The organism is Ancylobacter tetraedralis, from assembly GCF_014195655.1.
GTDB lineage: Bacteria > Pseudomonadota > Alphaproteobacteria > Rhizobiales > Xanthobacteraceae > Ancylobacter > Ancylobacter tetraedralis.
Window position 1 is genome coordinate 337,689 of the sequence record NZ_JACICD010000005.1, and the last position, 57,671, is coordinate 395,359.

Annotated in this window: 48 protein-coding genes, 1 other RNA gene and 1 pseudogene (2 of these 50 cut by a window edge); 20 read left to right on the top strand and 30 right to left on the bottom strand. The window is 68.8% G+C overall.

The annotated features are described in order from the left end of the window. The 5 genes and pseudogenes from FHS55_RS15135 to FHS55_RS15155 all read right to left on the bottom strand — a co-directional run. Positions 1 to 466 carry the 5' portion of a dihydrofolate reductase gene (locus tag FHS55_RS15135; RefSeq protein WP_183190596.1) on the bottom strand. Its footprint begins 44 nt before the window's first position, so only the first 466 of its 510 coding nucleotides appear in the window; its start codon is at positions 464 to 466; its stop codon lies off the left edge, out of view. Beyond that, positions 463 to 1,740, bottom strand: coding sequence for an FAD-dependent oxidoreductase (locus FHS55_RS15140; RefSeq protein WP_183190597.1), 1,278 nt, complete (start codon positions 1,738 to 1,740; stop codon positions 463 to 465). Before FHS55_RS15140 ends, FHS55_RS15135 begins: the two co-directional genes overlap by 4 nt. Before the next feature lie 458 nt (positions 1,741 to 2,198). Beyond that, a pseudogene (locus tag FHS55_RS15145) lies at positions 2,199 to 2,729 on the bottom strand (SspB family protein); the annotation flags it as partial. Positions 2,730 to 2,781: 52 nt separating this feature from the next. Then, positions 2,782 to 3,134: a transfer-messenger RNA gene (ssrA, locus tag FHS55_RS15150) on the bottom strand. 30 nt (positions 3,135 to 3,164) lie between these two features. Next, positions 3,165 to 3,542, bottom strand: coding sequence for a hypothetical protein (locus tag FHS55_RS15155; protein ID WP_246340167.1), 378 nt, complete (start codon positions 3,540 to 3,542; stop codon positions 3,165 to 3,167). 239 nt (positions 3,543 to 3,781) lie between these two features. On the opposite strand from FHS55_RS15155, the gene FHS55_RS15160 reads away from it, so the two are divergent. Together FHS55_RS15160 and FHS55_RS15165 are read left to right on the top strand one after the other, a co-directional pair. After that, complete coding sequence (locus tag FHS55_RS15160) at positions 3,782 to 4,576, top strand: thymidylate synthase (protein WP_183190598.1); 795 nt, start codon at positions 3,782 to 3,784, stop codon at positions 4,574 to 4,576. A 1-nt stretch (position 4,577) separates the two neighbouring features. Continuing rightward, positions 4,578 to 5,057, top strand: coding sequence for a GNAT family N-acetyltransferase (locus tag FHS55_RS15165; RefSeq protein ID WP_183190599.1), 480 nt, complete (start codon positions 4,578 to 4,580; stop codon positions 5,055 to 5,057). Between the two features lie 128 nt (positions 5,058 to 5,185). Here FHS55_RS15165 and FHS55_RS15170 read toward each other — a convergent pair whose 3' ends face one another. Both FHS55_RS15170 and fumC read right to left on the bottom strand, forming a co-directional pair. Then, positions 5,186 to 5,938, bottom strand: coding sequence for a Spy/CpxP family protein refolding chaperone (locus FHS55_RS15170; protein ID WP_183190600.1), 753 nt, complete (start codon positions 5,936 to 5,938; stop codon positions 5,186 to 5,188). 154 nt (positions 5,939 to 6,092) lie between these two features. Continuing rightward, positions 6,093 to 7,484, bottom strand: coding sequence for a class II fumarate hydratase (gene fumC / locus FHS55_RS15175; protein ID WP_183190601.1), 1,392 nt, complete (start codon positions 7,482 to 7,484; stop codon positions 6,093 to 6,095). A 449-nt stretch (positions 7,485 to 7,933) separates the two neighbouring features. Between fumC and FHS55_RS15180 the strand changes: the two genes are divergently transcribed. The 6 genes from FHS55_RS15180 to FHS55_RS15205 all read left to right on the top strand — a co-directional run bounded on the left by FHS55_RS15180 (position 7,934) and on the right by FHS55_RS15205 (position 12,599). Next, entirely contained in the window at positions 7,934 to 8,122 is a 189-nt protein-coding gene (locus FHS55_RS15180) for a DUF4169 family protein (RefSeq protein ID WP_183190602.1), read from the top strand. Beyond that, positions 8,119 to 8,397, top strand: a complete 279-nt coding sequence (locus tag FHS55_RS15185; protein ID WP_183190603.1) for a ribbon-helix-helix domain-containing protein — start codon at positions 8,119 to 8,121, stop codon at positions 8,395 to 8,397. The genes FHS55_RS15180 and FHS55_RS15185 overlap by 4 nt, the downstream gene beginning before the upstream one ends. Before the next feature lie 183 nt (positions 8,398 to 8,580). Further along, positions 8,581 to 9,738: an FtsH protease activity modulator HflK gene (gene hflK, locus FHS55_RS15190; RefSeq protein ID WP_183190604.1), complete on the top strand. Its 1,158-nt coding sequence runs from the start codon at positions 8,581 to 8,583 to the stop codon at positions 9,736 to 9,738. Next, a complete protein-coding gene (hflC, locus tag FHS55_RS15195; RefSeq protein WP_183190605.1) occupies positions 9,735 to 10,676 on the top strand; it encodes an SPFH domain-containing protein in 942 nt (313 codons plus the stop codon). The genes hflK and hflC overlap by 4 nt, the downstream gene beginning before the upstream one ends. Positions 10,677 to 10,688: 12 nt before the next feature. Beyond that, entirely contained in the window at positions 10,689 to 10,874 is a 186-nt protein-coding gene (locus FHS55_RS15200) for a DUF2065 domain-containing protein (RefSeq protein ID WP_183190606.1), read from the top strand. A gap of 141 nt (positions 10,875 to 11,015) precedes the next feature. Further along, positions 11,016 to 12,599 (top strand): Do family serine endopeptidase, encoded by a 1,584-nt coding sequence (locus FHS55_RS15205; RefSeq protein ID WP_183190607.1) that lies wholly within the window; start codon positions 11,016 to 11,018, stop codon positions 12,597 to 12,599. Positions 12,600 to 12,869: 270 nt separating this feature from the next. On the opposite strand, the gene FHS55_RS15210 is transcribed toward FHS55_RS15205, so the two are convergent. Both FHS55_RS15210 and FHS55_RS15215 read right to left on the bottom strand, forming a co-directional pair. Beyond that, complete coding sequence (locus FHS55_RS15210; RefSeq protein WP_425485818.1) at positions 12,870 to 13,349, bottom strand: DUF1036 domain-containing protein; 480 nt, start codon at positions 13,347 to 13,349, stop codon at positions 12,870 to 12,872. Positions 13,350 to 13,377: 28 nt separating this feature from the next. Further along, on the bottom strand, positions 13,378 to 14,670 hold the full coding sequence (locus tag FHS55_RS15215) for a glycerate kinase type-2 family protein (RefSeq protein WP_183190609.1): 1,293 nt from the start codon (positions 14,668 to 14,670) through the stop codon (positions 13,378 to 13,380). Positions 14,671 to 14,849: 179 nt separating this feature from the next. Here FHS55_RS15215 and FHS55_RS15220 point away from each other — a divergent pair, with 179 nt between their 5' ends. The 3 genes from FHS55_RS15220 to FHS55_RS15230 all read left to right on the top strand — a co-directional run bounded on the left by FHS55_RS15220 (position 14,850) and on the right by FHS55_RS15230 (position 16,533). Next, on the top strand, positions 14,850 to 15,710 hold the full coding sequence (locus FHS55_RS15220; RefSeq protein WP_183190610.1) for an N-formylglutamate amidohydrolase: 861 nt from the start codon (positions 14,850 to 14,852) through the stop codon (positions 15,708 to 15,710). A 56-nt stretch (positions 15,711 to 15,766) separates the two neighbouring features. Then, entirely contained in the window at positions 15,767 to 16,087 is a 321-nt protein-coding gene (locus FHS55_RS15225; protein ID WP_425485819.1) for a DUF1244 domain-containing protein, read from the top strand. 161 nt (positions 16,088 to 16,248) lie between these two features. After that, positions 16,249 to 16,533, top strand: coding sequence for a DUF2312 domain-containing protein (locus FHS55_RS15230; RefSeq protein WP_183190611.1), 285 nt, complete (start codon positions 16,249 to 16,251; stop codon positions 16,531 to 16,533). 200 nt (positions 16,534 to 16,733) lie between these two features. Here the strand turns inward: FHS55_RS15230 and mepK are convergent, their stop codons facing one another. Together mepK and FHS55_RS15240 are read right to left on the bottom strand one after the other, a co-directional pair. Beyond that, entirely contained in the window at positions 16,734 to 18,419 is a 1,686-nt protein-coding gene (gene mepK / locus FHS55_RS15235; RefSeq protein WP_343056165.1) for a peptidoglycan L,D-endopeptidase MepK, read from the bottom strand. Positions 18,420 to 18,714: 295 nt separating this feature from the next. Then, positions 18,715 to 20,832 carry a L,D-transpeptidase family protein gene (locus FHS55_RS15240; RefSeq protein WP_183190612.1) on the bottom strand — a complete coding sequence of 706 codons (2,118 nt, stop codon included), beginning with the start codon at positions 20,830 to 20,832 and terminating at the stop codon, positions 18,715 to 18,717. Between the two features lie 460 nt (positions 20,833 to 21,292). Between FHS55_RS15240 and purE the strand changes: the two genes are divergently transcribed. From purE to FHS55_RS15260, 4 genes are all read left to right on the top strand, one after another. Further along, positions 21,293 to 21,748, top strand: a complete 456-nt coding sequence (gene purE, locus FHS55_RS15245; RefSeq protein ID WP_246340188.1) for a 5-(carboxyamino)imidazole ribonucleotide mutase — start codon at positions 21,293 to 21,295, stop codon at positions 21,746 to 21,748. Further along, positions 21,745 to 22,833, top strand: coding sequence for a 5-(carboxyamino)imidazole ribonucleotide synthase (locus FHS55_RS15250; protein ID WP_183190614.1), 1,089 nt, complete (start codon positions 21,745 to 21,747; stop codon positions 22,831 to 22,833). The genes purE and FHS55_RS15250 overlap by 4 nt, the downstream gene beginning before the upstream one ends. A gap of 155 nt (positions 22,834 to 22,988) precedes the next feature. Further along, a complete protein-coding gene (locus FHS55_RS15255) occupies positions 22,989 to 23,906 on the top strand; it encodes a protein-methionine-sulfoxide reductase heme-binding subunit MsrQ (RefSeq protein ID WP_183190615.1) in 918 nt (305 codons plus the stop codon). 30 nt (positions 23,907 to 23,936) lie between these two features. Further along, positions 23,937 to 24,410: a nuclear transport factor 2 family protein gene (locus FHS55_RS15260; RefSeq protein WP_183190616.1), complete on the top strand. Its 474-nt coding sequence runs from the start codon at positions 23,937 to 23,939 to the stop codon at positions 24,408 to 24,410. 4 nt (positions 24,411 to 24,414) lie between these two features. Here the strand turns inward: FHS55_RS15260 and miaA are convergent, their stop codons facing one another. Continuing rightward, positions 24,415 to 25,344, bottom strand: coding sequence for a tRNA (adenosine(37)-N6)-dimethylallyltransferase MiaA (miaA, locus tag FHS55_RS15265; RefSeq protein WP_246340168.1), 930 nt, complete (start codon positions 25,342 to 25,344; stop codon positions 24,415 to 24,417). Positions 25,345 to 25,470: 126 nt separating this feature from the next. Between miaA and serB the strand changes: the two genes are divergently transcribed. Beyond that, positions 25,471 to 26,364, top strand: coding sequence for a phosphoserine phosphatase SerB (gene serB / locus FHS55_RS15270; RefSeq protein WP_183190618.1), 894 nt, complete (start codon positions 25,471 to 25,473; stop codon positions 26,362 to 26,364). 23 nt (positions 26,365 to 26,387) lie between these two features. On the opposite strand, the gene FHS55_RS15275 is transcribed toward serB, so the two are convergent. Next, positions 26,388 to 30,038 (bottom strand): AsmA family protein, encoded by a 3,651-nt coding sequence (locus FHS55_RS15275; RefSeq protein ID WP_183190619.1) that lies wholly within the window; start codon positions 30,036 to 30,038, stop codon positions 26,388 to 26,390. A 208-nt stretch (positions 30,039 to 30,246) separates the two neighbouring features. Further along, positions 30,247 to 31,650: an FAD-binding oxidoreductase gene (locus tag FHS55_RS15280; protein ID WP_425485821.1), complete on the bottom strand. Its 1,404-nt coding sequence runs from the start codon at positions 31,648 to 31,650 to the stop codon at positions 30,247 to 30,249. 255 nt (positions 31,651 to 31,905) lie between these two features. Between FHS55_RS15280 and FHS55_RS15285 the strand changes: the two genes are divergently transcribed. Next, on the top strand, positions 31,906 to 32,418 hold the full coding sequence (locus FHS55_RS15285) for a thioesterase family protein (protein WP_183190621.1): 513 nt from the start codon (positions 31,906 to 31,908) through the stop codon (positions 32,416 to 32,418). A 20-nt stretch (positions 32,419 to 32,438) separates the two neighbouring features. On the opposite strand, the gene FHS55_RS15290 is transcribed toward FHS55_RS15285, so the two are convergent. From FHS55_RS15290 to FHS55_RS15300, 3 genes are all read right to left on the bottom strand, one after another. After that, positions 32,439 to 33,365, bottom strand: a complete 927-nt coding sequence (locus FHS55_RS15290) for a 50S ribosomal protein L11 methyltransferase (RefSeq protein ID WP_183190622.1) — start codon at positions 33,363 to 33,365, stop codon at positions 32,439 to 32,441. Between the two features lie 82 nt (positions 33,366 to 33,447). Further along, positions 33,448 to 35,952: an ATP-dependent helicase gene (locus tag FHS55_RS15295; RefSeq protein WP_246340170.1), complete on the bottom strand. Its 2,505-nt coding sequence runs from the start codon at positions 35,950 to 35,952 to the stop codon at positions 33,448 to 33,450. Between the two features lie 191 nt (positions 35,953 to 36,143). Then, complete coding sequence (locus tag FHS55_RS15300) at positions 36,144 to 36,959, bottom strand: transporter substrate-binding domain-containing protein (RefSeq protein WP_183190624.1); 816 nt, start codon at positions 36,957 to 36,959, stop codon at positions 36,144 to 36,146. A 139-nt stretch (positions 36,960 to 37,098) separates the two neighbouring features. On the opposite strand from FHS55_RS15300, the gene FHS55_RS15305 reads away from it, so the two are divergent. From FHS55_RS15305 to FHS55_RS15315, 3 genes are all read left to right on the top strand, one after another. Continuing rightward, the gene (locus FHS55_RS15305) at positions 37,099 to 37,728 is read left to right on the top strand and encodes a LysE family translocator (RefSeq protein ID WP_183190625.1); all 630 of its coding nucleotides are present in this window, start codon (positions 37,099 to 37,101) and stop codon (positions 37,726 to 37,728) included. Between the two features lie 83 nt (positions 37,729 to 37,811). Further along, entirely contained in the window at positions 37,812 to 39,650 is a 1,839-nt protein-coding gene (locus tag FHS55_RS15310) for an aminopeptidase P family protein (RefSeq protein WP_183190626.1), read from the top strand. Positions 39,651 to 39,845: 195 nt separating this feature from the next. After that, a complete protein-coding gene (locus tag FHS55_RS15315) occupies positions 39,846 to 39,998 on the top strand; it encodes a DUF3309 domain-containing protein (protein ID WP_183190627.1) in 153 nt (50 codons plus the stop codon). A 252-nt stretch (positions 39,999 to 40,250) separates the two neighbouring features. Here the strand turns inward: FHS55_RS15315 and FHS55_RS15320 are convergent, their stop codons facing one another. The 13 genes from FHS55_RS15320 to ftsW form a co-directional block, all read right to left on the bottom strand. Next, a complete protein-coding gene (locus tag FHS55_RS15320) occupies positions 40,251 to 40,808 on the bottom strand; it encodes an isochorismatase family protein (RefSeq protein ID WP_183190628.1) in 558 nt (185 codons plus the stop codon). A gap of 55 nt (positions 40,809 to 40,863) precedes the next feature. Next, a complete protein-coding gene (gene ligA, locus FHS55_RS15325; RefSeq protein ID WP_425485823.1) occupies positions 40,864 to 43,299 on the bottom strand; it encodes an NAD-dependent DNA ligase LigA in 2,436 nt (811 codons plus the stop codon). 208 nt (positions 43,300 to 43,507) lie between these two features. After that, complete coding sequence (gene recN / locus FHS55_RS15330) at positions 43,508 to 45,190, bottom strand: DNA repair protein RecN (protein ID WP_183190630.1); 1,683 nt, start codon at positions 45,188 to 45,190, stop codon at positions 43,508 to 43,510. A 398-nt stretch (positions 45,191 to 45,588) separates the two neighbouring features. Next, positions 45,589 to 46,395: an outer membrane protein assembly factor BamD gene (locus FHS55_RS15335; protein ID WP_183190631.1), complete on the bottom strand. Its 807-nt coding sequence runs from the start codon at positions 46,393 to 46,395 to the stop codon at positions 45,589 to 45,591. Positions 46,396 to 46,673: 278 nt separating this feature from the next. Then, on the bottom strand, positions 46,674 to 47,612 hold the full coding sequence (gene lpxC, locus FHS55_RS15340; RefSeq protein WP_183190632.1) for a UDP-3-O-acyl-N-acetylglucosamine deacetylase: 939 nt from the start codon (positions 47,610 to 47,612) through the stop codon (positions 46,674 to 46,676). 313 nt (positions 47,613 to 47,925) lie between these two features. After that, entirely contained in the window at positions 47,926 to 49,659 is a 1,734-nt protein-coding gene (ftsZ, locus tag FHS55_RS15345; protein ID WP_183190633.1) for a cell division protein FtsZ, read from the bottom strand. Positions 49,660 to 49,745: 86 nt separating this feature from the next. Continuing rightward, complete coding sequence (gene ftsA, locus FHS55_RS15350) at positions 49,746 to 51,071, bottom strand: cell division protein FtsA (protein WP_246340171.1); 1,326 nt, start codon at positions 51,069 to 51,071, stop codon at positions 49,746 to 49,748. Then, positions 51,068 to 51,982, bottom strand: coding sequence for a cell division protein FtsQ/DivIB (locus tag FHS55_RS15355; protein WP_183190634.1), 915 nt, complete (start codon positions 51,980 to 51,982; stop codon positions 51,068 to 51,070). Before FHS55_RS15355 ends, ftsA begins: the two co-directional genes overlap by 4 nt. 74 nt (positions 51,983 to 52,056) lie before the next feature. Further along, positions 52,057 to 52,977, bottom strand: a complete 921-nt coding sequence (locus FHS55_RS15360) for a D-alanine--D-alanine ligase (protein ID WP_183190635.1) — start codon at positions 52,975 to 52,977, stop codon at positions 52,057 to 52,059. A gap of 45 nt (positions 52,978 to 53,022) precedes the next feature. Beyond that, a complete protein-coding gene (murB, locus tag FHS55_RS15365; RefSeq protein ID WP_183190636.1) occupies positions 53,023 to 53,943 on the bottom strand; it encodes a UDP-N-acetylmuramate dehydrogenase in 921 nt (306 codons plus the stop codon). Next, positions 53,940 to 55,349: a UDP-N-acetylmuramate--L-alanine ligase gene (murC, locus tag FHS55_RS15370; protein ID WP_183190637.1), complete on the bottom strand. Its 1,410-nt coding sequence runs from the start codon at positions 55,347 to 55,349 to the stop codon at positions 53,940 to 53,942. Before murC ends, murB begins: the two co-directional genes overlap by 4 nt. Before the next feature lie 138 nt (positions 55,350 to 55,487). Continuing rightward, positions 55,488 to 56,633, bottom strand: coding sequence for an undecaprenyldiphospho-muramoylpentapeptide beta-N-acetylglucosaminyltransferase (gene murG, locus FHS55_RS15375; RefSeq protein ID WP_183190638.1), 1,146 nt, complete (start codon positions 56,631 to 56,633; stop codon positions 55,488 to 55,490). A gap of 8 nt (positions 56,634 to 56,641) precedes the next feature. Further along, positions 56,642 to 57,671 carry the 3' portion of a putative lipid II flippase FtsW gene (ftsW, locus tag FHS55_RS15380; protein ID WP_183190639.1) on the bottom strand. Its footprint extends 143 nt past the window's final position, so 1,030 of the gene's 1,173 nt are visible here — the last part of the coding sequence; the start codon falls outside the window, past its right edge — the gene reads right to left on this strand; its stop codon occupies positions 56,642 to 56,644.

A 57,671-nucleotide genomic window follows, 5' to 3' on the forward strand; every position in this document is an offset into this window, starting at 1 on the left:
TCTCGCCCTGAAAGGGGCCTTCGCGGCTTGCCTCGCGCCACTCGCCCGCATCGAAGCGCGGGAAATGCACATCGCCTTCCGGGCTGGCATGCACCTGCGTCAGGCGCAGCCGCCGCGCGTGCGGGAAGGCGAGCGCATAGATCTGCGCGCCGCCGATCACCGCCATCTCGTCGACGCCCAGTTCCCGCGCTACCCGCGCGCCGGCCTCCAGCGCGGCGTCCAGAGAGCCTTCCACCCTCACGCCCGCCGGCGGCAGAAAACCCGCGTCGCGGCTGATGACGATGCTGGTGCGGCCCGGCAGCGGCTTGCCGATGGATTCGAAGGTGCGCCGCCCCATCAGGATCGGCTTGCCCCAGGTGATGGCGCGAAAGCGCTTCAGGTCGCTGGAAATGTGCCACGGCAGGTCGTCGCCGCGTCCGATCACGCCGTTTTCCGCCACCGCCGCGACCAGCGTCAGCACGCTCACGCCGTACGCCCTCCGAGCAAGGCGAGAGCGGCATCCGCGGCGGCGAGGCCGGTGAGATAGGCGCCGTGCGCGGTCGAATAGGCATGCGGCGACACCGCCTCGCCGGCGAAGCGCACGCGCTCGCCCAGCGATTGCGACAGGCGGGCGCGCACATGCGCGAAGCCCGGCAGCGCGCAGCTATAGGCGCCGCCAATGAACGGATCCGCCACCCAGGACGTCGTGGCGACGCCGGTGACATGGCGGGCAATGTCCGCGCCGAACGCATCCTGGAGCGCGGCGAGGCCGAAATCCTCCATCGCCCGGGGACCCGCCTCCACCAGCCGCGCCGCATTGTCGCCGCCGAGCTGGCCGATCGCCATCGGCGCGCCGAACGGGTTGAGCACGAAGTTGATCGGCCGGCGCGTGGGATCGCGCAGGTCGATCGTGTCGACATAGCTGGTTGCCGCGACACCGAACACGTCGCGGTCGAAATGGAACGCCACCTTTTCCGCCGCACCCAGCGGCAGCGCCGCGAAGGCCTCGGCCAGGTCGGCCGGCAGCAGCGGCGCGAAGGCCAGCCCGCCCCGCGCGATGACGCTGGTGGGCACCGCGACGATGACCTGGCCCGCGGTCAGCCGGCCAAGCGGCGTCTCCAGCGCGACGTCCCGGCCCGACCAGTCGATGCGCGTCACCGGGCAGCCGGTGGTGACGGCGAGCGTCGGCGTCAGGCGCTGGATCACCGACTGCACCAGCGCGCCATAGCCCTTCTCCACCGGGTAATTCTCGCCCGTGTCGGAATAGGCGACATAGTCGAGCGTCGAGAGCCGCTCCGGCTCGGTCGCCGACATCAGGTTGATCCAGTGGCGCGCCAGCCGCGTCCACGGCTCCGGCGCCTCCAGAACGTCGCTGGCGGCGATGTCGCGCCCCGCCTCACCCGCCCGCTTGATGGCGGAGAAGGCGCTGTCGATCACCCGCCAGGCGGCATCGCGCTCGCTCTCATCCGCCCAGCGCGTGCCCAGATGGGTGGCGCGTGCCTGCCGCGAGCCGCGCGACAGATAGGCAAGGCCCAGATCATCGGCCGCCGCGCGCAGCGGATTGACCGAGGCCGAATGCAGCCAGTGGCAGCCGCGATCCCATGCCACGCCGAACGTCTCGGTGTCGGTGAAGGCTCGTCCACCGATGCGGGTTGCCGCTTCCAGCACCCGCACATCGACCCCGGCGCGATGGAGCCGCGCACCCGCAGCAAGGCCGGCGGCGCCAGCGCCGACGACGATCACGTCATGATGGTGGCTCACGGGGCACTCTTTCTTCGGGCGTGGTCCCGCCTGGCGCGAATGCCCGCCGCTGCGTTCCAGCGACAGGCAATGGCGGGGGCGATGGCTCCGGCGACGCGGCGCGCGGTGCCTTATTTCTTGCGGAAGGCATCGAGGCGCACAACCTGTGCGCCGGATCGCGGACCATCCTTGCCATCCCCATCCTCGTCGGAGGGGAAGGTGCCGGACGGGCCGGAACCCGATTTGCCGGAACCGGACTTGACCGACCCCGACTTCCCCGAATCGACCTTGCCGGACTCAGATTTGCCCGCGTCAGACTTTCCGGAAGCGGATTTCCCACCCTCCGGCTTGTCCGTTCCCGCCGCAGCGGTCTCGGTCTTGGGTTTGTCGGACTTCGCCGCAGCCTCGGGCTTCGGCTTGTCCGCCCCGGCGGGCGACAGCTTGGCGGGGAAAGGCTTCGCGCCCGCCATCTCCGGCCGCGAATCGGAATTCGTCTCGAATTTGGCCTCCGTGCGCCCGGCCTTGCCGCCCGACACATCGGCGACAGCGGGACGCGTCGAGGGAACGGAGGTGCCCGGAACCGACAGGCTGGGAACGGATGTGGGCCGCAGCGCCGTCGGGGCCGACGGCTCCTGTTCGTCCTCGGCCACCGCTGGGGTCGGCTCGAATTGCAGGCCGAACTTCACGGAAGGGTCGAAGAAGCCCTTCAAGGCCGCGAAGGGCACGTGCAGCCGCTCGGGAATGCCGTTGAACGACAGGCCCACCTCGAGAAAAACGTCCGTCACCACCAGATCCCAGAACTGATGCTGGAGGATGATGGTCATCTCCTCGGGATACCGCTCCTTGAGCCGCGGCGACAGGCGGACGCCCGGCGCCTTGGTATCGAAGGAGATGTAGAGGTGATGGTCGCCGGGCAGGCCTTCACGGGCGACATCGGTGAGGACGCGGCGCACCACGGCGCGTAGCGCGTCCTGAACTAGCAGGTCATATCGGATAAGGTCGACGCTCATGGCGGCAATGAACCCGATTCCGGCCGCGACCGCCAGCCGGTCGAAGGAAGTAAGTGCAGGCTTCTGTTGCCAGGTGCCTGCGAACCCCGCCTTACGGTGCTACCCGTTTGGACTTATTTCCCAGAGATCAAACCGCTCACGCGGCCTGAGCAACCGGAGCATAGTTGTCGTTGGCAACTATATGTTTGGTCCGATGACGGCGGTACCATGCCGGGCGAAAGAAGACCCTTTACGCTCTCGTCGATCCTGTTTCGCCCCCGCCGCAGCCCGCCCCTGACGGGCTCTGGTGGAGGCGCCGGGTACTGCCCCCGGGTCCGAAGAGTTTATTCCGATTTCCGTTTATCGCCATATCCGGCTTGCGCCGGCAAATTGAATATAGGGCCTCGGACGCCCGGTTGGAAGGGGGCACGCGCCCCCCTCCCGCACAAGCTTGCCTCACGCCTCCGTCTGGTCGCCATATTGCAGGCGCTCGATCGGCAGATTGCCGCCTTCCGTGCCAGCCAGCTTCTCGGAGAGCTCGGCGAGGCGGGAGCGCAGCGTTTCCAGGAAGACCTGCCGCATCAGCTCATAATCGAGCCGGACATCGGAATGCGCGCTGCGCAGCGCCTGCCCGGCGCGCAGCACGAGATTGGGCGTGGTGTGGGCACCCTCGACCGCGAAATCGAGCGGGTGAGTCGCGTCCTTTTCCAGCAGGTTCAAATGCATGGCGAGGCGGTGATGCTCCATCGCCAGCGCCCGCGTGCTGTCGGTGACGCGACCGGCGATCCGATCCGCAATGTGATCGGCCATGTGGTTCGCAGCCTGTTCGGTCATGAGCGCTCCCTCCTCTTCGCATGGTTCCGCGTCAAGACAATCCCGGCGGCGCCCTTCAGGTTCCCATGATACCGGCGTGAGGCCCGGCTGCTTTTCCCCACGCACGGCGGATGGAAGGACGGCGGGAAAACTGTCGATGACCGGCTCGGACGAGGCACTGGCGCTGCGCCGGCGGCAACCCTGCGCTATATAGAGAGGGTTCGGCGCCGACAGTCGCCGAGACGGACGAGGCGATGGGCATGCGGCAGTATCACGAGCTTCTGGAGAGGGTCCTGCGCGAGGGCACGCGCAAGGACGACCGCACCGGCACGGGCACGCTGTCGCTGTTCGGCCACCAGATGCGGTTTGATCTTGCTGAGGGCTTTCCGCTGGTCACCACCAAGCGGCTGCATCTGAAATCCATCGTCCACGAGCTTCTGTGGTTTCTCGCCGGCGACACCAACATCGCCTATCTCAAGGCAAACGGCGTTTCGATCTGGGATGCGTGGGCCGATGAGCGGGGCGATCTCGGCCCGGTCTATGGCCATCAATGGCGCTCCTGGCCGGATGGGCGCGGCGGGGTGATCGACCAGATCGCGCAGGTGGTGGCCGACATCCGGCGCACTCCCGATTCGCGCCGGCTGATCGTCTCCGCCTGGAATCCGGCCGACGTGCCGGACATGGCGCTGCCGCCCTGCCACTGCCTGTTCCAGTTCTATGTGCTGGATGGCAGGCTTTCCTGCCAGCTCTACCAACGCTCGGCCGACATCTTCCTCGGCGTGCCCTTCAACATCGCGTCCTACGCGCTGCTGACCCACATGGTGGCGCAGGTGACGGGACTTGGAGTGGGCGACTTCATCCACACGTTCGGCGACGCGCATATCTATGTGAACCACCTAGAGCAGGTGCACGAGCAGCTGTCGCGCGCGCCCCGCGCGCTGCCCACGCTCAAGCTCAACCCGGCGGTGAACGACCTTTTCGCCTTCCGCTTCGAGGACATCGCCGTCGAGGGTTACGAGCCCCATCCCGCCATCCGGGCGCCGGTGGCGGTGTGAGATGAGCCTCGTGATCCGCGAAGCCCGGCCCGACGAGGCCGGACTGATCGTCGACTTCATCTGCGAACTCGCCGAATACGAGAAGCTGCGCCATGAAGTGGTGGCCTCCATCGGCGATATCGAGCGCGACCTGTTCGGGCCGAATCCACGCGTGTTCTGCGATATCGCCGAATGGGACGGCGCGCCGGCAGGCCTCGCGCTGTGGTTCTACAATTATTCGACCTTTCGCGGCCGGCACGGGATCTATCTCGAAGACCTCTATGTCCGCCCCGCCTTTCGCGGACAGGGCATCGCCAAGGGGCTGATGGCCCGGCTCGCCCGGCGCTGCGTGGACGAAGGGCTCGGGCGCTTCGAGTGGTGGGTGCTGAACTGGAACGAGCCGGCGATCCGCTTCTATCGCTCCATCGGCGCGGTGCCGATGGACGAGTGGACCGTCCAGCGCGTCACCGGCGCCGCGCTGGACGCGCTCGCGCAGGGCTGAACCGGCACGCGAGGGCGTGGCGGAACAGGATCCCGCCGCCGGCCCGTGGCCGGCGACGGAGCTGTCGTTCTGGAGGCCGGGGCCCGCAGGATGCTAGGCCCACAGGATGTCGGGGCCCGGCGCTCGGCTCAGAGCGGCTCGGCGCCAGCGGCGGGCGGCGGCAGGCCGGGCCCGCCGGCAGGGCCGCCCGCCGGGCCGCCATGACGCGGATCGCCATGGGGGTGCATCATGCCGAAGCGCTGGCCAGGATGCCCCTCGCGCGGTCCGCCCTTGTGGTGCGGCCCGCCGAATGCCTCGAACTGGGCCTGACGGAACAGCACGTTGAAGCGATGGCGCTGGCCGGGATCCAGCGTCGCGTAGAGCGGCTTGGCGGCATCGGCGAGTTGCTTCAGCGCCGTGCCCTGCTCGATCATGCGCGAAGCCCGCTGCTCGACCTGGGCCACGATGTCGCGTTCGGGACCACCCGGCCGGCCGGGGCCACCCGGACCCGCATCCGCCTCGGGCGCCGGGCCCGCATCCGGGCCGGGACCCGCCGGAGGCCCGCCCGCGACGTCGGGACCCGCGCCCGGCGCGCCGGGGCCACGCGGGCCGCGCATGGCCTCGCGCTGCTCGCGGCGCTGCTCACGCCAGTTGAACTGCTCCTTGGAAAAATCCTGCAGCGCGGTTTCCAGTGCCGGCCACAGCTTGTCCTGATCGCTGGTCAGCCGCAGGCCAGCCTTGAGCGCGGCAATGCGCGCATCGGCCATGGCGCTGGCATTTTCCGCCCGCTGCTGCTCCGTGGGCGGCTGCCAGCCACCCGCCTTCATGCCGGGTTGGGCAATGGCAAAAGTTGCACTGGCGAGCAGAGCGGCGGCAGTCACGGCGAGGATGGTGCGTTTCATCGGCCTCAACTCCTGTTTGGTTGAGGCGATGGTGCAGCGTATTGGGAAAGCCTTCAAATGAAACTTCGGTAATGTTCCACGAAGACTTACCGATACTCACATGAACAACCGTTCAGATTAAGACTGAACGGTTGTTCATCTTCGTTAATGTTCATTAAGCCGGAGAAATCATCTTCTCCGGACGAACAACCGCATCGAACTCTTCGTTGGTCACATAGCCCCCGCCGACCGCTTCCTCGCGCAGCGTGGTGCCATTCTTGTGCGCGGTCTTGGCGATCTTGGCGGCATTGTCATAGCCGATCTTGGGAGCCAGCGCCGTGACGAGCATCAGGGAGCGCTCCAGCGCCGCCTTGATATTGTCCTCACGCGCCTCGATGCCGACGACGCAATTGTCGGTGAAACTTACCGCAGCGTCGGACAGCAGGCGGACAGATTGCAGGAAGTTATATGCCATGACCGGATTGTAAACGTTGAGCTCGAAATGCCCCTGGCTGCCGGCGAAGCCGAGCGCGGCATTATTGCCGAACACCTGCACGCACACCTGCGTCAGCGCCTCGCACTGCGTCGGGTTCACCTTGCCCGGCATGATCGAGGAGCCGGGCTCGTTCTCCGGCAGCGAAAGCTCGCCCAGGCCCGAGCGCGGGCCCGAGCCCAGCAGGCGGATATCGTTGGCGATCTTGAACAGCGACACCGCGACCGTGTTGATGGCCCCGTGCGAGAACACCATGGCGTCATGGGCGGCCAGCGCCTCGAACTTGTTGGGCGCGGTGGTGAAGGGCAGTCCGGTGATGGCGGCGATGCGGGCCGCCACCTTCTCGGCAAAGCCGATGGGCGCATTGAGGCCGGTGCCCACCGCCGTGCCGCCCTGGGCCAGTTCCATCAGCGCCGGCAGCGTCTGCTCGATGCGGGTGATCCCGTTGGCGACCTGCTGCGTATAGCCGGAGAATTCCTGGCCAAGGGTGAGAGGCGTGGCGTCCTGCGTGTGGGTGCGGCCAATCTTGATGATGTCCTTCCACGCATCCGACTTCGCCGCCAGCGCATCGCGCAGCTTGGCCAGCGCCGGCAGCAGCCGATGCACGATCTCCTCGGCCGCGGCGACATGCATCGCCGTCGGGTAGGTGTCGTTCGACGACTGGCTCATGTTTACGTGGTCATTGGGATGTACCGGCTTCTTGGAACCAAGGACACCGCCCAGAATCTCGATCGCGCGGTTCGAGATGACCTCGTTGGCGTTCATGTTCGACTGGGTGCCAGAGCCCGTCTGCCAGACCGCCAGAGGAAAATGCGCATCGAGCTTGCCGTCGATCACTTCCTGCGCCGCCTCGACGATCACCTCGCCCAGCCTGGGGTCGAGATGGCCGAGTTCCACATTCGTTTCCGCCGCCGCCCGCTTGACGACGCCGAGCGCGCGGACGACCGGCAGCGGCTGCTTCTCCCAGCCGATCTTGAAATTGCCGAGCGAACGCTGCGCTTGCGCGCCCCAATACTTGTCGCTCTCAACCTCGATGGGGCCGAACGTGTCGGTTTCGATGCGGGTCGTGCTCATGGGTCGGGATCTCTCGGATCGGCATCCACAAAAGGGGCGCAATGGAACGTGAAACTCGCAGGCGGGGTCCGTTTAGCACGCGCCCCCGCGCGGGCAAATGCGACCTCGGACTGGCTTCCGGTGCTCGCGACCGTTGAGCCGGGGCGGAAGGTTCTCACGAGTTCGTGATTGACCCTGCCCCGATTGCGTAGACTGGTACCTTTTTGTGCACGTCTGCGGAATTAGGCACCTTGGAGAGGGGACCTGAACAAACATGATGTCGAATTCAAAATAATACTAAATGATCATACATACCCAAATACCGTAAACCGCTCTGCGCGCGACCACGATGCTGCGTCAGCGAACATATTATACATAAGATAGTATGACTTTTTAATTTCAAGTGTTTGCGGCGCCCATTGACGGACCGGAGCGAGGGCGTCACACCATGAACTCCGAGGCAAACATCTATGAGCGAGATCGTTAATCTTCACCGGCATCGCAAACGCCTTGCCCGTGACACGGCGGAACAAACAGCGGCTGCGCGACGTTTGGAGTTTGGCCGCACGAAGGTGCAGCGCCAGACCGAGGCGGCCGAGGAACGCAAAAAGCAGACCTCGCTGGACGGACATCGGCGAGTAAGAGAGGACGAGTCATGAAGAGTCCCGTGGTTAAGCGGTCCATCGTCATCGCGGGTCACAAGACCAGCGTGAGCCTTGAAGACCAGTTCTGGGACGCTCTCAAGGAAATCGCCGGGAACCGGCGCACGACCTTGTCCGAAATCGTCGCGACCATCGATGCGGGCCGCAACCAGGGCAACCTGTCATCGGCGATCCGCCTGTATGTACTCGCCCATTTCCGCAATCCCACGGGCGGGCGCGACGTGCCGGAACATGCCGGTCATGGCGCTTCGATGCGATCTACCGTTGCGTAAGGCCGGCTACCTCCCCATATCACGGGCTGCGCGGTGCGTTGTAACCGGGTGACGCGTCACCTATAACCGCCTCGTCGTGTCTCTCGCCCGGGAGGCAACGGGTTTCTTGCTGCACGGTGATGTCTGGCGGTTCCGCATCTGCGAGCCCCGACGGATCGGGCTCGTAAACGGAGTGGCCGCGGAATGTCGTGGAAGAACCAGAGCGGTGGACCATGGGGTGGTGGTCCGCGCGGTCCCTGGGGTAATGGCCCGCAATCGTCGGGACCCAATTCTCCTGATCTCGAAGACCTCATTCGCCGCGGCCAGGAGAAACTGCGCACGGCGCTTCCCGGCGGCTTCGGCAGCGGCAAGGGCGTCATCGCGGTTCTCGCCATCGCCATCCTTGCGTGGCTGGTATCGGGCTTCTACCGCGTCGAGCCGGATGAACAGGGCGTGGTTCTGCGCTTCGGCAAATTCGTCGCCACCACCAATCCGGGTCTGAACTACCACCTTCCCTACCCGATCGAGACGGTGCTCACCCCGCAGGTGACGCGCGTCAACCGCATCGACATCGGCATCCGCACCGGCGACGACCCGCGCCGTGGCGCCAACATGCGCGACGTGGCCGAGGAGAGCCTGATGCTCACCGGCGACGAGAACATCGTCGATGTCGACTTCGCGGTGTTCTGGATGGTCAAGCCCGCCGCCGCCGGCTCCACCGAGGATATCGGCGCCGCCAACTTCCTGTTCAACGTCCAGAACCCGGAAGGCACCATCAAGGCCGTCGCGGAGAGCGCGATGCGCGAAGTGGTCGGGCGCACCAACATCCAGCCGATCCTCACCGGCGCCCGCCAGAACATGGAAACGGCGGTACAGGATCTGATGCAGCGCACGCTCGATTCCTATCGTGCCGGCGTGCTCATCACCCAGGTCCAGCTGCAGAAGGTCGACCCGCCGCAGCAGGTCATCGATTCGTTCCGCGACGTGCAGGCCGCCCGCGCCGATGCCGAGCGCCTGCAGAACGAGGCGCAGGCCTATGCCAACCGCGTGGTGCCCGAGGCGCGCGGCGAATCCGCCCGCATCACCCAGGGTGCCCAGGGCTACAAGGAGCGCGCCATCATCGAGGCCCGCGGCCAGGCCTCGCGCTTCCTGAGCGTGCTCACCGAATACCAGAAGGCGCCGGACATCACCCGCCAGCGCCTCTATCTGGAAACCATGGAGCGTGTCTTCGGCGGCATGGACAAGGTCATCATCGACCAGTCCGCCGGTGCCGGCGGGCAGGGCGTGGTGCCTTATCTGCCGCTCAGCGCGCTTGACCGGCGCACGCCCGCGACGACCCCCGCCCAGGGAGCCACGAAGTGAAGAACAATCTTGGGATCGTCCTCGCGGTTCTCGCCGCCATCATCGCCATCATCGTCTATTCCTCGCTGTTCACCGTCTACCAGACCCAGCAGGCGCTGGTTCTGCGCTTCGGCGAGCCGGTGCGGGTCATCGAGCAGCCCGGCCTTAACGCCAAGATCCCGCTGGTGGACAGCGTGATCCTGATCGACAAGCGCATCCTCGACCTCGAGAACCCCTCGCAGGAAGTGATCGCCTCCGACCAGAAGCGCCTCGTGGTGGATGCCTTCGCGCGCTACCGCATCACCAATCCGCTGCGCTTCTACCAGTCGGTGGGATCGGTGGAGGGCGCCAATTCGCGCCTCGCCACCGTGCTGAACTCGGCCCTGCGCCGCGTGCTGGGTGAATCCACCTTCATCCAGGTGGTGCGCGACGAGCGCGAGAACCTGATGGCGCGCATCCGCGATCAGGTGAACCGCGAGGCCGCCGGTTTCGGCATCAGCGTCATCGACGTGCGCATCCGCCGCGCCGACCTGCCGGAGGCCAACAGCCAGGCGGTATTCCAGCGCATGCAGACCGAGCGCCAGCGCGAGGCCTCGGAAATCCGAGCGCAGGGCGCCGAGCAGGGGCAGACCATCCGCGCCCGTGCCGACCGTGACTCCACCATCATCGTCGCCGAAGCCAACGCCGCCGCCGACAAGCTGCGCGGCGAGGGCGAAGCCCAGCGCAACGAGATCTTTGCGCAGGCCTATGGACAGAACCGGTCCTTCTTCGAGTTCTACCGCAGCATGCAGGCCTATGAGGCATCGCTGAAGAGCGGCGACACGCGGATGCTGCTGTCTCCCGACAGCAACTTCTTCCGCTTCTTCAACAATCCCGATGTGGGCGTGATGCCGCCGGCAGGTCCGGCGGCCATCGCCCCGGTCTCGCCGGCGCCCGCCGCCCCCGCGCCGGCAAACTGATCCGGCGCGGCGATGTCCGATCTCGTCGTCGCGCTGGGACTCCTGCTGGTGATCGAAGGACTGATGATGGCAGCAGCTCCCGGCGCGGTGCGCCGGGCGCTGGAAGCCATAGACCAGTTGCCGGACGCGCCGATGCGCATCAGCGGCCTGGTCGGTGCCATCATCGGCATCCTCCTCATCTGGGTGATCCGCGGCTGAAGCCGCGTGGATGGCGCGCGGGCTCCCAAGCTCGCGCGCTTTTGCCTTGCATCGGTCCTCATCCGCGATAGCGTCGGTCGAGATGGATCGCGCGCCCCTGTCGGCGTGCGTCATCCTGTTCCGCGTCGTGAAGGAGGCACCATGATTCAGGCGGTTATCGCGGCTGCGGGCCGAAGCAACGAGCCGACCGGCAGCGGCGCGGACCACCTTGCCGCACGGGCCCCTGCCCCACGGCCCGGCCGCTCGCTCGCCCGCCTCGCCCGGCACCTGCTGATCGCGGGTGTGCTGGCCGCGGGCGTGCTCGCCGGGGCGGGCCTGCCGGCTTATGCCGCCGCCACCAAGGGCCCCGACACCGTCGCCGACACCGCTGAGAAGATCATGGACGCGGTGGTCAACATCTCGACCTCGCAGACCGTGGCGCCCTCGCGCAGCGTGCCGACCCCGGACCTGCCGCCCGGCTCGCCCTTCGAGGAATTCTTCGAAGAGTTCTTCAAGCGGCGCCAGCAGCAGGGCGAGGATAACGGCCCGCGCCGCGTCTCCTCGCTCGGCTCCGGCTTCGTCATCGACGAGAGCGGGCTGATCGTGACCAATAACCACGTCATCGCCGACGCCGACGAGATCTACGCCAATTTCGCCGATGGCTCGAAGCTGAAGGCCGAACTGGTCGGGCGCGACACCAAGGTCGATATCGCGCTGCTGCGGGTGAAGCCGGAGGACGGCAAGCCGCTGAAAGCGGTGAAGTTCGGCAATTCCGATGCGCTGCGCGTCGGCGACTGGGTGATGGCGATCGGCAACCCGTTCGGGCTCGGCGGCACGCTCACCGTGGGCGTCATCTCCGCCCGCAACCGCGACATCAATTCGGGCCCCTACGACAATTTCCTGCAGACCGACGCCGCCATCAACCGCGGCAATTCCGGCGGCCCGCTCTTCGACATGGACGGCGAGGTGATCGGCATCAACACCGCCATCATCTCGCCCTCGGGCGGCTCGATCGGCATCGGCTTCGCGGTACCCTCCAACACCGCCGTCCCGGTGATCGCCCAGCTCAAGGAATTCGGCGAGACCCGGCGCGGCTGGATCGGCGTGCGCATCCAGCAGGTGACACCGGAAATCGCCGAGAGCCTCTCGCTCGGCAAGCCCCGCGGCGCGCTGATCGGCTCCGTCGCCGATGACGGCCCCGCCGCCAAGGGCGGGCTGAAGGCGGGCGACGTGGTCGTCACCTTCGACGGCAAGGACGTGAAGGACATGCGCACCCTGCCGATCATCGTCGCCGACACGCCGGTCGACAAGGAGGTCGAGGTTGTCGTCATCCGCAAGGGCAAGGAGGAGAAGCTGAAGCTGGTCGTGGGCCGGCTGAACGAGAGCGAAACCGCCGAGGCCACCCCCGAGGAGAGCGCGCCCAAGGCCGAGGCGCCGAAGCTGGAGACCAGCAAACTGCTCGGCCTCGAACTCGCACCGCTCACGCCGGAACTGCGCACCCGCTTCAAGATCAAGGACGAGCTCAAGGGCGTGGTCGTGGTGTCGGTGGACAAGGGCACCGCCGCCGCCGAACGCGGCATCGCCGAGGGTAATCTTGTCGTCGAGGTGAACCAGGAGCCGGCGGCAACGCCAGCCGACATCGAGAAGCGGCTCGCCGCGCTGAAAAAGGACGGCCGCCGCTCCGCCCTTCTGATGGTGAGCGACCCGCAGGGGCAGATCCGCTTCACCGCGCTGCCGATCGACTGAGGCGCACCGGGCGCGTCATCGCCAGCGAACCAATTCGGGCCAAGACGAGAGATCCCGCAATGGCACCCGTGCCGTTGCCGGGATTTTTCCATGTGGATGCGGGGAGACAAGCCTCGGCCCACCGATAGGCTCAGGTGTCGACGCGCACCCGCATCCGCTGCGGCTTTGGAATCGCGCAGGCTGATCGACGATTTCCCGCCGATCCGGCACGCTTTGCGGAACCAGGATTGCCCCGCGTCGATCCGGCGCGCCCGTTCGGCCGGAATCTACTCAGGGCTTCTTCTGCGGCGGGGGATGGGCGACGGCGCCGCGCTGGGCCGCCGTCTTCTGCGCCGGCTCGGTGAGCTGCACCGTCCAGCTTTTCTGTTCCTGGGTGTCCACCTCGAAGAAGCCGGTGCGGTCATAGCCCCGCGCCAGGCAATCCTCGATGCCGCGAATGGTGAACTCCTTGTCGCGGGTGCACATGAAGGCCTTGCCAGACCATTCGCCGCCGAGATCATAGTCGATCGCGTAGACGTAATAGAACCGGGCGACGAGATCGCCGCGCAGCAGTGTCTCGCAGCTATTGGGGCCGATATTCCACCAGCCCTCCGTCGCCCACGCGTTGCCGTCCTTGTAGCCGAGCGCGATGCCGACGCGGCTGGGGGAGCGGTTGCACATGCGGAAATCGGCCGCCGCCGGCTGTGGCAGAAGAGCCGCCAGCCCAAGCGCCAGCGACGCAGCGAGAAGCAGGCCGCGCCCGGCCCTCATGCCGCGCCGGCCGGCCGCCGCAATACCCTCAGTTCTCGACGAAAACGGCGCGGAAATCATTGACGTTGGTGCAGGTGGGTCCCGGCGTCAGCAGATCGCCCAAAGCCTCGAAGAAACCAGTGGAATCGTTATTGGCGAGAAAGGCGGCAGGATCGAGACCGGCCGCCGCGGCCCGCGCCAGCGTGTCGGGCGTCACATAGGCGCCGGCCGGGTCGCTGGCATCGCCACCGCCGCCATCCGTGCCATCCGTATCGCCCGCCACCGCATGGATGCCCAAGGCCCCGTCGAGGGCGATGGCCAGCGCCAGCGCGAATTCCTGGTTCGGCCCGCCGCGCCCCTGCCCACGCATGGTGACGGTAAGTTCGCCGCCGGAGAGCAGAACCGCGCTCCGGCCATCCGCCTTCAGCGCCCGCGCCAGCGCCGCCTGCTCGGCCGCCACCTCGCGCGCCTCGCCTTCCAGATTGTCGCCGATCAGGATGGGCTCCAGCCCCGCCTCGCGCACCAGCCGCTCGGCAGCCAGGAAACTGTCGGCCGGGCGGGCGATCAGGTGATATTCGGCATGCGCGAAGGCGGCATCGCCGGGCTTGGGCGATTCATTGGCACTGTCGCGCAGCGCCACCGCGACCGAAGGCGGCGGGTCGATGCGATAGCGCGCCAGCACGTCGCGCGCCTCGGCGAGCGAGGACGGATCGGGCACGGTGGGGCCGGACCCGATCACCGCGGGATCATCGCCCGGCACGTCGGAAATAGCGAGTGTCACCACCCGGGCCGGCTGCGCCAGCACAGCGAGGCGCCCGCCCTTGATGCGCGAGAGGTGCTTTCGCACCGTGTTGATCTCGGTGATATTGGCGCCCGAGCGCAGCAGCGCGCGAGTGAGCGCGCGTTTGTCATCCAGTTCCACGCCGATGGCGGGAGCGATCCAGTTGGCCGAGGCGCCGCCCGAGAGCAGCACCAGCACGAGATCCTCGGCGGTGGCCGAGGCCGCGAGGTCGATGGATTTCTGCGCGCCCGCCAGCCCGGCCGCATCCGGCACGGGATGGCCGGCCTCGACCATCTCCAGCCGCCGGGTCGGCCGGCCATAGCCGTGGCGCGCCACGCCGATGCCCGCCAGCCGTGCGGGATCGAAACCGAGCGTATCGAGATAATGGCGCTCGGCGACCTCGAGCATGGAACCGGCGGCCTTGCCCGCCGCCAGCAGGATCAGCCGGCCCTGCGCCGGCGGCGGCGGCAGGGCGGGGGGAAGGCAGGTCTCGGGGTGGGCGGCCGCGACGGCGGCGGTGAAGAGCTTGTCGAGAAAGGCACGCGCCGCAGCATCGGTCATAACTGTCCCTACCCCGCCCCTTGCGGGGCCTTGCGCGGCGTTTTTTCCCGCCGCACCAACATTGTTGCACACACCCCGAATCCAGCCGGGACGCGCGACGCCAAACGGGCGTATTCCTATGGCACACAAAACGCCACGTCACTATCCTCTACACACTTAGTCGCACAACACGGGGAAATATGCGCCGCCTTCCGACGCAGGACACAGCCGGGATCGGCATTGCCGATGCCCCCTCCGCCCCGGGGCCGGACGATTTCCCGGCCTTCGAGCGCATCCCCGGCGATGCGCGGACCGGGCTCCTCCTCATCTGCGACCACGCCTCCAACGCCATCCCGCCGGCCTATGGTTCGCTCGGCCTGCCACCTGCCGAACTGGCGCGGCATATCGGCTATGATATCGGCGCGGCCGGCGTGACGCGGGGGCTCGCGGCACGGCTGGAGAGCCCGGCGGTGCTGTCCTGTTTCTCCCGCCTGCTGATCGACCCCAATCGCGGCGAGGACGACCCGACCCTCGTCATGCGCCTGTCCGATGGCGCGGTCGTGCCCGGCAACCGCCATGCCGACGCCAGCGAGGTGGAGGAGCGCCTCGCCCGTTTCCACCGACCCTATCACCACGCCATCGAGGCCGAGATCGCCCGAGCGCTGGATGCCGGTATCGTGCCGGCGATCTTCTCGGTGCACAGCTTCACGCCGGTCTGGCGCGGCGTTCCCCGCCCCTGGCACGTCGCCCTGCTGTGGGACAGCGACCCGCGCTTCGCCCGGCCGCTGATCGAGGCGCTGGCCGCGCCGGGCGACCTCATCGTCGGCGACAACGAGCCCTATGATGGCGCGCTGCGCAATGACTGCCTGTTCCGGCACGGCACCGCGCGCGGCCTGGCGCATGCGCTGATCGAAATCCGCCAGGACCTGATCGCCGATGCGGACGGCCAGGCGGAATGGGCGGAGCGCCTCGCCGACCTGCTGCCCACCCTGCTGGCAAGGCCGGATCTGCACGAGATCACCTTCTTCGGCTCGCGCACCGGGCCTGTCGCCCCCATCTGAGGGTGAACGAGCGAATAGCGACAAGCGCCCGCGCGGCGCGCATCCCGGAGGCACCCATGTCCGATCACGCACCCGACCTGCCCGAACTCGACGACAAGGCCCGCACCGAGCTGGAAGCCGCCGCCTTCCGCCGGCTCGTCGCGCATCTGCGGGCCCGCACCGACGTGCAGAATATCGAGCTGATGAACCTCGCCGGCTTCTGCCGCAACTGCCTCGCCAACTGGTATCTCGACGCCGCGCGCGAGCGCGACCTGCCCGTGAGCAAGGACGCGAGTCGCGTGGTGGTCTACGGCATGCCCTATGAGGAATGGAAGGCCACCCACCAGAGCGAGGCCACCCCCGCGCAGAAGGCCGCCTTCACCGGGCCCGGCCACTGACGGCGCGCTACACCCGCACCCGGCAGTGGATTGCGGGTGTAGCGCGCCCGGACGACGGCCATCGGGCCCGTCGCGCTTGACGCGCGCGGGCGCTTGCGATCCTCATCCCCGGCCATTCACGTCAACGATGCCGGGCCTCTGCCCGAGCCCCCGGAGAGACCATGTCCGACATTCCCAACGACCAGCCGCTGTCCGATGCCGCCGCCGGCTTCGCCAAGGAGCAGCTGAAATCCTTCATCGAGCGCATCGAGCGGCTTGAGGAGGAGAAGAAGACCATTGCCGACGACATCAAGGACGTCTTCGCCGAGGCGAAGGGCACCGGCTTCGATGTCAAGGCGCTGCGCGAGATCCTCAAGATCCGCAAGCAGGATGCCGACCAGCGGGCCGAGCACGAGGCGATCGTCGACCTGTATCTGCAGGCGCTGGGCATGATCTCGCCGAACTGAGACGAAAGCCGCGCCTTTCCATCATCCCGGTCGGCCGCGCGCCGATCCGGGATCGCGCACACAATGGCAAGCGAAGCCTGCCCTGCGGCGGGGCGCGTTGGGGGAAAACCTCAATCGACCCCGGCACAGGGCGCGGGCGGAGGCGCGGCACACCTAACATGGCAGATCGTGGACGGAGCTTCCTGATCGGAGCTTCCTGATCAGAGCTTCCTGGCGAGCGGTGCCGGGCCGCTGATCATCGCCACGACGGGCACCGCGACCACCGCCGCGCCGGTGAAATGCGTGGTCGACAGGCCGTTCGAGCCATCCTTGCCGAAGCCGCCGGCCACCACCTGGCGCGGCGGCGCCACAAAGGCGGCGAAGCGGCGAAGTTCCGGTGTGCGCAGCTCAGCCGTCTTGGCGACCGTGGGGCCGTTGAACAGGCGGCGAATATCCGCCTGCATGTCGCGTGTGTAGCTCGCGCCCGTGCGCGGCGGCGAAGCGGCGTGCGTGCTGGCGGCGGGCGCCGGCGCCCGGCCGGGCTGGGCATGGGTCACGGGGAAGATGTCGCCGGCCGTGGCCGAGGCATAGGCCAGTGCCGGGCCACCCCCCTCGGTGCCGCGCACGATCAATTCGGGCAGGCCATTCACCTCGCCGGGCCGGGCCGGAGGGCGCGGCGCGGTGGTACCGGCGCTGGCCACGACGGCGACCGGCGCGGCAGCCGCCGGGAGCGCGGCGATGGCCTCGGCGGCGTCGGAGGGCGGCGCGGAGCGTACCGGGGGACGCGGCACGGAGGCGGCGAGCGCCGCCAGAGCCTGGCGGTCGGCCAGCGGAGCCGCCGGCGGCAGCGGAACCGCCGCCACGACCGGCGCGGGAGCCGGCACAGCGGGGACCGGCTCTACAGGAGAGGGCGTCGCCGCCACCTGCGCCATGGCGACGCGGCCGATCGGATTGGGGGTCGGGCGCGGCACCGCGCGGGCGGCCGCCGTTGGCGTGCTCGCAGCGGCCTCGGCCTCGGGGGCAGCGTCCGTGGTCTCGTCCGCGGCGGCGACCACGGTGGGCGCGGGCCGGGCAGCGGCCGCCGGCGCGCTGCGGGTCGGCGCGGGCGCGCTGTCCTCGTCATCCTCTTCCTTGCCGAACAGGCTGGCGAAGAGGTTCTTGCGCGGCTTGGGGTTGTTGCCGCCGGAAAGTCCGGCGAAGGCGGCACCGGCGCCGCCGGGCTCGGAGCCGCGCGCCTCGACATCGGCCAGCGCCAGCGCATAGCCCGGCATCGGCTTGCCGTCGGCGGGGATGTGCACGGTGCGCCCGTCGGGGAACACGCGGGCAAGCTCGGTGCGCGTCATGCGCGGCCAGTGGCGGATGCCGCCGGTGTCGAGATGCACGAAGGGCGAGCCGGAGGTGGGATAGAAGCCGACCCCGCCGCGCTGGAGCCGCAGCCCCGCCTCGCGGATCTTCGCCAGCGACACGCCGGGAATGTAGAAATCCATCGCCTTGCCCTGCATGTGCAGGCTGGTCTGGGCGACCCCGCGCGAACGGGCGCGCAGCATGGAATTGGTCTCGGGCGAGCGATAGCCGCCGATCACCTGGATCGGATCGGTGGCGCCGGTGTCGCGATAGACCTCCCACACGATGTCGAACAGCCGCGGGTCCATGTTGGTCGGCTCCTTGCGGCGCCAATCCTGCAACAGGACGTTGAGCTGCTTCAGCGCGGCCGGGTCGTAGCGGCCGTTCTTCTTGAAGGTGATGGTGGCGCTTTCGCCGGAATGGACGTGGTGCAGGCTGATCGTGCGGGTGTCGCCATTGGCCACGGCGTCCTGCAGCAGGTCCGTGCTGCACAGCATCACCGCTGCGGCGAGCAGGGCGGCCTTGAGGACGGGGCGATAGCCGAGGGCAAAATGGATGCGCACGTAGCTGAAACCCGAAGAGGAACGTTTCCGTGAGACGACACGATCGCATGATCGTGCCGGACATGGTGAACATAGTCTTGTCGGGTTTGGTTAAGACGACGTTACGCCCCAACCCCCACTCTTATTGCCTTGCTGGCTAGGAGGTGACTGTGGCGAAAGAGTGCCAGTCTGTCAAATTTGTAATGTTCGGCCGAGATGGTCTGCATTTTTCAGTTCATTGCGCCAAAAACGACACACTCCCGCACCGCAGCGAATCAGGCCGGCCGTTTACGCCGCCAGCCCGATGGGATCCGCTTCAGCGCGCCGGCGCGAGCCCGCCACGGTCCGCGAAGCGGCGCTGCCCGTCCAGGCCGAGCGCCGCCTTGGTCGCCGAGTCGATTCCGTAGAGGTCCTCGCGGCTGACGAGCTTGCCGCCGGCATCGACATAGGTGGTGAAGTAGACCAGATGCACCGGGAAGCGCTGCTTCAGGGTCAGGTACTTCTCATTTCCGCCGATCAGCTTGGCGATGCGCTGCTGCGGCCAGTTGTCGCCGGGTAGGCCGAGATCGAACAGCACCTCGGCGAATTTCAGCGGCTCGAACACGCGCACGCAACCATGACTGAAGGCACGGTAGTCGCGGGAGAAAAGCGAGCGGCTCGGCGTGTCGTGCAGATAGACCGAGTGCTTGTTGGGGAACATGAACTTCATCTGCCCCAGCGCATTGCGCTCGCCCGGCGCCTGCCGGAACGAATAGCCCTGCGAGCCGCGGCGCCAGTCCACCGAGCCGGGATCAATGATGCGCCCGTTGCGCACCACATCGATGCCCTGCCGGTCGAGCGCATAGGGGTCGGCCTGCAGCTTGGGCAGCATCTCGTTCTTGATAATGCCCGGCGGCACGTTCCAGGCGGGGTTGAACACTGCATACTGCAGGTCTTCCGACATGATCGGCGTCTGGTTCTCCGGCTTGCCGACCACGACGCGGGTCTCGTGCACGGTCTGCTCGTTGACCACCACCCGCACCATGAACTCGGGAATGTTCACCATCACATAGACCGGGGCCACCTTGTGCGGCAGCCAGCGCCAGCGCTCCATGTTGGCGATGATGTCGGCGACCCGGTTGCCCTGCCCCGCATTGAGCGCGGCGAGCGTGCCGCGGCCGACAATGCCATCGGCCGTCTGGCCGGAGCCTGCCTGGAACTGGCGCACCGCCTCGACCAGCGCGGGATCGTACAGGCTCTCGTCGGCGGTCCGCGCGAGGCCCAGCCGCGTGCGCAGCAGCGACATGCGGGCATCCCGGTCGCCCGGCCGCACCGAGGGACCGGGCGGAATGGCCGCGTGAACGGCGCGCGCCTGCGACTGCGACTGCAGGTGGGCGAGTTGCCCCTTCAGCAGGCGGTACTCGTCATATTGCGGCGCGAAGGACGCGAAGGCCACGCTCGGGTTGGGCGACGTGGCGATGAGGGACAGCGTCTCCAGCGGATCGGGCGGCGTCAGGGTCGGGTCGACATCCTTGGAGATGCGCGCCGGGTCGAACCGGCCGGTCTGGGCATGGCGGGCATAGAGCAGGGCCGTCGCCGCGATGCGCAGCTCGTAATCGGCCAGATCCGCATCCGAGGGATGCGCCGCCAGCGGGGGAATGGCGTAGTCCGCGGGGTTCAGCCCCTCCGCGCCGGCGCCGGCGAAGGCGGCCAGCGCCGCGATGCCGATGGGCGAGACATTCGTCCCCGCGATGAACAGCGGCTGGTCGGCGCGGGCGCCATAGAAGGTGGCCAGCGCCTGCTGCTCGCCCGCGCGCGCCGCGAAACGCGCGGCATGGTTGGCGAGCAGATCGGCGATGGAGCCGGGCACGCCCGTGGCGGGAGCCGACATGGCGGGCGCGCTGGCCGCCGCAGGGGCACCCTCGGGCGTGCCCGAGCCGAGCGCTGGCGGCGTGCTGGCAGCGGGGGTAGCGGAGTTCGGAGCGTTGGCTGCCGGCGTGGCGGTACCGCTCTCGGGAGCGCCCTGGCCGACGGCGGGCGCGGCGTCGAGCGCGGGTGCGGCGGCGGGGGTCTCCGGCACCGGCCCGACATGGGTTTCGGCGACCGGCGACTGCATGGCCAGCGCCGCGCTGGCGGCCGGGTTGGGCCGGCGCGTGCGGGTCTGGTTGATGTCGAACGGCTCGGGCGCGTTGCCCGGGCCGACAAGCGGCGCCGCCCCCTGCCCGGCATGGGCGAGGCCGGCACGGGCGGGATCGAATGCCGGACCGGCATCGCCGGTGCCGTTGCCCGCGCGATCGGTGGCGATGGGGGCGCCGGAAAACTCCTGTGCCGAGACGGCCGGCATGAAGGCGGGCATGAAGGCAGCCGTCGCCAGCGCACCCATCAGCAGCCCGCAGGCCGTGCCCGCGAGATGGCGCCGCCTGTGTCCGCCCAAATCCGCACCTGAACCCGACATCACGCTCTCCACTTGCTCTCGCCGCACCGAAAACCTCGAGCGCGAGACCATCTCTTTTCCGCCCCGAGCACTCTCGGGTTCAACTCACGAACGCGATAATGGTCGCATCCGCCGCGCGCCGTAGCGGCGACGCCACAGACCCGGAACCGGCGGAGGGTGAACCCGCGAGGTACAGTGGGGGCATCAAGTAAAGGTCGTGTTAAGCATGATCGCCCACCCGCAAGAATGCCGCCGCTCTCCACCGATGCGCGACACGGGGAAATGAAAGGGCGCGCCGGGTCATCCAGCCCTTGCCGCGGGGGCCGTGATTCCTATAATCCGCGCCTTCTTTTCACAGACACCTTCTTTTCGGAGGCACCTTCTTGCGGGGAACGGGGCGAGCATGAGCGGGGAGACGGCCGGGCAGGCCCGGAACAGTCAGAGCGATGCGCCCGCCGGCGAACGGCCGGTGGCCATCATCATGGGCAGCCAGTCGGACTGGGAGACCATGCGCCATGCCGCCGAGACGCTGGAGGCGCTCGGCATCGGGCATGATTGCCGGATCGTCTCCGCCCATCGTACGCCCGAGCGCATGTTCGATTTCGCCAAGGGCGCCAAAGCCGCTGGCTACAAGGTGATCATCGCGGGCGCGGGTGGTGCGGCGCACCTGCCGGGCATGGTCGCCTCGCTCACCACGCTGCCCGTGTTCGGCGTGCCGGTGGAATCGAAGGCGATGTCCGGCATCGACAGCCTCTATTCCATCGTGCAGATGCCGGCCGGCATCCCGGTCGGCACGCTGGCGATCGGCAAGGCCGGCGCCATCAATGCCGGCCTCATCGCCGCCGCCGTGCTCGCGCTCGCCGACGCGGGCCTGGCCGAGCGGCTGAGCGCCTGGCGGGCGGCCCGCACCGCCGCCGTGGCGGAGCGGCCGGAATGAGCGCGCCCCGTATACTGAAGCCTGGCGACACGATCGGCATTCTCGGCGGCGGGCAGCTCGCCCGCATGATCGCGCTCGCCGCCGCCCCGCTCGGGCTCAAGGCTCATATCTATGCGCCCGAGGCCGGCAGCCCGGCCTTCGATGTGGCAAGCGCCCACACGCAGGCGGCCTATGACGATCTCGACGCGCTGAGCGCCTTCGCGACTTCGGTCGACGTCGTCACCTATGAATTCGAGAATGTGCCGGTCGACACCGCCACTTTCTTGAGCGCCATCGTGCCCGTGCATCCCGGCGCGCGCGCGCTCGGCATCACCCAGGACCGGCTGGACGAGAAGACCTTCGTCTCCCGCCTCGGCATCGAGACGGCGCCCTTCGCGGAAGTGAACGACGATGCCGGGCTCGAGGCCGCGCTGGCCGAGATCGGCCGTCCGGCAGTGCTGAAGACGCGCCGCTTCGGCTATGACGGCAAGGGCCAGGTCATCATCCGCGAGGGCGACGATGCCGCTGCCGCGTTCAAAGCCATCGGGCGCCACCCGGCGATCCTGGAAGGCTTCGTGCCATTCGAACGCGAGGTCTCGGTGGTCGCCGCGCGCAGCGAGGACGGCCGGTTCAAGGCCTATGAAGTGACGGAGAACGAGCACCGCCACCACATTCTCTACCGCTCCACCGTGCCCGCGGATGTGACGCCGGCGGTCGAGGCGGTGTCGGCCGAGATCGCGCGGCGCATCGGCGAGGCGCTCGGCTATGTCGGCGTGTTCGCGGTGGAAATGTTCCTCGTGGTGGAGGACGGCGCGCAGGGTGTCATCGTCAACGAGATCGCCCCGCGTGTGCACAATTCCGGCCACTGGACACTGGACGGTGCGGTGACGAGCCAGTTCGAGCAGCATGTGCGGGCCATCGCCGGCTGGCCGCTCGGCGCCGTCGAACGGCTCGGGCGGGTGGAGATGACCAATCTCATCGGCAATGAAGCCGATAGCTGGCACGAGATCCTGGCCGAGCCGGGCGCGCATCTGCACCTCTATGGCAAGGCCGAGGCCCGCCCCGGCCGCAAGATGGGCCATGTGACGCGCATCTTCGAGCCGTGAACCCGGTCATCCCTCGGGAGGACCGCGCGCCGCCGCCTGGCATGTTTCGCCTTTGCACGGCCTCACGCCAATGTGTGGCGGCGCGTTGAAATATCGCCGCGCCTGCGGCCGTATAGACCGGTGACGTTCCTCCAACGGATTGCCCCCGGTCCGCCATGCCCCTGCTGCGAGAGAATTCCGGCAAGCTCAGCGTCGAGAAGATCGGCGCGCTTCTCGTCGTCCTGCTGCCGCTCGCCTTGCTGCTGGTCCGGGCGCTGAGCGGCGGCTTCACGCCGCCGAGCCCGTTCGGTGTCCCGCCGGGGCTGGGCAACGCGCCCGGATTGGGCAGCGGCGAGCCGGCGCTCGGCGCGCGGCCGCTGGTCGAGGTGATCCGCTTCATCGGAGACTGGTCGATCCGCCTGCTGCTGGTCTCGCTGGCGGTGACGCCGGCGCGCCGCCTGTTCAACTGGCCCAAGCTGCTGGCCGTCCGGCGCACGCTGGGGCTCGGCGCCGCCCTGCTCATCGCCATCCACTTCACGTTCTATCTCATCGATACCGGCAATCTCGGCACCGCGGCGCGCGAGATCGCGCTGCGCATCTACCTCACCATCGGCTTCGTCGCGCTCCTCGCCTTCGCGGTGCTGGCGGCGACCTCGTGGGATGGGGCGCTCCAGCGCCTCGGCGCCGAGCGCTGGAACCGGCTGCACAAGCTGGTCTATCCCGCCACAGCGCTCGGATTGCTGCACTTCTTCATGCAGCAGAAGCTCGACGTCACCGAGCCGACGCTGATGGCCGGCCTGTTCGTCTGGCTGATGGGCTGGCGGGTGCTGCAGCACTATGGGCGCGGCACCGGCCCCCTCAATCTCCTCGCGCTGGCGGCGCTCTCGGGCGTTCTGACGGCGCTGATGGAGGCGGGCTGGTATGCCGCCGCGACCGGCATCGATCCGGCACGGGTGCTCGCCGCCAATCTCGCCTTCGACTATGCGATCAGCCCGGCCTGGTGGGTCTTCGGAACGGGCGTTGTTGTAACGGTGGCGAGCGCGATTGTCCTAAAGTGGCGTCCCCTGCCGGTACGGCGCCCGGCACGGGCCTGACAACCAAGCGCCGCATTCCGGAGGCGCATCATGGCCGAATCCCGCCCACCTTTCCCGCCTTTCACACAGGAGACCGCGATCCAGAAGGTGCGCGGCGCAGAGGATGGCTGGAACTCCTGCAACCCCGAGCGTGTCTCGCTCGCCTACACCCCCGACAGCCAATGGCGGAACCGGGCGGAGTTCGTCACCGGGCGCGAGGCGATCGTCGCCTTTCTCACACGCAAATGGGCGAGAGAACTCGACTACCGGCTGATCAAGGAACTCTGGGCCTTTACGGAGAACCGCATCGGCGTGCGCTTCGCCTATGAATGGCACGACGATTCCGGCAACTGGTTCCGCTCCTATGGCAATGAGAACTGGGAGTTCGCCGGGAACGGCCTGATGCAGCGCCGCTATGCCTGCATCAACGACCTGCCGATCCAGCCAGCCGACCGCAAGTTTCACTGGGACCGGGCCGGCGCGCGGCCGGCGGACCATCCGAGCCTGTCGGATCTCGGCCTGTGACCGATCAGCCGGCGGGGATCGCGTTGCGCAGCAGATCCTCGGCCGCCTCCTTCGGCAGCGCGCTCCACCCCTCCAGCTGGTGGCGGAACCAGGTGTCCTGCCGCTTGGCGTAATGCCGCGTATCGGCGATGCCGCCTTCGATCGCCTCCTCCCGCGTGATCTCGCCTGCGAGATGGCGCGCGAACCACGGCATGCCGTGGGCCTTGAGAATGGTGCGGTCGGCCGGCAAGCCGCGCGCCAGCAGGGCTTTCGCCTCCTCCAGCGCGCCCATGTCCATCATCGTGTGGAAACGCGCCGCGATGCGGGCGCGCAGGGCCGCGCGGTCAGTGGCGAGGAAGATGCGCACCGTCTCCTCGCCCGGCAGCACCGGCGGGCCGGCCGGTTCGGCCTGCCAACTTGCCAGCGGGCGGCCGGTCGCCTCGAATACCTCGATCGCCCGCATCAGCCGCTGCGTGTCGGAGGGGCGCAGCCGCGCGGCCGTTTCGGGATCGATCGCGCGGAGCCGGGCGTGCAGTTCGGGCGCGGTCTCGTCCAGCGCGCGCACCCGGGCGCGCACCTCCGGCGGGATGGAGGGCATGGGCGAGAGACCCAGCGTCAACGCCTTGAAATACAGCCCGGTGCCGCCGATGACGATGGACAGGCGCCCCTCCGCCTCGGTCTCGGCAAGCACCGCCGCCGCATCCTCCAGCCAGTGCGCGGCGGAATAGTCCTGCGCCCCGTCGACATGGCCGTAGAGACGATGGGGAGCCCGCGCCTCTTCCTCGGCGCTCGGCCGGGCGGTGAGCACGCGCAGGTCGCGATAGACCTGCATCGAATCGGCATTGATGACGACGCCGCCCGTGCGCTCGGCCAGCGCCAGGGCGAGCGCCGACTTGCCGCTCGCGGTCGGCCCTGCGATAAGCACCGCGCGCGGGCGCAAGGGTCTGGTCGTCAACTCCGCTCTCCGCGTCGCCTGATGGTCCTCTCGCCCCTTCTTGCCCGCCGCCGCCGTCACGGCAAGGATTTCCGCCCCGTTTCCGCCCCACGCGCCCCCGCCATTGCCCCGAGACGCTGCTTCCCGATGTCCGACGCTCCCTCGCATGTCGCCGTCCTGATCGCCAATCCGCTTGCCCCCGTCATCGATGACGCGCTGGTCGAAGCCGCCCGCGCCGCGCTGCCCCGGCCGGCGGCGGCGCGCCGGCTCAACCCCGGTATCGCCGCCGAGATCGGCTTTTCCGGCGCCGGCGACATCGAGGCGTTGCGCGCGGCACTGGCCGGCGCGCCGGTCGACGTCGCCCTGCTTCCCATCGTCGGACGGCGCAAGAAGCTGTTCCTCGCCGATATGGATTCCACCATGATCGGCCAGGAATGCATCGACGAACTGGCCGATTTCGCCGGCATGAAGGCGCATGTCTCGGCCATCACCGAGCGCGCCATGCGCGGCGAGATCGCCTTCGAGCCGGCGCTGCGCGAGCGCGTGGCGCTGCTCAAGGGGCTGCCGCTCGGCGTGGTGGACGAGGTGATCGCCCAGCGCATCCGCCTCACGCCGGGCGGGCGCGAACTGGTGGGCACCATGCGTGCCAATGGCGCGCGCACATTGCTCGTCTCCGGCGGCTTCACCCTGTTCACCGAGCGCGTGGCGGCCATGGTCGGCTTCCATGCCCACCGGGCGAATGTGCTGGTGACGGATGGAGAACATTTCGCCGGGCTGGTGGAAGAGCCGATTCTCGGCCGCGAGGCCAAGCTCGCCACGCTGATCGAGGCGCGCGCCGCGCTGGGCCTCGCGCAGGAGGACACGCTGGCGGTCGGCGACGGCGCCAATGATCTCGCCATGATCGGCGAGGCCGGGCTCGGGGTCGCCTATCATGCCAAGCCTGCGGTCGCCGCCAGCGCGCAGGTGCGCATCGACCATGCCGACCTGACCGCCCTGCTCTACCTGCAAGGCTATGCGGCGAGCGATTTCGTCACCGCCTGAGCCGGCTCAGGCAGCCCGCGCCCTCACGGCGCCATCGGCGGAACCGCCACCGGATTGCGCAGCGGATCGGGCGGAATGTCGATCGGCGGGGCGAGCGGCGGGGCCAGCAAAGGGGCATCCGTGCCCGGCTGCATCGGGAAGGGCAGCGACGGCGCGGCGGGCGGCACCGGCCGGATCGTCGCCGGGCGCTGCTGCGGCGGCGCGGCAAAAGCCTTCGGCGGTTGCACCGCCGGGCGAGCCGGCAGTTGCTGCGGCTGCGGAGCGGCGGAGGGCGCGGGCGCCTCGTCCGTGGCATGGCCGGCCTCGGTCAGCGGCGTGCGGCCATATTCCGATTCCAGCCGCTTGGTCTCGCGCTCCAGTGCCCGCATGTTGATGGCGGCGATGAGCGGCGTGATGTCGAAGCGGCGCTCGGGCGCGGCGATCGGCCCGCGCCACTGCACGCCGGCCGACGGCGGCGCCCCCGTGGCCGCGCCGGGTGCCGAGCCCTGCCCGGCCGCCGCGGCATCCTCGATTTCCAGCGTGGTCTCGAAGGAGAGCGCGGGAATGTCCAGCGAACCGGTAAAGGTGAAGCGCTGCGCGCCAACGCTCGCCCGCGCCGTGGCGGTTCGGGCGACGCCGCCGACCACGCTGAGCGCGCTTTCCAGCCGATCGAGCTTGAGCGGGCCGCGCGACAGCCCTTCATTGAGCAGCTGAACCGTGCGCGCCTGATCCGGCGGCAGGCCGCGCTCGGTGGCCAGCATCACATATTGCAGCGCGCGCGGATCGGCATAGGCGATTTCCAGCCCGTCGACGACGAGGCTGCCCTGCCCCTGCAGGGCGGCGGCGATGGCGCGGGGCGAGCGCCCGCTGCCGGTGAGGTCCAGCGCCAGCGTCACCCGGCCGCGCACGGCGGGGCGTGTCACGTCCGCCGCCTGCAGCAGCAGCGCGCTATCGGCATCCGAGAGCGCGAGGTGGCCGTCGAACTGCACGGCCTCGCCCGCGCGCCGGGTGAGATCGAAGCGCCCGGAGAAGCGCCCGCCCGCCAGCGCGCCGGTGAGTTCCTCCACAGCCACCCCGGTGCCGGTGAGCCGCGCCTGCAGGCGCGCGCCATCCAGCGCGAGACCGGCCGGCAGTTCGAGCCGGCGCAGGTTCAGCTTCACCCGCGCGGCCAGCCCGCCGAGCGCGGGCGTGCCGAAGCGCGCATCCGGCCAGCCGCTCCCGGCGCCCGCGACAGGCCCCGTAACAGGCCCGACCGCAAGGCCGAGCGCGGCCGGCAGGCTCCACGTGTCGAGCGAGAGATCGGCCTCCACGGGCAGCGTCTCGCCCGGAAGATAGGTGGCGCGGCCCGCGATCTTCTGGCCGGCGAGCGAACCGTCGAGCCCGGCCAGCTGCCAGCCATTGCCCTCGCGGGTCAGCGTGCCGGACAGGCTCGCCGGCAGCGCCGCGACGGTGCCGGCCGGGAAGGTGGAAAACAGCTGGACGAGATCGGCATCCGCCAGCGCGAGCGCGAGATTGGGGCGCGCGCGCGCGTCCGCCTCGAAGTCCAGCTTGCCGCGCGCCGTGAGCGTGGCGCCGGCGACACTCAGCGTGCCGTCGAGTTCAGAGCCGAGCGCGAGCGTCGCGCGGGCCGGGCCCAGCCCCGCGCGCAACCCCGGCACGCCGAGGGTCGAGAGCACGGCGGAGCCGTCGCTCATGTCGAGCGCGAGCGTACCCTCCATGGGCCGACCGGCGCCGAAGCCGAGCTGCGCCGTGCCGCTGAGCACGCCCAGCCGGCCCTTGGCATCGAGCGCCGTGCGTCCCGCCTGCGAGGTAAGGTCGAGCGCGACATCGAGCGGGGCAAGGTCGGCCCCCATGGAACTCGCGAAGGCCTCGACCGGCGCAAGGCCGAGCGCCCGAGCCAGCGCCGGCAGCCCGTCCGCCCGCGCGCCGGTCAGCCGCGCCTGGAAGCGCCCGTCGGCGGCAGCACTGGCGCCCGTGGCCGTCAGCCGGCCGGAGCCGTTGAGATCGAGCCCGCCGAAATTGGCGATGGCGAGGCGCTCCACCGCGTAGCCGCCCGCGTCGCTCCGGAGAATGATGTCCGCGCCGGCGGCGTCGATGCCGGCCAGCCGCACGCTCGTGCCGCTGAAACTCAGCCGCACGTCGAACCGGTCACCGCCATAGCCGAGCAGCTTGCGCGCGGGCGGCAGCAGCGTGTCGATGTCGACCTTGGCGGTGGAGAGCGCCGCGTCGATGCGCCCGCGTCCGCCGGGCGAGGCGAAGACATAGGCGGCGGTGCCGGCAAGGCTGGTATCGCCCAGCCGCAGGTTCATGCGATCGAGCGCGATGCGATCCGCCGCGAGCGCCACCGTGCCCTTGAGCTCAGCCGCGCCCGTCGGCAGGCCGGCGATAAGGCTGGTGGCATCGGGTGCCGCCCAGCCGATGAAGGCCGGCAGGTCTTCCGCCGAGAGCACCATGTCGCCGGCGAACAGGGCGTCGTTGGATGGCGTGCCCGCCGCCTGCGGCAGGCGGCCGGACAGTTTTATGCTGGCGCGCCCCGGCAGCCGCGCCTCGATGGCGCGGGCGCGCCAGCCGGCGGGCGACCAGTCGAGCCCGGCCTTCACCTCGCGCATGGCCGCGCCGCCCAGCAGCACGGTGTCGCTGGCCAGATCCAGCGTGCCGCTGGTGGCAAGGCCGGTGAGCGGGGCGATGGTCTGGGCGAAGCGGTCGATCACGCCGATCGGCGAAGCGCCGCCGGTCGCGGCGTTGAGGTCGATCTGCCGCGCCGCGAGCGACAGTTCCAGCCGGGCGGCCGGCTGGTCCGGCGTGCCTACCGCCGCCAGCCGCCCGCGCCCGGAAAGCTCAACCGGCCGCTCGCCGCTGCCCAGTGACAGGCTCAGATTGGTGGCGTCCACCGCCTGCGGCGTCGCGTTCACCGTCCCCGCGAGGCTCCAGCCGGCCAGCGGGTCCTGCGCGGCACCGGGCGCCGCCTCCATCGCACGCATCGAGAGGGACGCACGCCCCTGGAAGGCGGGCCGTCCGCCCGGAAAAGCGAGCGTGCCGTCGGCATCGACGGTGAAGGGCGAACCGATGCTCTGCACCCCGAGGCGCAGCTTGGTCGTGCCGTCGGGCTGGGCCTGCGCCAGCGACAGGCGCAGCTTGCGCCGCACGCCCGCGCTCGCCACCTCGCCCTCCAGCCGCAGCGGGCCGAGCACGCCGCCCAGTTCCCCGGCGAGGTCGATGTCGTCGAGCCGCAGCGAGCGGCCTCCTGCGCGATCGAGCAGATCGAGGGTGCCATTCTCGATGGTGAGGTCGCCGATGGTCAGCCCGGCGGGGCGCCCCGCGCCGGTGGGCAGGGTGAGCGTGCCCGTCGCGTCGACCACGAGCCGGATGCGCGGGCGCACCAGCGTGAGCCCATCGGCGACGAATTCCCCGCGCATCAGCGCGCCGAGCGACAGCCGGCCGCTCAGCGCCGCCGCGGCAAGCCCGGTGCCGGCGCTATCCACGCCGACACTGACATCGTGCAGCACGAATTTCGGCGTCGGCAGAATCTGCGCCTCGATCGGGCCGCGAATGATCACCGGCACGCCCACCGCACGGGCGGCCTGCGCCTCGAATGTGGCGCGCCACTGCGTCCAGTCCACGACGAAGGGCGCCGCAAACGCGGCCGCCACCGCCAGAATGATGGCGCTCGCGATGGTGAGCAGCAGGTTCTGCACGCATCTCCTCCGGATCGAACCGCGCCCGCGCCGGCCTCAAGGGCTGGGCCAGCGTGCCCCTCAGCCGCGTTTTACCGCTAGACTGTTGATATTTTTCGCATTCTTCACGCCCCTGCGCAAAGCCGGAATTCGCCACAGGCTTAACGGCGCGAACCGGGCGCCCGTCCCGTACGATCCGCGCGAAGCGGACAGCGCCGCGCGCCCGGCGTCACGGCAGGATCTTGCCCGGGTTCATGATGTTGAGCGGGTCGAGTGCGGCCTTGATGGCGCGCATGGCGTCGAGCGTCGCCGCACCGTGCTCGGCCTCCATGTATTTGCGCTTGCCCTGGCCGACGCCGTGCTCGCCGGTAGCGGTGCCGCCCATCGCCAGCGAGCGCTTGACCATGCGCGAGATGAAATCCTTGGCCTTCGCCACGTCGTGCGGATCGTCCATGTCGACCAGCGTCACAGTGTGGAAATTGCCGTCGCCGACATGGCCGACGATCGGGGCGATCATGCCCATTTCCTCGATGTCGCGCTTGGTCTCGTCCACGCAATCGGCGAGGCGCGAGAGCGGCACGCAGACATCGGTCGCCAGCGCCTTGGCGCCGGGCTTCAGCGGCAGGCAGGCCCAATAGGCATCGTGCCGCGCCTGCCACAATTTCGTGCGGTCCTCCGGCCGGGTCTCCCAGATGAAGGGGCCGCCGCCGAAATCGGTGGCGATCTCGCCGAAGCGCTCGGCCTGCTCGTGCACGCTGGCCTGCGTGCCGTGGAATTCGACGAACAGGGTCGGCTTCTCCGCGAGGTCGAGCTTGGAATAGGCGTTGCAGGCCCGCACCTGAACCTCGTCGAGCAGTTCGATGCGCGCCACCGGCAGGCCGGACTGGATGGTGAGGATCACCGCGTCGCAGGCCGCGCGAATGGTGGGAAAGGCACAGACGCCGGCCGAAATCGCCTCGGGAATGCCGGAGAGTTTCAGCGTCAGGCTGGTGATGATGCCGAGCGTGCCTTCGGCGCCGACGAACAGCCGCGTCAGGTCGTAGCCGGCGGCGGATTTCTTGGCGCGCCGGGCGGTGGTGATGACCTCGCCATTGGCCAGCACGGCGGTCAGCGCCACCACATTGTCCTTCATCGTGCCGTAGCGCACCGCATTGGTGCCGGAGGCGCGGGTGGAGGCCATGCCGCCGAGCGAGGCATCCGCGCCGGGATCGATGGGGAAAAACAGGCCGGCGTCACGCAGATGCTCGTTGAGCTGCTTGCGGGTGACGCCCGGCTCCACCACGCAGTCGAGATCCTCGGGGTGCACGGACAGCACGCGGTTCATGCGCGACATGTCGAGGCTGATGCCGCCATCGGGGGCATTGATCTGCCCTTCCAGCGAGGAACCGGTGCCGAAGGCGATGACCGGAACGCCATGACGCGCGCAGGTGCGCACGACAAATTGAACATCCTCCACGCTCTCGGCGAAGACCACCGCGTCGGGAGCCTCGTTGTCGAGCCAGGTAATCGTGTTGGCATGCTGCTCGCGCAGCGCGCGGCCAATCGACAGCCTCTCGCCGAAGTGACTGGAAAGACTGGCGATTGCCTCCCTCACGGCCGCATCCGCCACCGCCTCGCGCGCGCGCTCGCCCATCCGTTCCGCCATCTCGTCCTCCCCTTGCCGCGCCGGGCGGCCAGCCGGCGCGGATGACGGCATATACCTTATCGCAGCAGGCCGCGAGCCCGGCCGCGGCGCGCGCGACCGGCCAGCCGACACAAATCTGCCGATTCGCGAGGATTATAATTGTGCTCGCTCACCGAGGCAGGTGACGACTGCACGGAAAGTCGGCACAATGCTTGTCAATAAGGCAGCGCGGGCTACCGCGCTCAGAACGGTCGGGATGGTGTCATGCTGGACGGGATCGATTTCGAACCCGTGTTCTTCGCACCCTTCGTTTCGTCCGTCTTGACGGTCGAGCCGAACTGGGTGGATCACAACGGGCACGTGCGTTCGGCTTTTTACAGCCTTCTGTTCGACCGCGCGGTCGACGAGGCGATTTTTCTGGTAGGCCTCGGCCCGATCGCGGCCGAGCATGCCGGTGCGTCCTTCTTCGCGGTGGAAGCCCATCATCGCATCCACCGCGAATTGCGCGCGGGCCATCAGGTGCGGGTAACGTTGCGCCTCGTCAATTATGACGACAAGCGCATGCATCTGTTCCAGGAGCTGCACCACGCCCGCGAGGGCTGGATCGCCGCCACCTGCGAGCAGATCGCCCAGCATGTGGAGCCCGGCAGCCGGCGGATCGTGCCCTTCCCGGACGAGGTGCTGGAGCGCCTCGCCCTGATGAAGGCGGCCCATGGCGCGCTGCCGAGGCCCGATGGGCTCGGCCGCCCGGTCAACATGCCGATCCGGCTGCTCTAACAGGCCGGACCGCCGCACGCTTACCGCCGGTGCGGGCGCCCCGCATCCGCGGTAAGCTCCAGCGTGACCCAGCCTTCGATGGTCCGCCGCCGCACAAGGTAAAGCCCCTGCGCGCGATAGGCGGCCAGCGCCGCATTGGCGTGCGAGGGCAATAGCCCGGACAGCACCACCGTGCCGCCGGGCGCGACGAGGCGCGCCAGCGGCCGGGCGATGAGCTTGAGCGGGGCGAGCAGGATGTTGGCCAGCACGAGGTCATAGGGCCCGCGCCGGCGGAACACGCCATTGCTCAGCCCCGGCGCGTGCAGGAAATGGATGGGCGCGGCGGCATGGTTGGCCTGCGCGTTGACGCGCGCGGTCGCCACCGCCACGCGGTCGATGTCGCTGGCCACCACCGGCTCGTGGAACAGCCGCGCCGCCGCCATGGCCAGCACGCCGGTGCCGGTGCCGATGTCGAGCGTATGGGCCGGCCGGCGCTTCTTGCCGAAGGCGACGATCGCGGCGAGGCACCCCTTGGTGGTGCCGTGATGGCCGGTGCCGAAGGCCAGCGCCGCCTCGATCTCGATGCCGATGCGGTTGGGGCCGACCGCGCCACGATCATGCGATCCATGCACGATGAACGGGCCGACCGCGACCGGCGCCAGCCCTTCCAGCGAGGCGGCAACCCAGTCCTTGCGGTCGAGTGTGGAGAACGCCGCAGCAGCGGCGGCGGCGGGCGAGACGATCGCCACCAGTTCGCGCACCATGTCCTCGTCCGGCTCTTCGCCGAAATAGACCTCGACCGCCCAGCCGGAGCCTTCGGCGCGGTTCTCGATCTCGAAGGCGGAGGTGGCGACCTCGGCCGGATCGAAGCTCTCGCCGAGGAATTCGGCAATCGCCCGCGCCTCGCCCTCGGGCGCATCCACGCGCATCACATGCGATGCGCCATTGGGCGGCAAACCTTCGAGCATGGCATTCCTCGCGTCACGGCTGAGACGCGAGGGTGTGTAAGCGAGAGCGCGGACAAATGCCAGCGCTGCCGCCGCGCCGCGCTCACGGCGCCTGGACGAAGCTGTCCACCACCTTCTTCTCGCCGGCCTTGTCGAACTGCACGGTAAGCTTGTTGCCCTCCACCGCGACGACGTCGCCATAGCCGAACTTCTGGTGGAACACCCGGTCGCCGCGGCCGAAGCGCGAGGGCGGCCCGCCCGACTTGGCAACCAGTTCGCCCTCGATCACCCGTCCGCGCGCCGCATCGCTCGCGCCATAGCGCGAACCGCGCTCGGCGAACCCACCGGAGGATTTCCCCCCGGAAGCTGCCGCACTCGACCGCGTGGCGTTCTGCGCGCGCTGCCAGCCGGGCGTGGAATAGGAGGAGCCGAAGGTCTGCGCCTCGTCGAAGCGGCTCGGCCCATAGCCGTAGCGGCCGGCATAGCCCCCGCCCTGCCCGCCGCCCCAGCCGGATCCACCACGCGATTCCGTCACCTCCACGTCCTTCTCCGACAATTCGTCGAGAAAGCGGCTGGGCACGGCCGATTGCCACAGCCCGTGAATGCGGCGGTTGGAGGCGAAGAACACCTTGGCCCGGCGGCGCGCGCGCGTGATGCCGACATAGGCGAGGCGGCGCTCCTCCTCCAGCCCGGCACGACCCTGCTCGTCCAGCGCGCGTTGGTTGGGAAACACCCCCTCCTCCCAGCCAGGCAGGAACACGGTGTCGAATTCCAGCCCCTTGGAGGAATGCAGCGTCATGATGTTGACGGCGTCCTGGCCGGCGGCGCCCTCGGCATCCATCACCAGCGAGATATGCTCGAGGAAGCCGATGAGGTTCTCGAACGGCTCCATCGAGCGCACGAGTTCCTTCAGGTTGTCCAGCCGCCCGGCCGCCTCGGCCGAGCGGTCCTTCTGCCACATCTCGGTATAGCCGCTCTCATCCAGCACGATTTCGGCCAGCTCATGCTGCGGCAGCCGCGCCATCTGCTCGCGCCAGCGATCGAAATTGCCGACCAGATCGCGCAGCGTGAGCCTCACCTTGGGCTTCAGCTCCTCGCTGGCCACCAGTTCCCGCGCCGCCTCGACCAGCGGCAGGCCGGCGGCGCGCGCATGGTCGTGGATCTGCCGCAGCGCCGCGTCGCCCAGACCCCGCTTGGGCACGTTCACGATGCGCTCGAAGGCGAGGTCGTCGGAGGGCGAGGCGATGACGCGCAGATAGGCCAGCGCATCGCGGATTTCCGCCCGCTCATAGAAGCGCGGACCGCCAATGACGCGGTAATTGAACCCCAGCGTGACGAAGCGGTCTTCGAACTCGCGCATCTGGAAGGAGGCGCGCACCAGAATCGCCACCTGCGACAGGCCGTGGCCCTCGCGCTGCAGCGCCTCGATCTCCTCGCCGATGGCGCGTGCCTCTTCCTGGCTGTCCCAGGCGCCCGTCACCGTCACCTTCTCGCCGCTCTCGCCTTCCGAGAACAGCGTCTTGCCGAGCCGGCCCTCGTTATGGGTGATGAGATGGGCGGCGGCACCCAGAATATGGCCGGTGGAGCGGTAGTTGCGCTCCAGCCGAACCACCAGCGCGCCGGGAAAATCGCTCTCGAAGCGCAGGATGTTGTCTACCTCGGCGCCGCGCCAGCCATAGATCGACTGGTCGTCATCGCCGACGCAGCAGACATTGCGCGAGCCCTGTGCCAGCAGCCGCAGCCAGAGATATTGCGCGACATTGGTATCTTGGTACTCGTCGACCAGAATATAGCGGAAGCGCTTGTGATACTCCGCCAGCACATCCGGGTTCTCGCGCAGCAGGCGGATGCTCTCCAGCAGCAGGTCGCCGAAATCGACCGCGTTGAGCGCCTTCAGCCGCGCCTGATAATCGCGGTAGAGCTTGCCGCCCTTGCCATGCGCGAAGGTGGCGCCCTCCCCGGCCGGCACCTGCTCCGGCGAGAGGCCGCGATTCTTCCAGCCGTCGATCGTGTTGGCCAGGAGCCGCGCCGGCCAACGCTTCTCGTCGATCTGCTCGGCCTGAAGCAGTTGCTTGAGCAGCCGGATCTGGTCATCGGTGTCGAGAATGGTGAAGCCGGACTTCAGCCCCACCAGCTCCGCGTGCCGGCGCAGCATGCGCACGCCGATGGAGTGGAAGGTGCCGAGCCACGGCATGCCTTCCACTTCCGGACCGACGATGGAGCCGATGCGCTCCTTCATCTCGCGCGCCGCCTTGTTGGTGAAGGTCACGGCGAGGATCTGCGAGGGCCAGGCCAAACCCAGCGAGAGGATATGGGCGATGCGGGTGGTGAGCACGCGCGTCTTGCCGGTGCCCGCACCCGCCAGCACCAGCACCGGCCCTTCCGTCGCTTCCACCGCGGCGCGCTGCTCGGGGTTCAGCCCCTCGATATAGACGCCAGCGCCCGCCGGCCGGCCGGGATTGGCCAGCGCCTGCGCCCGCGCGGCAATGCCGCCGGGGCGTATTCCGGGGTTCGAGACATCGGTCGAGGGCGCACCCGGCATTCCGACCGGCAGGTCGAACGGAATGTCGAACGCGTCGTCGCGTGGCGGTTTCCGGGGATCGGACAAGGGCCCGCTCGCACTCATGGCAGCACTATGACTTTCGCTTCTTGTTCGATTCTTGGAAGAACAAAATGGCACCGGCATGCCCATTTGGCGAGGCCGAGCTGAAAACGGCGCCCAAGGCGGGCGGATCGGACACGATTGCGTGCCTTCCGGATAGGCCGCGGACGCCGGCAAACACGGGCGAGGCCAACGCTCTACGGGCGCGGCAGTTCCGTCGTCACGGGGGAGTCCTGCGGCGGGGCGCTGCCGAACCAGCGATGGTGGATAGCCGCGAGCGTGCCGTTCCGCTTCAGGGTCGCGAGCGCGGCATCGACGCGCGGCGTCAGGGCGGAGCCGTGCGCCAGCGCAACGGCATAGCGATCATCGGTCGGCAGGCGCACCGCCACGGCGAGGTCGGGCCGCGTCAGCAGGCTGTAGAGCAGCGCCGGCAGGTCGCCGAAATAGGCGTCCGCCCCGCCGTTCTGCAGCAGCGAAAGCCCCTCGTCGAGCCCGCCGACCATGACCGCCGGCCCGAACCGATAACGCGAGCGGTTGTCGAGCAGCCATTGCTCGTTGGTGGTGCCGGTGGTGGCCGTCACCGTCTTGCCGGCAAGGTCGGCAAGGGAGCGGATGCGCGCTTTCTTCAGCACGACGACGGCCTGCGACGTCTCGTAATAGGGTTGCGTGAAATCGATCCGCGCGCGGCGCTCGGGTGTCACGGAAATGGAACAGACGACGAGATCGACACTCCCGGTGCCGAGCGCGGGCAGCAGATCCTTGAACGGCATCGCGGTGAAGTCGGCGCGCCGGCCAAGCTCACCCGCGAGTGCCCGCACCAGATCCACCTCGAAGCCGACCAGACGGCCTTCCTCATCGCGGAACACCCAGGGCCGGTTGTCGGCAAACGTGCCCACGCGCAGCACCAGGGGGTCGCCCGGCGCCCTGCCATTCGGCGCCTGGGCTCTTGCGGGCGAAAGGGTGAGGGCCACCACCAGCGCGATCACCAGCGCCAGCATTGCGACCGCCGGCACGCACGCAGCCGCCAGCCGGCCGGCCCCTCTCCGCGATGCGCCGTTCAAGGCCTTCCCCCACCTTGGCAGCGATTGACGCCGTGCCGGTTGGCGCCGATGCTGGTGCATATTCGTGGTCACGTCCAGCCGGTCCTCACACATGTCCTACGGCCTTTATGTCATGACCGCCCTTGCCGGGGTGCTCTATGTTCTGTCACCAGGCCCAGCTTTTCTCGCGCTGTTCTCCCTGGCCGCCACCCAGGGCCGGCCGGCGGGAGCGCGCTTTGTCGGCGGACACCTGATCGGCGACCTGTTCTGGACCGCGCTGGCCTTTGCCGCCATCATCGGCGTCAATCAGCTGGGCCCGACCCTGTTCGACCTGCTCGGCCTCGGCTGCGGGCTCTATCTGGTCTATCTCGGCATCAAGGCGCTGCGCTCGCGCGAGGGGGCGGCCGCGCCGGTGGGGGCCAGCCGTCCGCTGATGACCGGCGTGCTGTTCGGCCTCACCAACCCCAAGGCCTATCCGGTTTCGGTCGCCATGTTCACGGCGCTCACCGCGAGCTATGCCTCGGGCCTGTCCTGGGACGCCGCACCCTGGCTGCTCGCCTCGGCGCTGGTCGGCTTCATCATCGCCGACATCTTCCTCGTCTGGGCGGCCGGCCTGGCGCCGGTGCGGCGCTTCTTCCTGCGCCACGGCCTCGTCATCACCCGCCTCGTCGGGCTGATGTTCGTCGCCTTCGGCGCCAAGTCGCTGGTCGACGCCGGCCGCGGCTTCGCCTCCCGCGCCTGATCGATCACCTGTTGTGCGCGTGCCATTGCGGCACGCTATTGTACCCATGCGCGCCATCGCGGGCGCGCTGCGCGAGTGCCGACATGTCCGAGACCACGTTCGAAGCGAAGTTCCAGTCCTTTGCCGATTCCGCCGCTCCCGGCCTCGGTACCGAGCGCCTGGCCCGCCTGCGCGCCGAAATGGAGCGGCGCGGGCTGGACGGGTTCATCATTCCCCGCGCGGACGCGCACCAGAATGAATATGTGCCGCCCTGCGACGAGCGGCTGGCCTGGCTGACCGGCTTCACCGGCTCGGCTGGCGTCGCGCTCGTGCTGCGCGAGAAGGCCGCCATCGTGGTGGACGGGCGCTACACGCTGCAGGCCGCCGATCAGGTCGACACGGCATCCTTCAACGTCGTGCCGCTCGCGCGGACCACGCCGGAACGCTGGCTGGAGCAGAACCTGCCGGCCGGCTCGCATTTCGGCTACGACCCCTGGCTGATCACCGTCGACGGGCTGGAAAAGCTGCGCCGTGCGGTCGCCACGGTGGACGGGGCGCTGGTGGCGGTGGACGGCAACCCGGTCGACGCCATCTGGAGCGATCGCCCCGCGGTGCCGGTGGCGCCCGTCACGCTGCGCGACCCCGCGCTGGCCGGCGAGGGCGTGGACGAGAAACTCGCCCGCGTCAGCGCCGCGCTGGCCGAGCAGAAGCTCGACGCGCTGGTGCTCTCCGATCCGCACGCCGTGGCCTGGACCTTCAACATCCGCGGCGGCGACGTCCGCTTCACCCCGCTGCCGCTGTCCTGGGCGATCCTGCGCCGAGACGAACGGCCGATGCTGTTCGTCGACGGGCGCAAGCTCTCCAATGCCACGCGCGACGCGCTGGCCCGCCATGCCGAAATTCTCGAACCGATGCTGCTGGAGCGGGCGGTCGAGCGTCTCGCCGCCGGCGGCACGGCCATCCGCCTTGATCAGGCGACAGCACCGTCCTTGCTCGCCGCGCGCATCGAGGCCGCCGGCGGCAAGGTTTCCAGCGGGCAGAGCCCCATCGCGTTGATGCAGGCGGCCAAGAACGCGGCGGAACTCGCCGGCATGCGCGCGGCGCATCTGCGCGACGGCGCCGTGCTCGCACGCTTCCTCGCCTGGTTCGACGCCGAGGTACCCAAGGGCCAGCTTACCGAGATCGATGCCGTCTGCGCGCTGGAGACCTTCCGCCGCGACACCGGTGCGCTGAAGGACGTTGCCTTCCCCACCATCGCCGGCGCCGGACCGAATGCCGCCTTGCCGCATTACCGCGTCAGCACGGCGACCAACCGGCGCATCGGGCTCAATGAGCTGTTCCTCATCGATTCCGGCGCGCAATATGTCGACGGCACCACCGATGTGACGCGCACCATTGCCGTCGGCACGCCGAGCGCGGAAATGCGCGACCGGTTCACCCGGGTGCTGAAGGGCCACATGGCCATTGCCCGCGCCATCTTCCCGGCCGGCACCTCGGGCGCGCAGCTCGATCCCTTCGCGCGGCAGTTCCTGTGGCAGGCTGGGCTCGATTTCGATCACGGCACCGGCCATGGCGTCGGCGCCTATCTCTCGGTCCACGAGGGCCCCGCGCGCATCTCCAAGGTCGGCACCGTGCCGCTGGTGCGCGGCATGGTGCTCTCGAACGAGCCCGGCTTCTACAAGCCGGGCTCGTTCGGCGTCCGGCTGGAAAATCTGGAGGTCGTCGTCGAGGGCCCCGAGCCCGACGGCGCGGAGAAGCCGCTGCTGGCCTTCGAGACGCTCACCTTCGCCCCGTTCGACCGCCGGGCCATCGACCTCGCCTTGCTGACCGGCGAGGAACGTGACTGGCTGGACGCCTACCATGCCGACGTCTTCGCCAAGATCGCCCCGCGCGTGGACGAGGCGACCCGCGCCTGGCTGACCGCCGCCACCGCCCCGCTCTGAGCCCCAGCGGGCATTGCCTCGCGCCGACCTCATCCCGCACGGGAGCGGACCGCTCCCGCGCGGGAGTGTCACGGGCTGGATGACCGGCGACGATCGGCCGACGCAATGACGCGAGCCGATGGTTCCATGGAACCTTTTCCGCGCGTGCCGCGTTACTGCCTCGATCAGGCTCGATGAGCAGTTGGAGACGCGGTCATGATGACAATTCTACTTATCATTCTCATTCTGATACTTGTTGGCGCCCTGCCGAACTGGGGCTACAGCCGCAGCTGGGGCTATGGCCCGAGCGGTATCGTCACCATTCTTCTGGTCGTGCTGATCGTCATGATGCTGACGGGTCGCATCTGACCGCGACCACACGCTCGCTCCACCCGGCATGAACGGCGCGGTGTGGCGTCTGGCGTGGCCGCCGCTCTCCGGCGATCCGCGCGGCGATCCGACGATCGCCCGGTTTCGATATCCGCGGGATTAACAAATAAAGGCCCTTTCGCGGACATGGATCGCGAAAGGGCCTTTCCCTTTTCTCAGCCACCCCCGAGCGCCGCGACGCCCCTCGCGTCCTGCCGGAAGTATGACCGCTTTCCGGCGAATCGCGATGCGTCAGGCGGACCAGTCCGACGCCACCTGCGTGGCCGGGACAATGTCGGCGCCGGCAAAGGCCAGCGCCGCCAGCATGGCGGTCTGCACCTGCGCCGCCGGAACATCCGCGCCGGCGAAGGACAGGTCGCGCGTCGCCGTCGCGTCCTGCACCACGGTCGCGCCATAGCCCAGATCGAGCGCGGCGCGGGTCGCCGCATCGACGCACATGTGGCTCATCGCCCCGACAATCACCAGGTCGCTCACGCCCTCGCGCTTCAGCACGTCATCCAGATCGGTGTTGAGGAAGGAATTGACCTTCTGCTTCACGATGACCGGTTCGCCCTCGCGGGGCGCCACCAGCGGATGGATCCGCGCGCCCTCCGTCCCGTTGCCGAAGAAGCCGGCGTCCGCCTCCGGCGCCTCGTGGCGCACATGCACGACGGCAAGTCCCTTGTCGCGGGCGATGGCGAGCAGACGCGCCGCCTGAACGGCCGCCGCCTCGATGCCGGCGAGCGGAAATTTGCCCTCGGGGAAATAATCGTTCTGAATGTCGATGAGGAGAAGAGCGGTCTTGGCCACGGTCAGCTCCGGGGTATGGGGGGATCGCATCGATGGATGGGCATGGCGGGCACCTTCAGGCCTCTCCCGCCAGCGCCAGCCACTCGTCTTCGGTCAGCACCGCAACGCCGAGGTCGCGCGCCTTGGCGAGCTTGGAGCCGGCGTCGGCCCCGGCCACGACATAGTCGGTCTTCTTCGAGACCGAGCCGGCGACCTTGGCACCGAGGCGCTCGGCCATCGCCTTGGCCCCGTCCCGGGTCATTTTCTCCAGCGCCCCGGTGAACACCACCGTCTTGCCGGCCACCGCCCCGCCCGAGGCGACGGCCGGCTGATCGGCAGGCGTCACCGTCACCTCGGCGAGAAGTTCGTCGAGCAGCGCGCGATTATGCGCCTCGACATAGAATTCGCACAGCGATGTCGCCGCCACCTCCCCGACATCGGGCACCCCGGCAAGCGCGAGAAACGCCTCGCCGGGCATCTGCCGGCGGGCGGCGTCGAGCGCGGCAAGCGCCTCCCCTTCCGCGCCATAGGCCGCGCGCACCGCCACGCGCTGGCGTGCATCGAGCTTGGCGCGAGCGAACAGGTCGCGCAGGGCCGCCGCCGGTTCCGCCGCCGGATCGATCTCGTCCGTGGCGCGCGCGAGAGCCTCCGCCCTTACCTGGCCGACCGAGGGCACCGAGAGCAGCCGCGTCCACGCCTCGCCCGGCCGCCCTGGCGAAGCCGCCTCCAGCGCCGCGCGCACCGCCTCGATCGTGCGATAGGTGCGGGCGAGCGCCTTGGCCGTGACCTCGCCGACATGGCGGATGCCGAGCGCATAGATGAAGCGGGCCAGCGTCACCTCGCGCCGCAGGTCGATGGAGGCGAACAGCTTGTCGACGCCGAGGAACTGGCGCTCCTCCTCCGTCAGCACCTTCTTGCGCGCCTGCCCGGTCTCCAGCTCGCGCTGGCGGGCGCGTTCCTCCCGCTGGGCGAGGAAGGCCTTGCGCACCTCCTCGCCGCGCCGGTGCAGGCGGAAGATATCGGCCGGCGTGCGCAGCAGGCCCGCCTCGAACAGCGTCTGCACGTTCTCGTCGCCCAGCCCCTCGATGTCGAAGGCATCGCGCGCCACGAAATGGCGAATGCGCTCAACGGCCTGCGCCGGGCAGATCAGCCCGCCGGTGCAGCGGCGCACCGATTCCCCCTCCTCGCGCACCGCATGCGAGCCGCAGGCGGGGCAGACGGTGGGGAAGACATAGGGCACGGCATCGCGCGGGCGACGCTCCAGCACCACATCCACCACCTGCGGGATGACGTCGCCGGCGCGCTGGATGGTCACCCAGTCGCCCTCGCGAATGTCGATGGGCGTATCGCCCGCCGCTCCGCGGATCGCCGCGCCATCGCCGCCGATACCACGGATATAATCCTCATTGTGCAGCGACGCATTGGAGACCACCACGCCGCCCACCGTGATCGGGGTGAGCTTGGCGACCGGGGTCAGCGCGCCGGTGCGCCCGACCTGGATCTCGATGCGCTCCAGCTGGGTGATGGCGCGCTCGGCCGGAAACTTGTGCGCGATGGCCCAGCGCGGGGAGCGGGCAATGAAGCCGAGCTCTCCCTGCAAAGCGAGGCTGTTCACCTTGTAGACCACGCCGTCAATATCGTAGCCGAGCCCCGCGCGGCCGTCGCCGATGCGGTGGTAATGCGCCAGCATCTGCGCGGGGGAATCGCACAGCACGGTGAGCGGGTTGGTCGGCAGGCCCCAGCGCGCGAAGGCCTCGATCACGCCGAACTGCGTATCCGCCGGCAGTCCCGCGCCCTCCCTGCCATCCTCGCTCACCGCGCCCCAGGCATAGGCGAAGAAGCGCAGCGGCCGGCTGGCGGTGATGCGTGAATCGAGCTGGCGCAGGCTGCCGGCCGCCGCGTTGCGCGGATTGGCGAAGAGCGGCCGGCCGGCCTCGCGCTGGCGTTCATTGAGCGCGGCGAAATCGCCATGGCCCATATAGACCTCGCCGCGCACCTCGAAAATGTCGGGGACATCCTCGCCATTTAGCCGGCTCGGTATCTCGGCGATCGTGCGCACATTGGCGGTAACGTCCTCGCCCTCGAAGCCATCGCCGCGCGTCGCCGCCTGCACCAGCTGCCCGCGCTCATAGCGCAGCGAGCAGGACAGGCCATCAATCTTCGGCTCGGCGGTGAAGACGAGATTGGCGTCCGCGGTGAGCCCGAGAAAGCGGCGAACGCGGGCGACGAACTCATCCACCTCTTCGTCGGCAAAGGCATTGCCGAGCGAGAGCATCGGCACCTTGTGGCGGACCTTGGCGAATTTATCTGAACTTTCCGAGCCCGTCTTATAAAGCTGCGGTGCTAATGCCAGCAATTCATGCCTGCGGCGCACCAGCTCGTTAAGAATTCGCCTCAGAAAATCATATTCGGCATCCGTAAAAATCGGCCTATCTTCTTCGTAATAAAATCTGTCCGCCTGTCGCACTAAGGCATTTGTTTTTCTAATGAGTGGAGCAGCATGAGAAATTATGCCCTTTGATACATTTTTCAGCGCGTTTCTTTTTTCTTCTATATTAAGATTTATAATAGGATAATGAATATACTCGTATAGATGATTTATCGTGCGCTCAGCCAGTTTCGACAACGCAGATACAGCATCACTTTTATGGGCATGAGGATCTATCAATAATAGATCGTCTGCGATGAGATTGATTTTATCGTGATAATCCGCCATGGATCTATATCTCGCTGCCCGCCGCACCTTTTAGCAACCGGTCGGCGGCAGCTCGCGCCTCGGCGGTGATCTCCGCGCCGGACAGCATGCGGGCGATCTCCTCGCGGCGGTGCGCCGCGGCGAGAGGGGCGACGCGCGTCGCCACCCGGTCATGCTCGGCCACCATCTCCTTGGCGATGCGGAAATGATTGCCCGCACGCGCCGCCACCTGCGGAGCGTGCGTCACCGCCACCACCTGCACCCGCCGGCCCAGCCGGGCGAGGCGCGCGCCGATCGCATCCGCCACCGCGCCGCCGACGCCGGTGTCGATTTCGTCGAATACCAGGGTTGGCGCCGAGCCCTTGTCCGCCAGCACCACTTTCAGCGCCAGCAGGAAGCGCGCGAGTTCGCCGCCGGACGCCACCTTCATCATCGGGCCGGCGCGGGTGCCGGGATTGGTGCGCACCCAGAATTCAATGCGGTCGAACCCGTCGGCCTGTGTCTCCGCCTCGTCGGACTGCACATCGGTGATGAAGCGGGCGCGCTCCAGCTTCAGCGGCGGCAGTTCCTCATTCACCGCCGCGTCGAGCGCGGCAGCTGCCGCGTGGCGCCGCTCGGAAAGGTCGCGGGCCGCACGGCGATAGGCCGCCTCGGCCTCCACCGCCTGCGCTTCCAGCACCCGCAGTGTTTCCGCGCCATGGTCGAGCGCCTCGAGCTTGCCGGCGAAACGCGCCGCCACCGCCGGCAGGTTGTCGACCGTGCAGGCATATTTGCGGCCGGCGGCGCGCAGGCCGAACAGCCGCTCCTCGATGCGCTCCAATTCGCGCGGGTCAAAATCCGCCGCGCGCAGGGCCTCGTCGAGATAGCCCCGCGCCAGTTCCAGCGCGTTCAGCGCCGCGTCGATCGCCTCCACCGCCGGGCGCACCAGCGCCTCCACCTCGCCCGCCCGGCGCTCCAGCCGGCGAACGGCGGCGGCAAGGCCGGGGACCGGTGAATGATTGCCGCCCACGGCATCCTGCGCATCCGCGAGATCGGTGGCGATCTTCTCGAAGCGCATCATCTCGGCGCGGCGGGTCGCAAGCCGCGCCTCCTCGCCCGGCTCGGCGCCGAGCTTGGTCAATTCGTCCACCGCGTGACGGATGAAGTCCGCTTCCTTTGCCGCCTCATCGAGCCGCGCCTTTTCCGCGAGCGCCTCGGAGCGCGTCGCGCGCCAGCGACGCCACAGCACGCCCACCTCCTCGGCAAGGCCAGCGAGCCCGCCATAGGCGTCCAGCAGCGCGCGATGCGAGGCGGGATCGACCAGCGCGCGGTCGTCATGCTGCCCGTGGATCTCGACGAGGCGCCGGCCCAGCGTGCGCAGCATCTGCGCGCTCACCGACTGGTCATTGACGAAGGCGCGCGTGCGCCCATCCGCATGCTGCACGCGGCGCAGCACCAGCGCGCCATCATCATCGATGCCGGCCTCGGCCAGCAGCGCACGCACGCCATGATCCGGCGGCAGGTCGAATTCGGCCGTCACCTGCCCCTGCGCCATGCCCTGGCGCACCAGCGAACCGTCGCCGCGCCCGCCGAGCGCGAGGGTGAAGGCATCGAGCAGGATCGACTTGCCGGCACCGGTCTCGCCGGTCAGCACGGTGAGGCCGGGCAGGAAGGAAAGATCGAGCCGCTCGATGAGGACGATATCCCTGATCGACAGGGCGGCCAGCATGCGTGACGCTCCAGAACGTATCCGCGCAGGACGCGAGACAGGGCGAGAAACAAGACGAGTGCGAAGGGTGATTCGGCCCGCGCGAATCGCCGGGCGATTCCGCTCGGGCCGTCCCTTTACCCTCTAGAACCCCTTCAGGGATATCCGGTTCACCGAACAGGCTCCCGTGACGTGGCTTCAGCCATTTCCTTCATGCGAGCCGGCTTCAGCCTCGCTCGAAAATGCTCCAGACGAACAGCGATGGCAATTCCTGCCCCGCCGGATGCGGCCAGCGTCGCGTGACAAGCCTTGCGTGACAAACCCCGCAGGGACAACCACAGTCTAGCAGGCCGGGACGCGATGCGCACCCATGTTCTTATTCTGTTCGCCTAAATCGGCGAGCCGCCGGGGCCCGCCCTTCAGCCGAGTCCCAGGCCCTTGAACGCCTTTGCGATCCAGGACTGCTCGTTGAGCTTGGGGCTCACGCCGCGCGACTCGACCAGCTTGAACGCGTCCTTGTACCAGGAACTGTCGGGGAAATTGTAGCCGAGCACGGCGGCCGAGGTCTGCGCCTCGCTCATGATGCCCAGTGCCATATAGGCCTCGGTGAGCCGATAGAGCGCCTCTTCCACATGGCGCGTCGTCTGGTAGCGAGTCACCACCACCTTGAAGCGGTTGATCGCGCCGGCATAATTGCGCTGCTCGAGATAATATCGCCCGATCATCATTTCCTTGCCGGCCAGCTGGTCGCGGGCGACCTCGAGCTTCCTCTTGGCGCTGACGGCATATTCCGTATCGGGATATTTGCGCACCACCTCTTCCAGCGCATCCATGGCGCGCTGCGTGCGCTGCTGGTCGCGCGAGATGTCGGGGATCTGGTCGAAATAGGAGGAGGCGATCAGATATTGCGCATAGGCGGCGTCCGCCGAGCCGGGATGCAGGGTGAGGTAGCGCTTGGCGGCACCGATGCTCTCTTCGTAACGACCCTGGTTGTAATTGATATAGGCGATCATGAGCATCGACTTGCGCGCCCAGTCCGAATAGGGGTGCTGCCGGTCGACATCCTCGAAGCGCTTGATCGCCTCGGCATAGTCTTCCTTCTGCATGAGGGTCAGCCCCTCATTGTAGCGCTGCTCCGCCGGAACGTCCGGGTAGATCTTCTCTTCCTTGTCGGTGTCGAAGAGATTGGCGCAGCCGCCCAGCGAGGCGCCAAGCATCACCAGCATGGCGAGGCGCAGGGGAAGGGAGGTCGACGCCGTTGCGCGCGATCGACGAAGCGGAGCCTCGACGAGCCTGCCGGAACGAACGTGCCGGCCGGAACGGACTTGATTGAGAAGACGCGTCACGTACTCGATCCCGATCTGGTCGCTCACCGGCCCAAGGCCGCCCCTGCTGCGCTAAAGCGGCTTTCCGACCGGATTATGGCGAGGGGACGGTTGAGGGACGATCTGCGCTGTGAAAACAGGCCCGGCGTGCCCGCGCCGCCCAAAGGGACGGCTCGCGTTCAGAATTCCGGCGCGTAGGCCGGAACCGCCACCGTGACGATGCCGGCATTGCTGCGCACGCTGCGGCGCGCCGGCACCTTGGCTTCGACGAACTCGAAGGCCGAACGATCGGAAAGAAGGGCATCGACCACGGCGAAATTGAGCTTGTGGCCGCCCTTGTAGGAACGATAGCGCGCCATCATGGGCAGGCCGCCGATCGCGAGGTCGCCCACCGCGTCCAGCGCCTTGTGGCGCACGAATTCGTCGGCAAAGCGAAGGCCGGTCGTGTTCACGATGCCATCGTCGCCAAGGCAGATCGTGTTGTCGAGCGAGGCGCCGAGCGCATAGCCTGCCTGCCAGAGGCGCTCCACATCGGCCACGAAGCCGAAGGTGCGGGCCGGGGCCAGTTCCTTGCGGAAGACATCCGGCGAGAGCGTCGCGGCATAGCGCTGACGGCCGATCGCGGCATGGGCGAAATCGATCTCGACCTCAAGCCGGAAGCCGGCATCGTAAGGCGACAGCTCGCCGAAACCGTGCTCGGTCTCGATACGGACGGTCTTGAGCACGCGCAGGTAACGACGGGGAGCGGCCGTCTCGACAATTCCCGCCTCGTCGACCGCCGCCACAAAAAGGTCGGCACTGCCGTCAAGGATCGGAACTTCCGGCCCGTCGATCTCGACATGGGCATTGTCGATTCCAAGGCCGGCGAAGCAGGCCAGAAGATGCTCGACGGTGGAAACCGCCGGGCCGGCATCATCGCGCAGCACGGTGGCGAGGTCGCTGCCGCGCACGGCGCGGCGGCTGACGCGAACGGACTGGGCGGAGTCGGAACGATGGAAGACGATGCCGCTGTCAGCCTGGGCGGGAGCAATGCTCAACCGCGCCTGCTTGCCGGAATGGACGCCGACGCCCTGAAGCGTCACTACGTCGCCGATGGTCGTCTGCCTTACAGCATTCATCCCAGACCCAGCGAGCGGACCAAGATACGCCATCCGCTCTCCCCATTCCCGAAACCAAGACACATGGCCGCCCGTTACTGGTAGCAGGGACGAATCTCTGCCGACGGCCTTTCGTTGCCTGGCAACATATCGACGCGCGGGGTCGGAACCAAATCACGCGTGATTACCATCTGTTACCGTGGCATCGCAGTCACAGCAGATCAGATAATCCTTTATTTTCAATGAACTACGCCCGGGTCTCACGACCCGGGCGGTGCACTGCAGCATCGGTTCTGTAACAGAGGCGGCACGCCGCCTCCGCCCCCGGTTCCGCTCAGCCCTGACGGCGCAGGAAGGCGGGAATATCGAGGTGGTCATCCTCGGACGGACGGGCCGCGGCGGGGCGCCCATGGGGGTCCATCGGACGCGCCGCCGGACGCTTGGCGAACTCGGATGCCTCCGCGCGACGCTCGGCGAGCGGGCGCGCTTCCGGCTGGGCGGAGCGACGCACCACGGGGCGCGCCTCCGCCGGCGGATCGACCGCCTCGTCCTCGTCCTGGTGCCGGCCGAGGCCGACATTGGCGAGGCGCTGCAGCAGCGTCATGCGCTTCTTCTCGGCATGATGGTGCTCGGTCGGCTCGCCGCGCGCGGCGCGGATCTGGTTCTGCGCCGGCATGGGAAGCTCCTCCACGCGCGGCATGCGCGGGGCGGCCCGTTCGGCCTGCGGCGGGATGAACGGCTCGTGCGCGTCGTCCTCGTAGTGCGATTCGTGCACCGGAGCGGGCTCCGGCTCGGCATAGTGCGCCTGCTTCGGCGGCATCGCGCGAATGGTCACGTCGTCAATGGCGGCCGGGGCCTGCTGGCGGGCATAGGCCTGCTCGCTGGCATAGCTGTGCTCGGCCGGCGCCTGGGCGGCGTAGCTCTGGTCATAGGCGGCCTGCTCGGCGCTGTAGCTCGGCGCATCGTCGGTGAGCGCAGAGGCGACCGAACGCAGCGCGGCGTCGCGGCGCGCTTCCACGGCGGCACGGCCGGCATTGGAAACACGGCGCCCGCCAATGTCGGCGAGACCCGACAGGCTGTGCGGGATCTGCTCGGGAACCACCGCCGGGTCGATGCCGGTGGCGACCACCGAGACGCGGATGATGCCTTCCAGCGTGTCGTCGAACGTGGCGCCGAGGATGATGTTGGCATCCGGATCGACTTCCTCGCGGATGCGGGTCGCCGCCTCGTCCACCTCGAACAGGGTCAGGTCCTTGCCGCCGGTGATCGAGATCAGCAGGCCGCGGGCGCCGCGCATCGACACCTCATCCAGCAGCGGGTTGGCGATCGCCGCCTCGGCCGCGTGCAGCGCGCGCTTGTCGCCGGACGCCTCGCCGGTGCCCATCATCGCCTTGCCCATCTCGCGCATCACGGCGCGGACGTCGGCGAAGTCGAGGTTGATGAGGCCTTCCTTCACCATCAGGTCGGTGATGCAGGCCACGCCGGAATAGAGCACCTGGTCCGCCATGGCGAAGGCGTCGGCGAAGGTGGTGCGCTCGTTCGCCACCCGGAACAGGTTCTGGTTCGGGATGATGATGAGCGTGTCGACGCTCTTCTGCAGCTCGTTGATGCCCATCTCGCCGATGCGCATGCGACGCTGGCCCTCGAAATGGAAGGGCTTGGTCACGACGCCGACGGTGAGGATGCCGAGCTCGCGCGCGGCGCGGGCGATGACCGGCGCGGCGCCGGTGCCGGTGCCGCCGCCCATGCCGGCGGTGATGAACGCCATGTGCGCGCCGGCGAGGTGATCGCGAATCTCGTCGAGCGCCTCCTCGGCGGCTGCGCGGCCGACTTCCGGCTGCGAGCCCGCGCCAAGCCCCTCGGTCACGGCCACGCCCATCTGCACGATGCGCTCGGCCTTGGAGAGGGTCAGCGCCTGCGCATCCGTGTTGGCGACGACGAAGTCGACGCCCGTCAGGCCGGCGGTGATCATGTTGTTGACGGCATTGCCGCCCGCCCCACCGACGCCGAAGACGGTGATCCGGGGACGCAGTTCACGGATATCAGGTACCTGGAGGTTAATCGTCATGGCTGGTGTCCCCAAACGCCGGAGGGCTCGAATCGCGGTGATTCTCAAAGATGCCGGTTCTACCGGCGTTAATTTGTTCGGTCACGTCAGAAGGCCTCCCTCAGCCAATGTCCGACGCGCGTGAAGTATCCGCCGGCTCCCGCGTGGGAGATGCGGCGGCGGCGTGCCTCGAAATGTTCCAGGCCCGCGACCTGCGGATAGACCAGCAGTCCCGTGGCGACGGCGAACGGCGCTCCTCGCGCCGCCTCCGGCAGCCTTGAAATACCGAGGGGACGACCGATGCGCACCTGCCCCCCCAGAACCTGGCCGACCAGCTCGGAATGGCCGGTCAGCTGCGCTGCCCCGCCGGTCAGCACGATGCGCCGCGAGGCCCCGCCGGTATGGCCCGAGGCAACGAGACGGTCGCGTACCAGCTCGACGATCTCCTCCACCCGCGGGCGGATGATCTTGAGCAGGTGCGATTTCGGAATGGCGCGCGGCAGATCGTGATGATCGTCGGCGATCGGCGGCACCGTCAGCATCTCGCGCTCGTCGGCGCCCACCGACATCACCCGCCCGTGCAGGCTCTTCAGCCGCTCGGCATCGGCAAGGCGGGTCGACAGGCCGCGGGCGACGTCATTGGTCACGTGCTGGCCGCCGATCGCGATGCTGTCGACATGCACGCAATGGCCATGCACCACCACGGCGACGGTCGTCGTGCCGGCGCCGAAATCGATCAGCGTCACGCCAAGCTCGGCCTCGTCATCGGCCAGCGTCGCCAGCGCTGCGGCATAGGGCGCGGCCACCATGGCCTCGACGCCGAGATGGCAACGCTCGATGCACAGCAGCAGGTTGCGCACCGCCGCCGCCTCGGCGGTGACGACATGCAGGTCGACGCCGAGCCGGCGCCCCAGCATGCCGCGCGGCTCGCCGATACCCGCCGCTCCGTCGAGCGCATAGCCGACCGGCAGGGCGTGGAGAATGGTGCGCCCTTCGGCGACGGCGAAGGTCGAGGCGGCGTCGAGCACGCGGCGGATGTCGCCCTCCGCCACCGCCGGCTCGGGCAGGTCGACCTCGGCCACGAAATGCTCGGAGCCGAGCCGCCCGCCCGCCATGGAAACCACGACCGAGGCGATCTGCGCGCCGGCCATGCGCTCGGCGGCATCCACCGCCCGGCGAATGGCATGCTCGGCGCGATCCATGTCGATCACCGTGCCGCCCTTGATGCCGTGGGCGCTGGTGTGGCCGATGCCGAGCACGTCGACCGAATGGGTGCGGCGGCGCAGGCTGTTCGACGCGTCGCGCGGCTTCAGCCGGGCGATCATGCAGACAATCTTGGAGGTGCCCACTTCCAGCACGCCCACCACGCCGCTGCGGCGCGGGGCGAGGGGGCGCATCTTCGGCGCGACCTCGAAGGGAATGCGGGCGCTCATGTGTTGCCCTCCTTCTTGGCCGTCTTGGCCTTGGCCTTCAGCTCGACCTGACGCGCCTCATAGGCGGCATCCGACAGGCGCACCGACACCCGGTCGGGCAGGCGCAGGTCGATGATGGTGATGTCGCGCGTCAGCAGTTGCTTGTCGCGGTCGAGCACGGCCAGCTCCTGCAGCGCGTCGCCGATGTCGCGCTCGGGAAGCCGAACGTCGATGCCGTTGCGCATCTTCAGCGTCCAGCGCCGGTCGGCGACGCGAATCGCGGCGCGAACCTGATCGCGCACGCCCGGCACCAGGCTGAGCGCTTCGACGATGTCGCCGACATGCTTCTGCGCGCCTTCGCCGACGACGATGGGCAGGCGGATGTAGCGCGCGTCGTCGGAATACGGGGCGATGATGGTCCCATCGCGGGCGATGACGTTGATTTTTCCGTCCTTCTGCCAGAGGGCGTAGCCCTCGCGTTCGACAATCTGGATGTCGAGGCGATCGGGGTAGAGCTTCTGCACCGTGGCGCGCTTGATCCACGCCAGCTGCTCAAGCCGCTCGCGCGCCGCTTCGGCGTCGAGGAAAACCAGGGTGGAATTGGGCTTCACGCCGGCGGTCGCGAGGATCTCGCCCGGGGTGACGTGATTCTGGCCGGAGAGGTTCACATTGGCGATCCGGAAGCCGGCGAAATTGGCGACCGAATCAGCGGCGTCGCGCACCGTCTCGATGGCGACCGGCATGTGCCCGCCGCGCTCCAGCCCATAGATGCCGGTGGCGGCGAAGAAGGCCGCGACCAGCCAGGTGCCGGCGCCACAGGTGATGACCCGCGAGGCGGAGATTCCGACGAAGAAGCGGCGCGCCCCGATCACGGCGCGGTCGAGGACGCGTCCCTCATGGCGGGTCGATGCCGGGGCCGGGCGCGCATTCATGCGCTCCGGTTGACCGCGACCCGTCGTTGCCGTTGCCACGCCAGCGCGCGTGCCCCGAGGCGTCTGCCTCTGGGTCAGCGGTCGAGCGAAGCGTCCTCCACCATCCATCGTACAAGCTCACCGAACGAATGGCCCGCATGGGCAGCCAGTTCGGGCACAAGCGACGTCTCGGTCATTCCGGGCTGCGTGTTGACCTCCAGACAGAACAGGCCGGATTCGTCCCCGGTCCGATCGTCATAGCGGAAGTCCGACCTGCTGATGCCCCGACAGCCGAGCGCGTCATGCGCCCTGACTGCTAACATCCGTACCTTTTGGTAAATTTTCGGTAAAACTCGGGCCGGAAGAATGTGAACAGATCCGCCCGGGGCGTATTTTGCCTCGTAATCATAGAACCTTACGGCGGATTGAATTTCGATGACGTCGAGCGCTTTCCCGCCCATCACGGCGCAGGTGAGCTCCAAACCGGGGATGTAGCGCTCGGCGAGAAGCAAATCACCGTGCGGCCAGTCGGGCCGGTGCAGTTCCTGCGGCGGGTGTTCCTGGTCCTCGCGCACGATGAACACGCCGACCGAGGAGCCCTCCGACACCGGCTTGAGCACATAGGGCCGCGGCAGGACATGCGCGCGCGCCGCCTCCGCTCGCGTCACCACGCGTCCCTCGGGCACGGGGATGCCGTGCGCGGCCAGGATGATCTTGGCCTGCGCCTTGTCCATGGCCAGCGCCGAGGCCAGCACGCCCGAATGGGTATAGGGAATGCGCAGGATCTCCAGAATGCCCTGGATGGTGCCGTCCTCGCCCGGCCGGCCGTGCAGCGCGTTGAGCGCCACATCGGGCGCCAGCGCCGCCAGCACCGCCGCGATGTCGTGGCCCACATCGATGCGGCTCACCCGATAGCCGACGCTCTCGGCCGCCTTGGCGCAGGCCTCGCCCGAGCGCAACGACACCTCGCGCTCGGCCGACCAGCCGCCCATGAGGACGGCGACGTGCTTCGACATGATCTTCTCCCCGCGCCCACCGGACGCCTCGGCCGGGCGCCCTGCTCAGGCAGGGACGCCGATTCGCTTGATCTCCCACTCCAGATCGACCCCGGACTGGTCCTTCACCCGGCGGCGCACCTCCTCGCCCAGCCCCTCGATATCGGCCGCGCGCGCCCCGCCGGTGTTGATGAGGAAATTGCAGTGCATCTGCGACACCTGCGCCGCGCCGAGCCGCAGCCCCCGGCAGCCGGCGGCATCGACCAGCTGCCACGCCTTGTGGCCGGGCGGGTTCTTGAAGGTCGAGCCCCCGGTGCGCTCGCGAATCGGCTGGGAGGCCTCGCGCGCCCGCGTGATGGCCTCCATCTCCGCGAGGATGGCGGCGGGATCCCCCGGCCGGCCCTGATAGAGCGCGCCGGTGAAGATGAGGTCCGCCGGCGCGCCGGAATGGCGGTAGGTGAAGCCGAAATCGGCATTGGCGAGAACGTGGATCCGGCCCGCGCGGTCGATCGCGCGCGCTTCCACCAGGGCGTCGCGCGTCTCTCCGCCATGGGCGCCCGCATTCATGCGCAGCGCGCCGCCGATGCCGCCGGGAATGCCGCGATAGAAGGCGAGCCCGGCCATGCCGGCATCCGCCGCCGCGCGGGCGAGCTTCACGTCCGGCACGGCCGCGCCCACGCGCAGGCGATGGCCGTCCTCCACCGTGATGTCGCCGAAGCCGCGCCCGAGCCGGATCACCACGCCCGGCACCCCGCCATCGCGCACGATGAGGTTCGAGCCCAGCCCGATCACCGTCACCGGAATCTCCGCCGGCAGGGCGGCCAGAAAGGCGGCGAGGTCCGCTTCATCGGCCGGGGTGAACAGCAGTTGCGCCGGCCCGCCCGCGCGGAACCAGATGAGGTCGGCCAGCGGGGCATTGGCGATAAGCCGCCCGCGCAACTCCGGCAGACGGGCGGCGAGCGCGGGCACGAGGTCGGGGAAGCTCACGCCGCCGCCCCCGCCGCCAGTTGCTCGGGCAGCGCATAGGCCCATTGGGTGATGTTGCCGGCGCCCAGGCACACGACGTAGTCGCCCGGCTTCATCAGCCCCTTCACGATGCCGGCCAGCGCGTCCGGGCCGGGCAGCGGCTGCACCGAGCGGTGGCCGCGCGCGCGCAGCGCCTCCACCAGATGATCGCGATCGATGCCGGGGATCGCCGTCTCGCCCGCCGCGTAGACGTCCGCCACGATGACGTGGTCGGCATCGTTGAAACAGGTGGCGAACTGGTCGAACAGCGATTGCAGCCGCGTGTAGCGGTGCGGCTGCACGACGGCGATCACCTGCCCCTCCGTGGAGGCGCGGGCCGCCCGCAGCACGGCGGCGATCTCCACGGGGTGGTGGCCGTAATCGTCGAAGATGGTCACGCCATTCACCTCGCCGGTGCGGGTGAAGCGCCGCTTAACGCCGCCGAACCCGGCCAGCGCGGCGCGGATCTGCTCGTCGGTGGCGCCCAGTTCATGCGCCACGGCGATGGCGGCGGTGGCGTTCAGCGCGTTGTGCTTGCCCGGCATGGGCAGCACGAGGTCGCGCAGTTCGTGCACCTGCGAGCCGTCGCGCTGGCGCAGCAGCACGGAGAAGCGCGAGCGCCCCCCGCGCAGGTCGAGATCGACGAGGCGGGCATCGGCCTGCGGGTTCTCGCCATAGGTGATGACCCGGCGGTCCTCCACATGGCCAACCAGGTCATGCACGACCGGATGGTCGGTACACATCACCGCGAAGCCGTAGAAGGGCAGGTTGTCGATGAAGCTGCGGAAAGCCGCCTGCACCGCCTCGAAAGTCTTGAAGTGGTCGAGATGCTCGGGGTCGATATTGGTGACGATGGCCACTTCGGCCGGCAGCTTGAGGAAGGTGCCGTCGCTCTCGTCGGCCTCCACCACCATCCAGTCGCCGCCGCCCAGGCGCGCATTGGTGCCATAGGCGTTGATGATGCCGCCATTGATCACCGTCGGGTCGAAGCCGCCGGCATCCAGCAGCGTGGCGACCATCGAGGTGGTGGTGGTCTTGCCATGCGTGCCGGCAATGGCGACGCAGCTCTTGAGCCGCATCAGCTCGGCCAGCATCTCCGCGCGCCGCACCACCGGCAGGCGCCGGGCGCGGGCCGCCACCAACTCGGGATTGTCGCGCCGGATGGCGGAGGAGACGACCAGCACCTCGGCGCCGTCGATATTCTCGCCCGCATGGCCGATGAGCACCTTGATGCCCTTTTCCGCGAGGCGCTTCACATTGGCGCTCTCGGCGACATCGGAGCCCTGCACCGTGTAGCCGAGATTATGCAGCACCTCGGCAATGCCGCTCATGCCGATGCCGCCGATACCGACGAAATGGATGGGGCCGAGTGAGAGCGGGAGTTTCATCTGTTCTTCCTTCGGCCTGCGCGCGAGCCGGGCGCAGGCGCAACGTCCGGACACGCAGGAATAGTCGAGGCGACGCACCGCGTCATCCCTCGCCTGTTCGCAACTATCGGCCCCGGTCTACCCATTTCTATTCGTACGCTAGCTCGTGGAACGCGGGATTCTGGCGATCTCCAGGACCAGCGCGGCCAGCCGCTCGGCGGCATCCGCCCGGCCCATGCGCTGCGCCGCCGCCGCCATGGTCGCCAGCCCCTCGGGCGCGGCGGCGTGGCGGGCGAGGATGCCGGCGAGGCTTTCCGGGGTGAAATGGCTCTGCGGCAGCAGCACGGCGCCCCCGCCGGTGGCGAGCGCGGTGGCGTTGGCCAGCTGGTCCTGGTCGATGGCGCCGGGCAGCGGCACCAGCAGCGAGGGCCGGCCGATCACGCTCAGCTCGGCCACGGTGGAGGCGCCCGAGCGGGCGATGACGAGATGCGCCTTCGCCATGCGCGCGGGCAGATCGTTGAAGAAGGGCGCGAGTTCGGCCGCCACGCCGAGCCGCGCATAGGTGGCGCGCGCCGCCTCGATATCCTCCGGCCGAGCCTGCTGGACGATGGACAGCCGCGCCCTCAGCGAGAGGTCCAGCGTCTCGACCAGATGCGCGATCCCCGGCGGGACGACCTCGCTCATCACCCGCGCGCCCTGGCTGCCGCCGAACACCAGCAGGTTGAACCGCCCGCCCGGTTCCGGTGGCACATAGGGGCTCACGGCGGCGATCACCGCCGGGCGGACCGGGTTGCCGGTATGGTGCGCCTTGGCGGCGAGCGCGGGGGCATTGCGGAAGATGTCGGGATAGCCGGTGGCGATGGCGGTGACGCGGGCGCCGAGCATCGCATTGGCGCGGCCCATGACGGCGTTCGATTCGTGAATCAGGGTGGGCACGCCGGCGAGGCGCGCGGCAAGGATCGGCGGCACGGTCGGGTAGCCGCCGAAGCCGACCACGATGGCCGGCCGCAGGCGCCGCATCAGCCGGTAGCCCTGCCACAGGCCGGAGCCGAGCGCGAGCGCGGTCCTCGCCAGAGCGAGCGGCGAGCGCCCGCGCACCGTATCGGCCGGCAGCACGTGCAGCTTGCGGGCGGGGAAGTGGCCGGCATAGCGCGCCGCCCGGCGGTCGGTGGCGAGGTCCACAGCGATGCCGTGCCGGCTGAGCACATCGGCCAGCGCCTCGGCGGGAAACAGGTGGCCGCCGGTCCCCCCGGCGGCGAGCAGGACCAGAGGCGTATCGCGCGCCGCGCGGTTCTCACCAGCCATGGCGCGCCTCAGCTCGGACGCGGCGCGGGCGCGCCGAGCCGGGTGCCCAGCCGCTCCAGCTCGGCCAGCGTCGCGGTGCGCGGGCGCCGCCGGGTCAACGCCAGCAGCATGCCCATGCCGTAGGCGAGCGAGAGCAGCGAGGAACCGCCATAGGAGACGAAGGGCAGCGTCATGCCCTTGGCCGGCATCATGTGCAGGTTCACCATCATGTTGATGCAGGACTGCAGCCCGAACAGGATGGTGAGGCCGGCGACGGCGAAGCGCACGAAGGGCTCTTCGTCATTCATCGCGCGGTTGAGGCAGCGCAGCACGATGAAGGCGAACAGCGCCGCGATCATCATGCACAGCACCGCGCCGAATTCCTCGCCCGCCACCGCGAAGATGAAGTCGGTATGTCCGTCCGGCAGCACCCGCTTGTAGGTGCCCTCGCCCGGCCCCTGGCCGAACCAGCCGCCATTGAGGAAGGAATCGATCGCGAGGTCGATCTGGTAGGTGTCGCCCGAATCGGGATCGAGGAAGCGGTCGATGCGCTTGGTGACGTGCGGCACCAGCATGTACGCGATGAACAGGCCGCCCGCGCCGAGGCCGCCGAGGCCGAACACCCAGATCATCCGGAGCCCCGCCAGGAAGAACAGGCTGCCCCACACCAGCGAGACCAGCATGGTCTGGCCGAAATCCGGCTGCATGACCAGCGGCGTCACCACCAGCCCGAGCAGGCCGATGGCGAGGAACTGGCCGGGCATTTCCGGCCGGCGCACGCTTTCGGAAAACAGCCACGCCGCGATGATCACGAAGCTTGGCTTGAGGAATTCGGAGGGCTGCACCGTGATGCCGGCCACCGTGAGCCAGCGCCGCGCGCCCTTCACCTCCGCACCCGCCACCAGCGTCGCGAAGACGAGGCCGAGGAAGACGATGAACAGAACCAGCGCAAGCCGGCGGATATTGCGCGGCGAGAGCAGCGAGGTGGCGATCAGAACCAGCACCGCCGGCACCAGGAACATCACCTGCCGGTTCACGAAATGAAACGGATCGGCAATG

Excerpts from the sequence above, each read along its gene's own strand:
- FHS55_RS15155 (WP_246340167.1), bottom strand. The coding sequence starts at position 3,542 with ATGACCGAACAGGCTGCGAACCACATGGCCGATCACATTGCGGATCGG.
- FHS55_RS15160 (WP_183190598.1), top strand. The coding sequence starts at position 3,782 with ATGCGGCAGTATCACGAGCTTCTGGAGAGGGTCCTGCGCGAGGGCACG.
- FHS55_RS15165 (WP_183190599.1), top strand. The coding sequence starts at position 4,578 with ATGAGCCTCGTGATCCGCGAAGCCCGGCCCGACGAGGCCGGACTGATC.
- FHS55_RS15170 (WP_183190600.1), bottom strand. The coding sequence starts at position 5,938 with ATGAAACGCACCATCCTCGCCGTGACTGCCGCCGCTCTGCTCGCCAGT.
- fumC (WP_183190601.1), bottom strand. The coding sequence starts at position 7,484 with ATGAGCACGACCCGCATCGAAACCGACACGTTCGGCCCCATCGAGGTT.
- FHS55_RS15180 (WP_183190602.1), top strand. The coding sequence starts at position 7,934 with ATGAGCGAGATCGTTAATCTTCACCGGCATCGCAAACGCCTTGCCCGT.
- FHS55_RS15185 (WP_183190603.1), top strand. The coding sequence starts at position 8,119 with ATGAAGAGTCCCGTGGTTAAGCGGTCCATCGTCATCGCGGGTCACAAG.
- hflK (WP_183190604.1), top strand. The coding sequence starts at position 8,581 with ATGTCGTGGAAGAACCAGAGCGGTGGACCATGGGGTGGTGGTCCGCGC.
- FHS55_RS15200 (WP_183190606.1), top strand. The coding sequence starts at position 10,689 with ATGTCCGATCTCGTCGTCGCGCTGGGACTCCTGCTGGTGATCGAAGGA.
- FHS55_RS15205 (WP_183190607.1), top strand. The coding sequence starts at position 11,016 with ATGATTCAGGCGGTTATCGCGGCTGCGGGCCGAAGCAACGAGCCGACC.
- FHS55_RS15210 (WP_425485818.1), bottom strand. The coding sequence starts at position 13,349 with ATGAGGGCCGGGCGCGGCCTGCTTCTCGCTGCGTCGCTGGCGCTTGGG.
- FHS55_RS15215 (WP_183190609.1), bottom strand. The coding sequence starts at position 14,670 with ATGACCGATGCTGCGGCGCGTGCCTTTCTCGACAAGCTCTTCACCGCC.
- FHS55_RS15220 (WP_183190610.1), top strand. The coding sequence starts at position 14,850 with ATGCGCCGCCTTCCGACGCAGGACACAGCCGGGATCGGCATTGCCGAT.
- FHS55_RS15225 (WP_425485819.1), top strand. The coding sequence starts at position 15,767 with ATGTCCGATCACGCACCCGACCTGCCCGAACTCGACGACAAGGCCCGC.
- FHS55_RS15230 (WP_183190611.1), top strand. The coding sequence starts at position 16,249 with ATGTCCGACATTCCCAACGACCAGCCGCTGTCCGATGCCGCCGCCGGC.
- FHS55_RS15240 (WP_183190612.1), bottom strand. The coding sequence starts at position 20,832 with ATGTCGGGTTCAGGTGCGGATTTGGGCGGACACAGGCGGCGCCATCTC.
- purE (WP_246340188.1), top strand. The coding sequence starts at position 21,293 with ATGGGCAGCCAGTCGGACTGGGAGACCATGCGCCATGCCGCCGAGACG.
- FHS55_RS15250 (WP_183190614.1), top strand. The coding sequence starts at position 21,745 with ATGAGCGCGCCCCGTATACTGAAGCCTGGCGACACGATCGGCATTCTC.
- FHS55_RS15255 (WP_183190615.1), top strand. The coding sequence starts at position 22,989 with ATGCCCCTGCTGCGAGAGAATTCCGGCAAGCTCAGCGTCGAGAAGATC.
- FHS55_RS15260 (WP_183190616.1), top strand. The coding sequence starts at position 23,937 with ATGGCCGAATCCCGCCCACCTTTCCCGCCTTTCACACAGGAGACCGCG.
- serB (WP_183190618.1), top strand. The coding sequence starts at position 25,471 with ATGTCCGACGCTCCCTCGCATGTCGCCGTCCTGATCGCCAATCCGCTT.
- FHS55_RS15280 (WP_425485821.1), bottom strand. The coding sequence starts at position 31,650 with ATGGGCGAGCGCGCGCGCGAGGCGGTGGCGGATGCGGCCGTGAGGGAG.
- FHS55_RS15285 (WP_183190621.1), top strand. The coding sequence starts at position 31,906 with ATGCTGGACGGGATCGATTTCGAACCCGTGTTCTTCGCACCCTTCGTT.
- FHS55_RS15290 (WP_183190622.1), bottom strand. The coding sequence starts at position 33,365 with ATGCTCGAAGGTTTGCCGCCCAATGGCGCATCGCATGTGATGCGCGTG.
- FHS55_RS15305 (WP_183190625.1), top strand. The coding sequence starts at position 37,099 with ATGTCCTACGGCCTTTATGTCATGACCGCCCTTGCCGGGGTGCTCTAT.
- FHS55_RS15310 (WP_183190626.1), top strand. The coding sequence starts at position 37,812 with ATGTCCGAGACCACGTTCGAAGCGAAGTTCCAGTCCTTTGCCGATTCC.
- FHS55_RS15315 (WP_183190627.1), top strand. The coding sequence starts at position 39,846 with ATGATGACAATTCTACTTATCATTCTCATTCTGATACTTGTTGGCGCC.
- recN (WP_183190630.1), bottom strand. The coding sequence starts at position 45,190 with ATGCTGGCCGCCCTGTCGATCAGGGATATCGTCCTCATCGAGCGGCTC.
- FHS55_RS15335 (WP_183190631.1), bottom strand. The coding sequence starts at position 46,395 with ATGCTGGTGATGCTTGGCGCCTCGCTGGGCGGCTGCGCCAATCTCTTC.
- lpxC (WP_183190632.1), bottom strand. The coding sequence starts at position 47,612 with ATGAATGCTGTAAGGCAGACGACCATCGGCGACGTAGTGACGCTTCAG.
- ftsZ (WP_183190633.1), bottom strand. The coding sequence starts at position 49,659 with ATGACGATTAACCTCCAGGTACCTGATATCCGTGAACTGCGTCCCCGG.
- ftsA (WP_246340171.1), bottom strand. The coding sequence starts at position 51,071 with ATGAGCGCCCGCATTCCCTTCGAGGTCGCGCCGAAGATGCGCCCCCTC.
- FHS55_RS15355 (WP_183190634.1), bottom strand. The coding sequence starts at position 51,982 with ATGAATGCGCGCCCGGCCCCGGCATCGACCCGCCATGAGGGACGCGTC.
- FHS55_RS15360 (WP_183190635.1), bottom strand. The coding sequence starts at position 52,977 with ATGTCGAAGCACGTCGCCGTCCTCATGGGCGGCTGGTCGGCCGAGCGC.
- murC (WP_183190637.1), bottom strand. The coding sequence starts at position 55,349 with ATGAAACTCCCGCTCTCACTCGGCCCCATCCATTTCGTCGGTATCGGC.
- murG (WP_183190638.1), bottom strand. The coding sequence starts at position 56,633 with ATGGCTGGTGAGAACCGCGCGGCGCGCGATACGCCTCTGGTCCTGCTC.